The following is a 56,777-nucleotide window of genomic DNA, read 5'->3' on the forward strand; positions in this document are numbered from 1 at the left end:
CGACAACGGCTCTGGCTACAAAAACGCCTTCCGCGCGGCCTGCGAGGAATTGGGCATCCGCCACATCCGCACGCGGCCCTATACGCCCAAGACCAACGGCAAGGCCGAGCGATTCGTACAGACCAGCCTGCGGGAGTGGGCCTATGCCAGACCCTACGAAAGCTCAGCCCAACGCACGGCTGCCCTGCAGCCCTTCATTGACGGCTACAACTGGTGCCGGCCACACTCCGCGCTCGGCCATCAGCCTCCCATCACACGCATTCCGGGTGTGAACAACCTCGTGAGACTCAACAGCTAGCGGCCGCAGTCCTCGCAGACGTAGAAATACACCTCGCCTTCCTTCCCGTCCACCAGGGGCGCGAGGTAGGCCACGCCGCTGTCTGCCGCGAAGGTCATCCGCACGCGCCGTCCATCGGCGAACGTCACGTCCACCCAGTCGCTCATGCATTCGCCGAACGCGCCGTGATAGTTCATCACGTCGATCTGCGACACCGGGACGGCCTTGCGCAGGAACGTCCGCACATGGCGGGGCGTGACCGCGCGGGACTTCGGCGGCGGCGCGGCGCAGGGCCGGTTGTCGGCATCGAAGTAGCGCGTGCTGCGGATCCGGATGCCCTGGACCGGGCCGAGCGCGTGCGGGTAGGGGCGGGCTTCCGTGCGGCGCTGGTCTTCCTGGGCCGGGGGCAGGGCAGGGGCGGATCCTGCATGAACGGCAGCGGCGCACAGGGCCGAGCACAGGACGAAGCGGGGCAGCAGGGCACCGCGGTACGGAGAGGGAACCATGGTGTCGTCGGTGAAAGGCCCGATGGAGACCGGAAGAACTCTTCGGATGATAGAGGGCACCGGAGCAGCATTCCGCGCACCGGTACGGCACGGGGCTTGCATGGTACCGCCGGGCGCTCTTCTTTCTGCGCCGCCCGATTCAATCCAAGAGACAATCGCCCGCATGAATGCTCCCCCCATGCCGCCAGCTGCCGCCGGTGCGCCACCGCGCCTGCAGCTGGCGGGCATCACCAAGCGCTACCCGGCCGTGGTGGCCAACAGCGGCGTGTCGCTCACCGTGCAGCCCGGCGAGGTGCACGCGGTGCTCGGCGAGAACGGCGCCGGCAAGTCCACGCTGATGAAGATCATCTACGGATCGGTCAAGCCCGACGAGGGCGCGGTGTGGTTCGACGGCCGGCCGGTGGCGGTGCGCAATCCGCAGGAGGCGCGGCAACTCGGCATCGCGATGGTGTTCCAGCATTTCAGCCTGTTCGACACCCTCACGGTGGCCGAGAACGTCTGGCTGGGGCTGGACAAGGGACTGGCGCTGGCCGAGGTCACGCGTCGCATCCGGGACACTGCCGCGCAGTACGGGCTGGACATCGATCCGCTGCGGCCGGTGCACACCCTGTCGGTGGGCGAGATGCAGCGGGTGGAGATCATCCGCGCGCTGCTCACCTCGCCGCGCCTGCTGATCCTGGACGAGCCCACGTCGGTGCTCACGCCCCAGGCGGTGGAAAAGCTCTTCGTGGTGCTGCGCCAGTTGAGCGCCGAGGGCTGCAGCATCCTCTACATCAGCCACAAGCTGCACGAGATCCGCGCGCTGTGCACCGCGTGCACGGTGCTGCGCGGCGGCAAGGTGACGGGCGTGTGCAATCCGGCGGAAGAATCGAACGCCTCGCTGTCGCGGCTCATGATCGGCGCGGAGCCGCCGGCCCTGCAGCACCGGCCCGCACGCACGGGCGAGGCCGTGCTGGAGGTCGAGGGCCTCAGCCTGCAGCGGCAAGATCCGTTCGGCGTGGAACTGATCGACGTCGGCTTTTCCGTGCGGGCCGGCGAGGTCGTCGGCATCGCGGGGGTTTCGGGCAACGGCCAGAAGGAACTGCTCTACGCGCTCTCGGGCGAGGACACGCGCGCCGCGCCTGCGATGGTGCGCGTGGCGGGCCGCCCGGCCGGCCGGATGGGCCCGCGCGCGCGCCGTGCGCTGGGCCTGCATTTCGTGCCCGAGGAGCGCCTGGGCCGCGGCGCCGTGCCCACCATGGGCCTGGCGGACAACCTGCTGCTCACGCGCTCGGATTGCGTGGGCGCGGGCGGCTGGGTGCGCACCGGCGCGCTGGCCGCGCAGGCGCGCCGCATCATCGAGCGCTTCCAGGTGAAGGCGGGCGGCCCGCAGGCTGCGGCGAAGTCACTGTCCGGCGGCAACCTGCAGAAATTCATCGTGGGCCGCGAGATCGACGCCGGCCCGAAGCTCCTGATCGTCTCGCAGCCCACCTGGGGCGTGGACGTGGGCGCTGCCGCGCAGATCCGCGGCGAGATCCTGGCGCTGCGCGACGCGGGATGCGCGGTGCTGGTGTTGAGCGAGGAGCTGGACGAACTGTTCGAGATCTCCGACCGCCTGCACGTGATCGCCAAGGGCCACCTGTCGCCCTCCATCGACCGGGCGGACGCCACGGTGGAGCGCATCGGCGAATGGATGAGCGGCCTGTGGAACGCCGACGTCCAGGCGCACCTGGGCCGCCGGGAAAGCCAGGACCATCCGGAGGGCGTGCATGCTCAAGCTTGAACCGCGTCCGCAGGCCTCGCGCCTGTGGACCTATGGCTCGCCGCTGCTCGCGCTGGCCTTCACCGTGCTGATCGGCGTCCTGCTGTTCGCCGCCCTGGGCAAGGACCCGGTGCGCGGCCTGCAGGTGTTCTTCTGGGAGCCGATCAAGACGCAGTACGCGATCGGCGAACTCATGGTCAAGGCCACGCCGCTGCTGCTGATCGCGCTGGGGCTGGCCGTGTGCTTCCGCTCCAACGTGTGGAACATCGGCGCGGAGGGCCAGTACGTGATCGGCGCCGTGGCCGCGGGCGGCATCGCGCTGCTGGCGGACAAGACCACCGGGCCGTGGATCGTTCCGGCCATCCTGGTGGCGGGCGTGCTGGGCGGCATGTGCTGGGCCGGCATCACCGCGCTGCTGCGCGACCGCTTCAACGCCAACGAGATCCTGGTGAGCCTGATGCTGGTCTATGTGGCCACGCTGGTGCTGGGCTACCTCGTCTATGGTCCCTGGAAGGACCCGATGGGCTACAACTTCCCGCAGACCCGCACCTTCGAGCGGGTGACGCAGATCCCGCGCCTGATGCAGGGCTCGCGCGTGACCATCGGCCTGCCGATCGCGCTGGCCGCTGCCGCCGCGCTGTGGGTGTTCCTGTTCCGCACACGGGCCGGTTTCGCCCAGCAGGTGGGCGGGCTCGCCCCGGCCGCCGCGCGCTACGCCGGCTTCTCGTCGCGCCGTGCGCTGTGGACGGCGCTGCTCATCTCCGGCGGCGCGGCCGGCCTGGCGGGCGCGCTGGAAGTGGCCGGTCCCCTGGGCCAGCTCACGCCCTACGTGCCGGCGGGCTACGGCTTCGCGGCCATCATCGTGGCCTTCGTGGGGCGGCTGCATCCGGTGGGCATGGTGTTCTCCGCGCTGCTCATGAGCATGTTCTACATCGGCGGCGAGCTCGCGCAGTCGCGCCTCGGGCTGCCGAAATCGCTCACGGGCGTGTTCCAGGGCCTGCTGCTGTTCACGCTGCTGGCCTGCGACACGCTGATCGCCTACCGCGTGCGCTGGATCGGCGCGCCGGCCCGGAAAGGAGCCGCGTGATGGAAGCCTACGCACTGCTCCTGGGCTCCACGCTCAGCGCCGGCACCGTACTGGCGCTCGCCGCGCTCGGGCTGCTCATCAACGAGAAGGCGGGCATCGTCAACCTCGGCGCCGAGGGCATCATGCTCTGCGCGGCCATCGCGGGCTTCGCCACCGCCGTGCACACCGGCAGCACCTGGGCGGGCTTCGCGGCCGGCATGGGCGCCGGGGCGCTGCTCGCGGCCGTGTTCGGCGTGCTGGTGATCTGGCTGGGCACCAACCAGTACGCCACGGGCCTGGCCCTCAGCCTGTTCGGCGCGGGTTTCTCGGCCTTCGCGGGCATCCAGTACGTGCAGGCCAAGCTGCCCACGCTGCCGCGGTACGCGCTGCCGGTGCTGGGCGACCTGCCGCTGGTGGGCCCGGCGCTGTTCCGCCAGCATCCGCTGGTGTACGGCGCGATGGCGCTCACCGCGGGCCTCGCCTGGTTCCTCTACCGCTCGCGCGCGGGCCTGGTGCTGCGCTCGGTGGGCGAATCGCCCGAATCCGCGCATGCGCTCGGCTACCCGGTGCGGCGCATCCGCCTCGCGGCGGTGGTGGCGGGCGGCGCGCTGTGCGGGCTCGCGGGCGCCTACATCTCCACCGTCTATACGCCGCTCTGGGTCGAAGGCATGGTGGCCGGCCGCGGCTGGATCGCGCTGGCACTTACCACCTTCGCCACCTGGCGCCCGGCACGGGTGTTGCTTGGCGCCTACCTGTTCGGCGGCGTGACGATGCTGCAGTTCCACCTGCAGGCCACGGGCGTGCAGGTGGCCAGCCAACTCCTGAGCATGCTGCCCTACGTGGCCACCATCGTGGTGCTGGCGCTGATCTCGCGCAATCCGGCCTGGATCCGCGCGAACATGCCGGCCTCGCTGGGCAAGCCGTTCCATCCCGGGGGCTGACCGGGTCGCCGCGCCGTGCCATCATTGCCGTTTCCAAACGTTTCCGATTTCTTCTCTCACCTGTTTCCCCTGGAAGGACATTCGACATGACCGATCTGCACAAGCGCTCGCTGATGAAGGCCGCCGCGCTTTCCGCCCTGGCCGCCGCCGCGCTCGCGGGCTGCGGCAAGAAGGACGAGCCGGCACCTGCGCAGGCGCCCGCGTCCGCGCCCGCCGCCTCGGCCCCCGCGGCCAAGGCCGAGCCGCTGAAGATCGCGTTCGCCTACGTCGGCCCGGTGGGCGACGGCGGCTGGTCGTTCGCGCACGACAACGGCCGCAAGGCCATCGAGAAGGAATTCGGCGACAAGGTCGTCACCAGCTTCGTCGAGAGCGTGCCCGAGTCGGCCGATGCCGAGCGCGTGCTGCGCGACATGGCCGGCCAGGGCAACAAGCTGATCTTCGGCACCACCTTCGGCTACATGGAGACGATCCAGAAGATCGCCCCCGACTTCCCCGACGTGAAGTTCGAGCACGCCACCGGCTACAAGACCGCGCCCAACGTGCGCACCTACGACAGCCGCACCTACGAAGGCGCCTACATGGCCGGCGTGATCGCGGGCGCCATGACCAAGTCGAACACCCTGGGCGTGGTCGGCTCGGTGCCGATCCCCGAGGTGATCCGCAACATCAACAGCTTCACGCTGGGCGCGCAGTCGGTGAACCCGAACGTCAAGACCAAGGTGGTGTGGGTGAACGAATGGTTCAGCCCGCCGAAGGAAACCGAAGCCGCCACCTCGCTGATCAACGGTGGCGCCGACGTGCTGTTCCAGAACACCGATTCGCCCGCCGTGCTCAAGACCGCGCAGGAAAAGGGCAAGCGCGCCTTCGGCTGGGACACCGATATGACCGCCTACGGCCCCAAGGCCCACCTGGGCTCGGCCGTCATCAACTGGGGCCCGTACTACGTGAAGGCCACGCGCGACGTGCTCGAAGGCAAGTGGACCACCGGCCAGAGCTGGTGGGGCGTGAAGGAAGGCGCGATCGACCTCGTCTCCATCGCCGACGACGTGCCCGCCGAGACCAGGGCCAAGGTGGACCAGGTCAAGGCCGGCCTGAAGGACGGTTCGTTCGCGATCTGGAAGGGCCCGATCCTCGGCCAGGACGGCAAGGAACTGCTCGCCAAGGACGTGGTCGCCGACGACAAGTTCCTCTCCGGCATCAACTTCTACGTCAAGGGCGTGGAAGGCACCGTGCCGGGCGGCGACAAGAAGTGATCCGCGGGGCTCGCCCCGATGGCGAAAGGGCCGCCCATGGGCGGCCCTTTTTCGTCAGCGCTCCAGCACCCGGCCCGGCCGCAATCCCGTCGGCTCCCGGCCGTCCCAGGCCCGCCGGCCGTTGACCCACACCCTCGATGCCGCGGCTGGCTGGCGTGGCCCACCAGGGGATCACGTGGACCGCGGCGGGCGCATCGCGCAGCGCCTGCATCCGCGCGTGGAAGTCGGGGTAGCGGAACAGATCGGGCAGGCCCAGCAGGACCCTTCACGCCGGACTCGTCCAGCGTGGGCATGTCGGGCAGCAGAGGGATGCGCTCGCACCGCTCACGGCCATGCTGCGCAACAGCTCGCCGCCCTGGCATCCCCCGTGCTTGCCCTTATGCTTTCCGCGCGGGCGGCCCTTGCGGCCCGTCCCGCGGACCACAGCCACTTTCCCACGATGATCGAACACCACCATTGGCACCCCGTCGCCTCGGCCTGCGACCTGGGGGCCGCGCCGCTCGCGGCGCACCTGCTCGGGCAGCCGCTCGTCCTCTGGCGGGGCGATGCCGGCCGTGCCCATGCCTTCGTCGACCGCTGCCCGCACCGCGGCGCGCGCCTGTCGCTCGGCCGCGTGGAAGGTGGCCGGCTCGAATGTCCCTACCACGGCTGGCAGTTCGAGGGCCGCGGGCGCTGCGTGCACGTGCCGGCGCTGCCGCAGTTCCAGCCGCCGGCCGGGCACCGCGCGGGCGCCTTCGACGTGCAGGAAGCGCATGGGCTGCTCTGGGTGCGGCTGGCCGCCGGGCCGCAAGGCGAGGGCGAGGGTGACGCCATTGCTGCCGGGCTTCCGCTACCCGCCTTCGCCGCCGAGAGCGACGCGCGCCTGCGCAAGCTCAACTGCGGCCCGTACGACGTGGCGGCCAGCGCGCCGCGCATCGTCGAGAACTTTCTCGACATGTCCCACTTCGGCTTCGTGCACGAAGGCTGGCTGGGCGCGCGCGATGCCGCGGCCATCGACGACTACCGCGTGGAGCCGACGCCGACCGGCCTGCTGGCCACCGGTTGCAAGGCCTGGCAGCCCCAGTCCAACCTGCATTCCACCACGGCGGCGCAGGTCGAATACACCTACGAAGTGACTGGCCCGTACGCGGCCGTGCTGACCAAGCTGCCGGAATCCGGCACCACGGCGGTGGAGGGCTGGCGCGAATCCATCGCGCTCTACATCTGCCCCGTCACGCCGGAGTCGAGCCGCGTGTGGTTCCGGCTGGCGGTGGCGGACTTCGATTCGCCGGACGCCAGGTTGCGCGATTTCCAGCACACCATCTTCACGCAGGACCAGCCGGTGCTCGAATCCCAGGAGCCCAGGCGCCTGCCCCTGGACCTGCGGGCGGAACTGCACACCGCCGCGGACAAGGCTTCTTCCGCCTACCGCCGCTACCTGCGCGGCTGCGGCATCACCTTCGGCACCTGCTGAGGCGTTGCCGGGCGAGCCCGGCCGCGGTCCAGGGGGATGGACAGTTCCGCGTCCGGCTGCACAATGGAACCTGTGCCGGTTCCGATGCTCCATGCCCGAAAGGGCGCCGGACCGCACGGCCCTGTGGGGCTGCCGGGCGCATGCCGCGTCCGCTGCCCGCCCGCCAGCCCATCGCATGCCATGACAGACCATTCCCTCGACGCCCACTCCCTCGCGCTGATCGATGCCTGTTCGGAAGCCTCCCTCGCGCTGCTCGAACGCAACCTCACGCCCCACGGCATCCTGGCCGCGAGCCGCACCGCGGCGGCGGTGGCCCGGCGCTACACGCGGATCTTCGGGCGCGACGCGGCCATGTGCGTCATGGCGATGTGCGGCACCGGCGTGCCGTCCCTGGAAGAGGGCGCCGTCGCCAGCCTCGACGCGCTGGCCTCGCAGCAGGCTCCCAACGGGCAGATTCCCAAGTACGTGGACCCGGAAGGCCGCGACGCGGACTTCTGGTACCTGGGCTGCATCGACGCCACCCTGTGGTGGCTGATCGCGGTGGACCACGTGCGCCGCCACGGCGCGGTGGAGGGGGACCGCTGGGCGGATGGCGTCGAGCGCGCCATCGGCTGGCTGCTCGCGCAGGAGCACCAGCATTTCCGGCTGCTGCAGCAGAACGAGGCCAGCGACTGGGCGGACATCATGCCGCGCTCGGGGTACGTGCTCTACACCAACGCCCTGTGGTTCGACGTCAAGCGCCGCTTCTCGCTCTGCCAGGCGGACGACACGCACCACCACTTCAACCATCTCTTCAACCCGTTCCAGCGCGACCTGCCCGAATACCACCGCGCCCGGCTGCTGCAGCACTACGCCCGGCGCGGCCGGCGCGACCCGGGCCTGTTCCTGAGCTTCGTGAACCTGGCGGTGGTGGGCGACGAGGGCGATGTGTTCGGCAACCTGCTGGCCATCCAGTCCGGCCTCGCCGACGAGGCGATGGCGCACAGCATCGTCAACACCATCGAGGCCGCCCATGCGGGCAGCTCCCTGCCCGTGCGCGTCGTGCTGCATCCGCTGTCCCACGAGCACGACCTGTGGCGGGCCTACATGGGCCGGCACCGCCAGAACCTCATGCACCAGTACCACAACGGCGGCATCTGGCCCTTCGTCGGCGGCTTCTGGGTGATGGCGCTGGCCCGCCTGGGCCTGCGCCGCGCCGGCTGGACCGAACTGGCGAAGCTGGCCCACGCCAATGCGCTCGACGACTGGCGCTTCACCGAGTGGTTCCACGGCCGCACGCTGGTGCCCATGGGCATGGCGGGCCAGAGCTGGAACGCGGCCACCTTCCTGCTGGCCCGGCGCGCGCTGCAGGGGCTCGATTCCGCCTGGTAGCCCGCGCGCCCCGGGGCGCCTTATGCTCTGCGCTGCGCGCATCCGTGCCGCCCTTCCTCCCCAAAGGCTCCCCATGACCGATTCCCCTACCGCACCTCCGCCGCATTTCGGCGGCATCGCCACGGAGCGCCTGCCCGACCTGCTGCGCGCCATGCCCAAGGCGGAGCTGCACATGCACATCGAGGGCTCGCTCGAGCCCGAACTGATCTTCGCGCTCGCCGAGCGCAACGGCGTGGCGCTGCCCTATGCCGACGTGGAGTCGCTGCGCGCCGCCTACGCCTTCACCAACCTGCAGAGCTTCCTGGACATCTACTACGCCGGCGCGAGCGTGCTGCTGCACGAGCAGGATTTCTACGACATGGCCTGGGCCTACCTGCAGCGCGCGGCCGCCGACCACATCGTGCACACCGAGATGTTCTTCGATCCACAGACGCACACCGCGCGCGGCGTCGGCATCGACGTGGTGATCCACGGCCTGCACCGCGCCTGCGAGGACGCCCGGACGCAACTGGGCGTGAGCGCCTCGCTGATCCTGTGCTTCCTGCGCCACCTGAGCGAAGAAGACGCCTTCGAGACGCTGGAGCAGGCGCTGCCCTACCGCGACCGCTTCATCGGCGTCGGCCTGGATTCGAGCGAGGTGGGCCACCCGCCGGAGAAGTTCGCCCGCGTGTTCGCGCGCTGCGGCGAACTGGGCCTGCACCGCGTCGCGCACGCGGGCGAGGAGGGGCCGCCGGCCTATATCTGGAGCGCGCTCGACGTGCTGCGCGCCGAGCGCATCGACCACGGCGTGCAGGCCGTGCACGACCCGGCCCTGATGCGCCGGCTGGCCGCCGAGCGCGTGGCGCTCACCGTCTGCCCGCTGTCCAACGAGAAGCTGTGCGTCTTCCCCGACCTGGCGGACCACAACATCCAGGCCCTGCTGGACGCGGGCCTGGCGGCCACGGTGAACTCGGACGACCCTGCCTATTTCGGGGGCTACCTGAACACGAATTTCGTGCGCCTGTTCGAGGCCGTTCCCACGCTGACGGCGGCGCATGCCTACCAGCTCGCATCCAACAGTTTCGATGCGAGCTTCGTTCCGGACGAGGACAAGCAGGCCTGGCGGCGCCAGTTGCAGGCCTGCTTCGCGGGTTTCGCAGCCCGGCGCTGAACGGGTCCGGAATCCCGGGTTTTCCACGGGTCATTGCGGATCGACGGCGGGGCAGTGGTGGCGCGAGAATTCCCCTGAGAGCCCAACCGCTCCAGGGCCGCGCCTCCGGCGAACCGGGGCTGCGGCATATATCCGCATGCCCATCCACAACCAGCTGCATCTCTGGGGTGATCGCTTCTTCTACATCACGGAAGCGATCCAGTCCGGCTTCACCGCCCGCGCGGCGGCCGCCCTGCTGGCGTCCGCCACCGGCCGCCCCTTCACGCTGGTCGCGCTCGACGGCTCGGTGCTGCGCTGCACCGCCGCCCTGGTGGCTCCGCAGATACCCCGCCGGCTCGACGCCGATGGCTGCGGGCTGCTGTCGCTGAATGTCGACCCCGCGTCCGATACGTTCCGCCGGCTGGCCGCGCGCCTGGGGGGGGCGGGGCATCCTGCCGCTGGATGCGGCCGCTTTCGGAGCGCAGCGTGACGTGTTCGAGGGCGCGCTGCACGGCCAGTTGGACAGCGCCTCGCTGCGCCGCCTGAGCAGCGCGATGCTGGAGGCCGCCGGCGGCCGCGCTGCGCCGCGTCCGCGCAGCGACCCCCGCGTGGAGCTCGTGCTGCAGTGCGTGCGCGACGCCGGAATCCACGGAGAAAGCGTTGCGCTGGGCGAGCTGGCGGCCGTGGCGTGCCTGTCCCCCGGCCGGCTCACGCACCTCTTCCATGAGCAGACGGGCCTGTCGATCAGGCGCTACCTGCTGTGGACCAAGATCCGCCGCACCGTGCAGATGATGGCCTCGGACATGCCCCTCACCGATATCGCGCTCGCAGGCGGCTTCACCGACGGTGCGCACATGAGCCGCACGTTCCAGCGGTGCTTCGGCCTGACACCCCCCTTCCTGGCGGACGCGAGCCGTGTGGACGTGTTCGTGGACGATGGCGCGCAGACGGCATGGCACCCGGCGCGGGCCCCGGCAAGCGCCGTCCGGCGCGGGACGTAGCCGCTGCGTACAAGCGTTCCCCGCAATTTGTCCCTATGCTCTGGCAGCCCCCGGCCATCCGTTGCCTGAAGGGCCCATCCCAGGAGACGAAAAACCATGCGCATGACGATCCGTGGCGGCCTGCGGCCGCTTTCCCTGTGCGTCGTCGCAAGCCTGGCCGCCTGTGGCGGCGGTGGCGGCGGCGGCGGTGACCTTTCCCCCTACAGCGCGGAGATCCGCCGCACCGCCATGGGCGTGCCGCACATCAAGGCCTCCACCTGGGGCGGCGCCGGCTTCGGCTACGGCTACGCGCAGGCGCAGGACAACCTCTGCACCCTCGCCGACGCGTTCCTCACCTACCGCGGCGAGCGTTCCCGCTACCTGGGCGGGTCCGCGCAGGTCATCTACAACAGCACCCTGGGCAGGCCGCTCAACATCGATTCGGACTTCTTCCACCGCCACGTCATCTCTGCCGACGTGGTCGAGAAGATGACGGCGGCCCAGCCGGAGAAGCTGCGCCAGATGGTCGAGGGCTTCGCCGCCGGCTACAACCGCTACCTGGGCGACCTGAAGTCCGACGGCGGCGCCCACGCGGCCTGCCGCAACGAAGCCTGGGTGCAGCCCATCACCGCGCAGGACATCTGGCGGCGCATGTTCGCCGCCAACCTGGCGGGGGGCTACAGCAACTTCGCGGCGGCCATCGCCAACGCCACGGCGCCGGCCGCCACGCGGGCGGAGACCGCCGGGGTCGCGGCCATTGGCGCTTCCCGGTCCCGTGCCCCGGAACTGCAGGTCGGCGGCACGGCGGGCATCGGCAGCAACATGTACGGCTTCGGCACGGCAGGGACGGGCGACGCCAGCCCGCTGCTCTTCGGCAATCCGCACTGGTACTGGAAGGGGCCCGACCGCTTCTACCAGGCGCAGCTCACCATCGGCAACGAACTGAACGTGAGCGGCGTGTCGTTCCTCGGTATCCCCGTGGTGCTGATCGGCTTCAACGACAACGTGGCATGGAGCCATACGGTCTCCACCGCGCGCCGCTTCGGCTTCTTCCAGCTCACGCTGGCCGCGGGCGATCCCACCAGCTACCTGCGCGACGGCGCCCCCGTGAAGATGGCGGCTTCCACCATCACGGTGCAGAACCGCACGGCCTCGGGCATGGTCGATGTGACCCGCACGCTCTACAAGACGGACATGGGCCCGCTGGTGAACCTGGCAGGCCTCAACCCGGCCCTGGCCTGGAACCAGTCCACGGCTTTCGTGATCCGCGACATCAACGGCGAGAACTACCGCACGTTCCGCAACTGGATGCGCTGGAACCAGGCCCGCTCGCTCGACGAGTTCATCGCCATCCAGCGCGAGGAGGCCGCCATCCCCTGGGTGAACACCGTGGCCGTGGGCCGCGGCAGCGCCAGGGCCTGGTACGCCGACATGGGCGCGGTGCCCAACGTGTCCGCCGGCCAGTTGGTCTCCTGCACCACGGCCTACGGCAAGGCCGTCGCCGCGGCGCTGCCGGGCGTGCCGTTCTTCGACGGCTCGCGCAGCGCCTGCGACTGGCAGTCCGACCCGGACTCCGCGCAGAAGGGCGCCATCGGCCCGTCGCGCATGCCCAACCTGCAGCGCGACGACTACGTCGGCAACATGAACGACAGCTACTGGCTCGCCAATGCCAATGCGCCGCTCACCGGCTACGCGCCCATCTTCGGCGCCACCGGCGCCCAGCAGAGCCTGCGCACGCGCCTGGGCCACACCATGGCGCTGCAGCGCCTGGCCGGCACCGACGGCTACGGCGGCCGCCAGGCCACCAGCGCCATCGTGCGCCAGATGGTCCTGAACAGCCGCGTCTTCAGCGCCGAGCGCTTCAAGGACCAGGCGCTCGCCCTGGTCTGCGCATCGCCGCAGGTCACGGTCGGCGGCTCCTCCGTGGACGTCGCCTCCGCCTGCGCCGCCCTGCGCGCCTGGGACAACACCGGCAACAGCGATGCGCGCGGTTCGCACGTGTGGGATGAGTTCTGGAGCCGCGTGCAGGTGCCCGCCGCCCAGCTCTACACCACGCCGTTCGACCCGGCCGATCCGCTGAACACGCCGCGCGACCTGAACCCCGCGGCAGCGGGCGCGCTGCGGCAGGCTTTCGGTGCCGCGGTGACCAAGGTGGCGCAGAGCGGTTTCGCGGTGGATGCACGGCGCGGCGACGTGCTCTTCGCCACCCGCGGCGGCAAGAAACTGCCCCTCTTCGGCGGCTGCGGCGGCATGGGCTACTTCACCATCACCTGCTCGGAGAACCCCATCGACCAGGGGGGGTACGCCATGGACGGCCAGCCGCACGGCAACAGCTACCTGCAGGTGGTCACCTTCCCGTCGGGCGGGGTGCAGGCCCATACGCTGCTCACCCATTCGCTGTCCGACGACCCGGCCTCGCCGCACCAGGGCGACTACACCCAGGCCTATTCGGCGAAGCAATGGGTGCGCGTGCCATTCACGGAAGCCGAGATCGCCGCGGACGCGAATTTCCGCACCCAGACGGTGCGGCCATAGTTCCCCGCGGCCGCGGGCTGGCGCACAATCGCACCATACCCGGCCGGCATGCCGCCGCGGCCCCTGGCGCCGCCGCGGCATGCCCGCGCCCGATTCCCGGGCGCGCGCCGACCTTGATTGTTGGATTGGAAGCTTCCACCGTGTCCACCCCGCGCATTCCCCTCCTGGCCCTGAACACCCTGTCGCCGCAGCACCAGGCCCAGATCGCCGCCGCCTACGACCTGCACTACGCGCCCACCCCCAACGACCGCACCCAGGCGATCGCCACGCAGGGCGGCCGCTTCCGCGCGGTGCTCACCATCGGCTCCATCGGCCTCACGGCCCAGGAAATCGAGTCCATGCCCGGGCTCGAGCTCATCTGCGCCCTGGGGGCCGGCTACGAGAACATCGCGCTCGACGCGGCCCGGGCGCGGGGCATCTCCGTGGCGAACGGCGCCGGCACCAACGACGATTGCGTGGCCGACCATGCCTTCGGCCTGCTCATCTCCATCGTGCGCGGCCTGCGCCCGCTGGACCGGCTCTGCCGCGAGGGCGTCTGGCGCGATGCCATCGGCCTGCCGCCGAACGTGTCCGGCAAGCGGCTGGGCATCTTCGGGCTGGGCACCATCGGCCAGAAGATCGCGCGCCGCGCGTCCGGCTTCGACATGCAGATCGGCTACCACAACCGCAATCCGCGGGAAGGCGTGCCGCACCAGTACTTCTCCAGCCTGCGCGACCTCGCCGAATGGTGCGACGTGCTGGTGTGCGCCACGCCCGGCGGTCCGGCCACGCGGCATGCGGTGAACGCCGACATCCTCGACGCCATCGGCCCGCTGGGCTACCTCGTGAACATCGCGCGCGGCAGCGTGGTCGATACCGAGGCGCTGGCCGATGCGCTGCGCGGGCGCCGCATCGCCGGCGCGGGCCTGGACGTGTACGAGAGCGAGCCGCACCCGCCCGAGGCGCTCGTCGGGCTCGACAACATCGTGCTCACGCCCCACGTGGCCGGCTGGTCGCCCGAAGCCGTGCAGGCCAGCGTGGACCGGTTCCTGGCGAATGCGGAAGGGCATTTCGCCGGGCGCGGCGTCGTGTCGCCGGTCTGATCCGAAAGGCCCCTCCGGGCCCGCGGAAGGCGGGCCGCGGATAAAATCCCGCCCCTGTCTTCCGCAGAGGCGGACAAAAGGCTGCTGTCCCGGCAGCCTTTTTCTTTTTCCAGTTCCGGGACCATGTAGAGGACCACCATGTACAAAAACCTCGCTGCCGCGCTCGCGGCCGCCTGTCTTTTCCTGTCGCCCGCTGCCTTCGCGCAGCGGCCCGCCGCACCGGCCAATGCCGCGCCGGTCAAGGCCGGCTTCGTCTATGTGTCGCCGATCACCGAGGCCGGCTGGACCCGCCAGCACGAGGAAGGCCGCCGCGCCGTCGAAAAGGCCCTGGGGCCGCAGGTGCGCACCACCTACGTCGAGAACGTGGCCGAGGGCGCGGACGCCGAGCGGGTGATCCGCGACCTCGCCGCCACGGGCCACCAGATCATCTTCACGCCCAGCTTCGGCTATATGGAGCCCACGCTGCGCGTGGCGCGCGACTTCCCGGAGGTGAAGTTCGAATCCATCACCGGCTACAAGACCGCGTCCAACGTGGCCACCGCCAACGCACGCTACTACGAGGGCCGGTACCTCGCGGGCGTGGCGGCGGGCCGCATGACGCGCTCGCGCGTCGCGGGTTTCGTGGCGGGTTTTCCCATTCCCGAAGTGCTGCAGGGCATCAACGCCTTCACGCTCGGCATGCGCTCCGTCGATCCGCAGGCCACCGTGAAGGTGGTCTGGCTCGACGTCTGGTTCGATCCGCCCAGGGAGCGCGACGCGGCGATGGCCCTGTTCAACGAGGGCGTGGACGTGGTGGCCTTCCATACCGGCTCCACCGCGGTGATGGCCGCCGCCCAGGAGCGCGGGCGCCTGGCCATCGGCTACCACTCGGACATGCGCGGCGTGGGACCGGATGCGCAGGTCCTCGCCGTCACGCACCAGTGGGGCGCCTATTACACCGAACGCGTGCGCGCCGTGCGCGAAGGCCGCTGGACGAGCGGCAACCTCTGGGGCGGCGTGCGCGAGGGCATGGTGCGCGTGGAAGGCTTCGGCAGCCGCGTGCCGCCCGCCGTGCGCAAGGAAGTGCTCGCGCGCCAGGACGACATCGCCCGCGGGCGCCTGCACCCGTTCGCGGCCGGCGCCGCTCCCGTGCGGGACAACACCGGCCGCGAGGTGATCGCCGCCGGCCGCACGCTGGACGACGGGCAGATCCTGCGCATGGACTGGCTCGTGGAAGGCGTGCAGCGCCAGGCGCGTTAGAGCGGCCCGCAGCACCCTTAGGGCGCCGTTCCCGCGCACCCACTCACCCACCCATCCATTCATCTGCCTCACGTGCGCCCGCGAAGGGCCGCCATGTCATCATTCCCGCATGCCCACGCCGACCCCGCCCCCGACCCCTGACGCTGCCACCCACGGCTTGCGTGCCGCACTGCTGCGCTTCGACGCCGACGGCCGCCCGCTCTACGACGAAGACGGCCTGCTCGCCATCGGCCCCGGCCCGGACGGCGTGCAGCGCGTGGTCGCCGCGGGCGACTGGCGCGCACTCTCGCCGCGCTTTCCCGGCCTGCCGGTCACGCACCGGCCCGGCCGCATCATCGCGCCCGGCTTCGTGGACATGCACGTGCATTTCCCGCAGACCGACGTCATCGGCTCGCCCGCGGAAGGGCTGCTCCCCTGGCTGGAGAACTACACCTTCCCGCACGAGTCGCGCTTCTGCGATCCGGATTACGCACGCGGCGTGGCCACCGTCTTCATCGACGAGCTGCTGCGCAACGGCGTCACCACGGCGCTCACCTTCGCCACCTCGCATCCGGCCTCGGTGGACGCGCTGATGGAAGAGGCCGCGGCGCGCGGCCTGCGCCTCATCGCCGGCAAGGTGCTGCAGGATCGCAACTCCCCCGACGGCGTGCGCGACGAGACCACCCGGTCGCTCGCCGACACCGAAGACCTCATCCGCCGCTGGCACGGCCGGGGCCGCCTGGGCTACGCGATCACCCCGCGTTTCGCTCCCAGCTGCAGCGAGGCGCAGCTGCGCGGGGCGGGCGAACTGGCGGCCCGATACCCCGACGTGTGGATCCAGTCGCACGTGGCCGAGAACCGCGACGAGATCCGCTGGGCGCTCGAGCTCTTTCCCCAGGCGCGCAGCTACCTTGCGGTGTACGACGGCTTCGGCCTGATGCGCGAGCGCGCCGTGTATGCCCACTGCATCCACTTCGACGACGAAGACCGCGCCCTGATGCGTGACACCCGCACCGTCGCGGCCGTGAGCCCGACCAGCAACCTGTTCCTCGGCAGCGGCTTCTTCGACTATGCGGGCGCCGACCGCGTGAGCTTCCGCTACGGCCTCGCGAGCGACGTGGGCGGGGGCACCAGCTTCAGCCCCTTCCACACCATGCTCGCCGCCTACTACGTGGGGCGCGAAGGGCAGACCAAGCCGGGCCTCTCGCTGCCACCCGGCCATCTCTGGTGGCAGCACACGGCCGGCGCGGCGCGCGCGCTGGGGCTGGAGGGCGTGATCGGCAACCTGCAGCCGGGCTGCGAGGCGGACTTCGTCATGCTGGACCCCGCAGCCACCCCGATGCTCGCGCGCAAGACGGCGCAGGCCGCCAGCCTGGACGAGCTGCTGTTCGCGATGATCGTGCTGGGCGATGACCGGCTCGTCGAGCGCGCGGTGATTGCCGCGGAGGGAGTTCACCCCTGAAGTACCCTGCGGGCCGTCCGGGCCTGCTATGAAAAGAGTAGTATCGCGTCCGCGTGCCGTCGTCCGCATGGCACGCCGAGGAGAAAGAGCACATGAGCATCAAGAGCGACAAATGGATCCGCCGCATGGCCGAACAGCACGGCATGATCGAGCCGTTCGAGCCCGGCCAGATCCGCGAAAACGACGGCCGCAAGATCATCAGCTACGGCACCAGCAGCTACGGCTACGACATCCGCTGCGCGCCCGAATTCAAGGTGTTCACCAATATCCACAGCACCGTGGTGGACCCCAAGCATTTCGACGAGAAAAGCTTCGTCGATTTCCATGGCGACAGCTGCATCATCCCCCCCAACAGCTTCGCGCTGGCGCGCACCGTGGAGTACTTCCGCATCCCGCGCAACGTGCTCACCATCTGCCTGGGCAAGAGCACCTATGCCCGCTGCGGCATCATCGTGAACGTCACGCCCTTCGAGCCCGAATGGGAGGGCTACGTGACGCTCGAGTTCAGCAACACCACGCCGCTGCCGGCGCGCATCTATGCCGGCGAGGGCTGCGCCCAGGTGCTGTTCTTCGAAAGCGACGAGGTCTGCGAGGTGAGCTACCGCGACCGCGGCGGCAAATACCAGGGACAGGTCGGCGTCACGCTGCCCAAGGCCTGAACAGCGCGCGGCGGGTGCGCGACTGGCGCGTGTCCTACAGGCGGGCGGCCTGTTTCTCCGGTGCGAAGGCCGGGTCGGATCTCTAGCATGTGCATCAAGGTATGCCGTTGCATGTCGTGATGGTTGTCACAAAAAGCCGGCAGACTGACACATACGTTCTTTTGCCGAGGACTTCGCCATGCTTGCCTCCTTCCCGCTTCCTTCCGCCCGGGCAGGCGCGCCCGCCGACCACCGCGCCGAGGGCCCCCACCCCTGCGGCCCGCGCTACTGGCCGGCGCAGACGCTCGACGCGTTCCTGCTGCAGATGGCGGCCCGGGGCCACTGCATCAGCGCCGCGATGATGCTCGGAGACCGCGCCTATGCGCTGGAGCAGATCGCGCTCGCGCGCCGGCTGCCCGGGGAGACCCTGCAGGGGCTGGTGAAGGAACTCGCTGCCTACTTCGAGGATGCGGAGCCTGCGGTGGCCGGCCTGCACTGGTCCCACCGCTGACGCGCCAGACCGTCTCCCGAGAAAGCCTTCCCATGGACCACTTTCACGCAGAGCCGTCATCCGCGGCATCCCGGATGGAAGCTCCCTCCCGTCCCGGCATCCGGCCGGGCGTCCTGGCCGCAGGCGCCACCGTCATCGTGCTGCAGATCGCCGCCATGGCCTGGGTGCTGGAAGACCATGTCCGCCATGCCGAACAGCAACAGCACGCCTGGGTGGCGCGGGGCCTGCAATCCACGGCGGGCGGCCCTCTGGCCGTGGCAGGCAAGACAGCGCAGGCCGACGCCGGATGGGCGCCGTCCGCCGGCCTCGAGGCCCGCTGAGACCACCCCGGCCGGCGTACCATCACGCACTGGCATGGATTTTTCAGGGTGCGCACGATGAGATGGGAAGGCAATCGCGAATCGGACAACGTCGAGGACCGCCGTGACGAAGGCGGCGGCGGCGGTGGAGGCGGCTTTCCGGTGTTCGGGGGACGCAGCATCGGCATCGGCACCATCGTCGTCGCGCTGATCGGCGGATGGGTGTTCGGCATCAATCCCCTGACCATCCTCGGCCTGCTGAGCGGCGGCGGGCCGCCCGCCCACGTGCAGACCCAGCAGGCCCCGGCCCACCGGCCGCCGGCGGACGACACCATGGGCCGGTTCGTTTCCACCGTGCTCGCGGACACCGAAGACGTCTGGGCCGATGTCTTCCGCCAGAACGGCTCGACCTACCAGAACCCGCGGCTCGTCCTGTTCCGCGGCACCACGCCCACCGCCTGCGGCCGGGGCGAATCGGCCATGGGCCCGTTCTACTGCCCGGCGGACCGCAAGGTCTATATCGACCTGGGTTTCTACGAGACGCTCAAGAACCGGCTCGGCGCCCCGGGCGACTTCGCCCAGGCCTACGTGATCGCGCACGAAGTGGGCCACCACGTGCAGAACCTCCTGGGCATCAGCGGCCGGGTGGACCAGATGCGCGGCCGGGTGAGCCAGGTGGAATACAACCATCTCTCCGTGCGCCTGGAACTGCAGGCCGACTGCTTCGCGGGCGTCTGGGCGCACCATGCGCAGAACGCGCGGCAGATCCTGGAGCAGGGCGACGTGGAAGAGGCCATGAACGCCGCCGCCAGGATCGGCGACGACGCGCTGCAGCGCGCAGCGGGCCGAGCGGTCGTCCCGGACAGTTTCACCCACGGCTCCAGCGCCCAGCGCCAGCGCTGGTTCCAGACCGGCCTGCAGGGCGGAAGCATCAAGGCCTGCGATACCTTCTCTGTCAGGAGCCTTTGAATCCAAGGGTTTGATGCTATCGAAAATGCAGCAAAAAATGCCACCCCGCCGGCCGTGCGGACGTTCCCGTGGCCTCGGGGAAGGGCTGGTGCGACAATAACGGCCGCACATGACAAGTTCTTTCTCCAATTTATCGCTGGCCGAGCCGCTGGCGCGCGCCGTGGCCGAGATGGGCTACACGTCGATGACCCCCATCCAGGCCGAGGCCATCCCCGTGGTGCTCACCGGCCAGGACGTGATGGGCGCCGCGCAGACCGGCACCGGCAAGACGGCGGCGTTCTCGCTGCCGCTGCTGCAGCGCCTGCTCAAGCACGAGAACAGCTCCACCTCCCCGGCGCGCCATCCCGTGCGCGCCCTGGTGCTGCTGCCCACGCGCGAACTGGCCGACCAGGTCGCCCAGCAGATCGCCCTCTACGCCAAGTACACCAAACTGCGCAGCACCGTGGTCTTCGGCGGCATGGACATGAAGCCCCAGACGCTGGAGCTCAAGAAGGGTGTGGAAGTCCTCGTGGCCACTCCGGGCCGCCTGCTGGACCACATCGAGGCCAAGAACGCGGTCCTGAACCAGGTCGAGTACGTGGTGCTCGACGAGGCCGACCGCATGCTGGACATCGGCTTCCTGCCCGACCTGCAGCGCATCCTGAGCTACCTGCCGAAGACGCGCACCACGCTGCTGTTCTCGGCCACGTTCTCGCCGGAGATCAAGCGACTGGCGGGCAGCTACCTGCAGAACCCGGTCACCATCGAGGTCGCCCGCCCCAACGAGACCGCCTCCACGGTCGAGCAGCGCTTCTACAGCGTGAACGACGACGACAAGCGCCGCGCCATCCACCACGTGCTGCGCACGCGCGGTGTCAAGCAGGCCTTCGTCTTCGTCAACAGCAAGCTGGGCTGCGCGCGCCTGTCGCGCACCCTGGAGCGCGAAGGCCTGAAGGCCGCCGCGCTGCACGGCGACAAGAGCCAGGACGAGCGCCTGAAGGCGCTGGACGCCTTCAAGCGCGGCGAGGTGGATCTGCTGGTGTGCACCGACGTCGCGGCCCGCGGCCTCGACATCAAGGACGTGCCTGCGGTGTTCAATTTCGACGTGCCCTTCAACGCCGAAGACTACGTGCACCGCATCGGCCGCACGGGCCGCGCGGGCGCCTCCGGCCTCGCCGTCACGCTGGTGTCGAGCAGCGATGCCCGGCTGGTGGCCGACATCGAGAAGCTCACGAAGAAGAAGATCGATCTCGAGGCCCTGGAAGTGGAAGAGGACCGCCCGCGCGGCCGCTTCAACGACGGCCGCCGCGGCTGGCGCGACGACGAGTCCGGCGGCGATGCGCGTGGACGGCGGGACAGCCGTGGCGAAGGCCGTGACTCCCGGCCGCAGGGCGGCTACCGCACGCCCGCCGCCGCGCGCGATCCGTTCTTCGACAAGCCGTACGAGGCACCGTCGGCCGAGGCGGCGCCCACCTGGGAGGCCGCCTCCCGGCAGCAGCCCGCGCGCAGCGGCATTTCCGCCAACATCAAGCCCAAGCGCAAGGTCGCCGCGCTCTTCAAGGCCGCCATGCCGGCCGTGGAAACGCCGTCCGGCCAGTGACCGGCGGCACGTCCGGGCCTCCGGCGGGCCCGGATCTCAGCCAGGTGCCTGCGCCTGCTCGCAGCGCACGCTGATGTGCTCGCGCTCGGCCAGCGTGGCACCGAACCGCACGGCGCTGAGGCAGCCTCCCCAGACACAACCCGTATCCAGCGCCAGCAGGTCCGGCCGGTTCATCCAGCCGAGCGTGGACCAATGCCCGAATGCCACCAGCGTGCCGCGCGTGCGCCTGCCGGGCGCATCGAACCACGGAACGAGGCCGTCCGGCGCGGCATCCGCCGCCTCGCTGCTGTCGAAATCCATGCGGCCGTCGGGCGTGCAGAAACGCAGCCGCGTCAGCGCGTTCACGATGGCCCGCCAGCGGTCCATGCCGGACAGTTCGTCGCTCCACCGGTCCGGTGCATTGCCGTACATGGCGTGCAGGAATTCCGGCAGCGCATCGCCCTGGAGCCTTGCCTGCACTTCGGCGGCGTGCTCCAACGTGGCGTCGGCCGTCCAGGAGGGCAGCACGCCCGCGTGCACCATCAGCAGCCGTTCGCCCGCCAGCCGGTGTTCGCGCGCCAGCGGCTGCCGCTTCAGCCAATCCAGCAGCGCATCCCGGTCGGGTGCCTGCAGCACCCCGGCGAGGGTGTCGCGCCGTGACGGCTTGCGCGCGCCGTGGGCGGCGGCCAGCAAATGCAGATCGTGGTTTCCGAGCAGGGCGCGGAGGCTGTCGCCGCCCCGTGCACAGCGCCGCAGCACTTCCGCCGATTGCGGACCGCGGTTCACGAGGTCTCCCAGCAGATAAACCGTGTCGCGGCTGGGGGAGAAATCCACGGTGTCGAGCAGGCGCTGCAGCGCCGCGTCGCAGCCTTGAATATCGCCAATGCAGTAGAGGGCCATGGGAGTATGGGGCCGTGGGCGGCACGTTTTATGGAAGAGCGCTATTGTGATTCACCGAGAAAGCCCTGGCAGGCGGCCGGGGCGAGGGCGGGATTCGAGAGGTTTCCGCTTTCAAAGTTCCCGTCGGGCTCCATAGGGTTTGTTTCGGTGAATACCCGGAAACCTGCACGTAATCAAAAATAGTTTCTATAATGCGAGCCTTGTTATCCACTCCACACTCATGACCGACATGAACACCAGCTACAAGGAACTGCTGAAGCAGCGCGAACAACTCGAGCAGCAAATCAACGAGGCACGGCGCCGCGAGTTGTCGGATGCGATCGCCCAGGTGCGTTCGCTCGTGTCCGAGTACGGCCTCAAGGCGGAAGACGTATTCCCTTCGGGCCGCGCACGCAGCGCGAGCGCCGGTACCAAGGTGGCCCCGAAATACCGCAATCCCGCCACTGGCCAGACCTGGACGGGCCGCGGAAAGGCGCCCAAGTGGATCCAGGGCGAAAATCGCGAACAATTCGCCATCTGATGGCGCAGCCAGGCCGGATGCTTCGCACTGGCCACCGTGCCAGCCGGCCTTTCCCGTAGAGCTGACTCAACCCGCCTCCGGCGGGTTTTTTATTGTCTTCGGCCACTTGCCGATCGGGTTGCCATGGTGATTCCCCAGGCCATTCCGGCGAGGATGAATACCTGCATGCACCGATTCCTCTTCGCAGGAGGCTGGCCGTGAATGCACAGCCCGGCCTTTTGTCGATTGCCAGGCCGTCCGTCTTCCCCACCTCGGCAATGGCGCAATGCGCTGGCTGTCCGTTCCGACAGGTATGCACGCGGGCGCCGCGGTGCCTCGGCAATATCTGCCACGCGCGTGCTTAACACATTTTCTGCTGTGCTATTGCAGGAGTTTGGCGCTTTCCATGTGCGCGATGGATTCCACCCGCGGGCGGAGCGGAGCATTCCCCGCGCCGCGGGGCGCTTTCTGCGGCGCCCTGGGCTTGGGGCAGGCCCGCAGCCTTCGCCCTACATTTGCATTGAAATCCCGGACTGCCAAAATGGGAGTGTTGTCGCCCCATTAAAGGAGTAGTGCTACATGGCCTCGAAGTCCCCCGTGGTTCCGCGCCACGCGTTCGCATCCACTTTGCAGACATTCACCACCGGGTCGGGTAAAAGCGGCCAGTTCTATTCCCTGCCCGCCCTGGCGCGGAAGTTCCCCTCCGTCCGGCGGCTGCCGGTATCGATCCGCATCGTTCTGGAGTCCGTCCTTCGCAACTGCGACGGGCTGAAGGTGACGCCCGAGCACGTGGAGCAGCTCGCGAACTGGCAGCCCGTCGCCGACCGGAAGGACGAGATTCCCTTCATCGTGTCGCGCGTGGTGCTGCAGGATTTCACCGGCGTGCCCCTGCTGGCCGACCTGGCCGCGATGCGCAGCGTGGCGCAGCGCCTGGGCAGGAAACCCAAGAAGATCGAGCCGCTCGTTCCGGTCGATCTCGTGGTGGACCACTCCATCATGGTCGATTACTACGGCACCAAGAAGGCCCTGGACCTGAACATGAAGCTCGAATTCCAGCGCAACCGCGAGCGCTACGAATTCATGAAGTGGGGCATGCAGGCGTTCGACACCTTCGGGGTGGTGCCCCCGGGCTTCGGCATCGTCCACCAGGTGAACCTGGAATACCTCGCGCGCGGCGTGCACCAGCGCGCCGATGGCGTCCACTACCCCGACACCCTGGTTGGCACGGACAGCCACACGACCATGATCAACGGCATCGGCGTGGTCGCCTGGGGCGTGGGCGGCATCGAGGCCGAGGCCGCGATGCTCGGGCAGCCGGTGTACTTCCTCACGCCCGACGTGGTGGGCTTCGAGCTCACGGGCCAGCTGCGCGAGGGCGTGACGGCCACCGACCTCGTGCTGACGGTGACCGAGATCCTGCGCCGCCACAAGGTGGTGGGCAAGTTCGTGGAGTTCTTCGGCGAGGGCACGCGCACGCTGTCGCTGCCCGATCGCGCGACCATCGGCAACATGGCGCCCGAGTACGGCGCCACCATGGGCTTCTTCCCGGTGGACGAGAAGACCATCGACTACTTCAAGGGCACGGGCCGCACCAAGGCGGAGATCGAAGCCTTCGAAGCGTACTTCCGCGCGCAGGGCCTGTTCGGCGTGCCCAAGGCGGGTGAGATCGACTACTCGCAGGTGGTGCGGCTGGACCTGGGCGACGTCACCCCGAGCCTCGCGGGTCCCAAGCGCCCGCAGGACCGCATCGAACTCGGCAAGGTGAAGGAGCAGTTCACGGCGCTCTTCTCCAGGCCGGCCGCCGAAAGCGGCTTCAACCGCCCCGCCGAGCTGCTGCACACGCGCCACCACATCCATCGCGGCGAGGAGGAAGTCTGCGAGGACGTCCCCGACGAGAAAGATGCACCCGCGGGCGGCCCGCGCTTCCTGGTGGAGATGGAGCACAACAAGCCCAAGCTCGCGGTCAAGCACGCCGATCCGTCCATCCGCCTGCCGGCCAAGGGCTCCGACCCGACGATCGGCAACGGCGACGTGCTGATCGCCGCCATCACGAGCTGCACGAACACCTCGAACCCGAGCGTGCTGCTGGCCGCCGGCCTGCTGGCCAAGAAGGCCGTGGAGGCGGGCCTGAAAGTCCAGCCGCACATCAAGACCTCGCTGGCCCCCGGCTCGCGCATCGTCACGCAGTACCTGAGCGAAACCGGCCTGCTGCCCTACCTCGAGAAACTGGGCTTCGCCGTGGCGGGCTACGGCTGCACGACCTGCATCGGCAACGCGGGCGACCTCGCGCCCGAGATCAACGATGCCATCACGGGCAGCGATCTCGTCTGCGCCGCCGTGCTCTCGGGCAACCGCAATTTCGAGGCGCGCATCCATCCCAACATCAAGGCCAATTTCCTCGCGAGCCCGCCGCTGGTGGTGGCCTATGCCATCGCCGGCACGGTGCTGCGCGACCTGATGACCGAGCCGGTAGGCAAGGGGCGCGGCGGCCGTGACGTGTACCTGGGCGATATCTGGCCCGGCAGCGACGAAGTGCACCAGCTCATGAAACATGCGATGAACGGCAAGGCGTTCCGAGAGAACTACGGCAAGGTGAAGACCGATCCGGGAGCCCTCTGGGGCAAGATCCAGGGCGTATCCGGCGACACCTACAACTGGCCCGCGAGCACCTACATCGCCGAGCCGCCGTTCTTCGCCAACTTCGCGCTGGAGGCGTCGGAAGGCGCAAGCGCCTCGGTGCTGGGCGCGCGCATCATGGCCCTCTTCGGCGACTCGATCACCACCGACCACATCTCGCCGGCCGGGTCGATCAAGGAAACCTCGCCCGCCGGCCAGTGGCTGCTGCAGCACGGCGTGATGAAGCAGGACTTCAACAGCTACGGCGCGCGCCGCGGCAACCACGACGTGATGATGCGCGGCACGTTCGCCAACGTGCGCATCAAGAACCTCATGATCCCGCCGAAGGAGGACGGATCGCGGGAGGAGGGTGGGCTGACCATCTTCCAGAACGAGGGCTCCCACCAGGGCACGAAGATGTTCATCTTCGACGCGGCGATGCAGTACATGGCGCAGAACACGCCCACCGTGATCTTCGCCGGCGAGGAATACGGAACCGGCTCCAGCCGCGACTGGGCGGCCAAGGGCACGCAGCTGCTGGGCATCAAGGCAGTGGTCGCGCGCAGCTTCGAGCGCATCCACCGCTCCAACCTCGTGGGCATGGGCGTGCTGCCGCTGCAGTTCCGGGGCGCTGACTCCTGGGAATCCCTGGGGCTGCGGGGCGACGAAACCATCGATGTGGTGCCGGATCCGGCGCTCACGCCGCAGAGCGACGCGCGGCTCGTGATCCGCCGCGCCGACGGCTCGCAGCAGGAGGTGACGGTGACGCTGCGCATCGATACGCCCATCGAGGTGGACTACTACCGTGCCGGAGGCATCCTGCCCTATGTGCTGCGCCAGTTGCTGACCGCCTGACGGGCGCGCTGCCGGACGGACCGGCGGCAGCCGGCCGGCCGGCGGGATCGATACACTTGTGACGATATGTTCAATCCATAAATCCGTCACGGCCGCCCCATCGACCCCTCCATGCGCCTGTTCCGCCCGCCGTCCTCCGGCTCCTTCCTTCGCGCCCTGTTCTCCGAAAGCCCGGCGGCCACTGCCGTGCTGTTGGTGGTCGGCATGGCGGCGATGTTCATCCCCGTCATGCAGTTGCTGGACACGGGGCTGGGCGGCCCCTACGTCGTCGAGCAATTCCTGGACATGGTGGCGGTGCTGATCGGCGTGCTGGCCGTGTCGGTATCGCTGCACATGCTGGATGAAAGCGCCCAGGGCCGCGCCAACATCCTGGTGGCGGGCTTGGCGACTGCCGCCGTCTGCAACTTCCTCCATGGCGTCCTGCCGCACCAGCCGCTGGGGACGGGCCAGGACGCACAGGTGGCGGTTTCGCGCTATTTCTCCCTCTGGGGGCATGGCGTGGAGTCGGTGACGCTGCTGCTGTTCGCCCTGCGTGCTTCGGCCGCGGGCCCGGGCATGGCCTGGGCCCTGGTGTCTGCCCTGGCGTCCCTGGCCATCGCCTGGACGGCCACGACGGACGTGCCGCGCGACTGGCTGGTGGCTGCGGGCCATGCCCCGCTACGCATCGCCGCGCTGGTGTCCGGGACGCTCATGGCCCTGTCCGCGTGCCTGTTCTACGGCATGCGCCAGCGCCGCACGGACGCTTCGGTGAAACGCCATGGCCGGCGCCGCACCATGGCCGCCGCCGCCGTGTCGATGGCGGCGGCGCAGTTCCTCATGGCGGTTCCGCCGGAGCGGTTCTACTGGGCCCGCATGCTCGCGCACGCCCTGCACGTGGCGGGCTATGCCCTCTTGTTCCAGGCGGTCTTCATCGCCGGCATACGCATGCCCTACGCCCGGCTGCGGGAGGCGGAGTCCCGCCTGCGCGAAAGCGAGTCGCGCCTGCAGTTGCTCGGTCGCAACCTGCCCGACAGCGTGCCCTACCAGATGGTCCGCGAGCCCGACGGCCGCCGTCGGTTCGTCCACATGGGCGAGGCGCTGGAGCGGCTCGTGGGGGTGAGCGCCGCCGACGTCATGGAGGATGCGCAGCGCCTGTTCGACCGCATCGATCCCGAAGACCGGGCGGCCCAGGCCGAGGCGGATGAAGTCTCCTACCGCACGATGGGCGTGGGGGAGTCGGTGGTGCGCATGCGGCGCATGGACGGCGCGCCGCGGTGGATACGGCTGAGTTCCTCGCCGCGGCTGCTGCAGGGGGGCAGCGGCCGCGTCATCTGGGACGGCGTCCTCACCGACGTGACGCAACAGCGGGAGGCCCAGGACCTGAGCCGGGCGCACGAAATCCAGCTCGCCAGCCTGCTGGGCCGCATGCCGGGGGGCATTTCCCGGCTCGACCGCGACCTGCGCATCCTCTACGTCAATCCGTCGCAGGCCCAGTGGCTGCGCCGCACACCGCAGGAGCTGGAGGGGCAGCGTGCTTCCGACGTCCTGTCCGCGGAACTCTTGCAGTCCTTGCATCCGCACATGCTGCAGGCCCTGCAGGGGCGGCCGGTGGTGTTCGACTACCGCTCGCCCTACAGGGGGGCCGGGCCGGAGTTCTTCCACACCACCATCATTCCGGAAACCGGGCCGGACGGGCGCGTCGTGGCGATCATGGTGTTCGCCGTCGATGTGACGGAGCAGAAGCACCTGGCGCTGGAGCTCAGCCAGCAGCGCTCGCGGCTCGCCAGCCTCGTCAACGCCATTCCGGACGTGGTGTTCCTCAAGGACGCTGCCGGGCGCTACCTCTCCTGCAACCCGGTGTTCGAGCGTTACCTGGGCCGGCGCGAGCGCGACATCGTCGGACTGGGCGACGAGGAACTGATGACTCCCGTCGAAGCCGCCCGCGTGCGCCAGCTCGACGAGCGGGCGATGGCCGCCTGGCAACCCCTGGTGTACGAGGAAACGCTCACCTTCGCCGAGGATGGCTATGCCGGCTACTTCGAAACCATCAAGACCCCGATCCGTGACATGCACGGGCACGTCACGGGATTGCTCAGCGTGAGCCGCGACATCACCGACCGCAAGAAGGCCGAGCAGCAGATCGAGCTGCTGGCCTTCTTCGACGCCCTCACCGGGCTGCCGAACCGGCGCCTGCTGCTGGACCGGCTGCAGCGGGCCGGCGCCGCCTGCCAGCGCAACGAGAAGCTGGGTGCGCTGCTGTTCATCGATCTGGACAACTTCAAGGACCTCAACGATACGCTCGGGCACGACATGGGCGACCGCCTGCTGGTGCAGGTGGCGCAGCGGCTGCAGGAGTGCGTGCGCACCTCCGATACCGTGGCCCGTTTCGGGGGCGACGAATTCGTGGTCATGCTCGAAGGCCTGGACGCCGACACCGCCCTCGCGGCGCTGCAGGCCGAGCAGGTCGCGGAGAAACTGCTCGCGCAGCTCAACCGGCCCTTCGAGATGGGCGCGCAGCAGCACTACAGCACGCCCAGCATCGGCATCACCCTCTTCGGCGACCAGCGGCGTACCGTGGACGAACTGCTCAAGCGCGCCGATCTCGCCATGTACCAGGCCAAGGCCGCGGGCCGGAACACCCAGCGGTTCTTCGATCCGGACATGCAGGCCCAGGTGACAGCGCGTTCGCAGCTGGAGTCCGACCTCCGCCAGGGCATCGCGCGGCATGAACTCACCGTGCACCTGCAGCCGATCGTGGACGGCAGCACGCGCCTGTGCGGCGCGGAAGCGCTCGTGCGCTGGCGGCACCCCGTGAAAGGCCTGATCAGCCCCGCGGATTTCATCCCGCTCGCCGAGGAGACCGGCCTCATCCTCCCGCTGGGCCGGCAGGTGCTGCAGACCGCGTGCGAGCAACTCGTGCGCTGGGCCACGCACCCCGCCACGGCGTCGTTCACCATCGCGGTGAACGTGAGCGCCCGCCAGTTCCGCCAGCCCGATTTCGTGGCGGAGGTGCTGGGAACGCTCGCGGGCACCGGGGCGAACCCGCAGCGGCTCAAGCTCGAACTCACCGAAAGCCTGCTGCTGGGCGATGTGGAAGACACGATCTGCCGCATGGCGCAGCTCAAGCGGGTCGGCGTGGGCTTCGCGCTGGACGATTTCGGCACCGGCTATTCGTCGCTGAGCTACCTCAAGCGCCTTCCGCTCGACCTGGTGAAAATCGACCAGAGCTTCGTGCGCGACGTGCTCACCGACCCCAATGACGCCGCCATCGTCCGCACCATTCTTGCGCTGGCCAAGAGCCTCGATCTGCAGGTCGTGGCCGAAGGGGTGGAAACCGCCGGCCAGCTGAGTTTTCTCAAGCTGCACGGCTGCGAGGGCTTCCAGGGCTATCTGTTCGGCAGGCCGGTGCCGCTGGAGGCTTTCGAGCGCGAGCACGACCTTCCCGTTGCGGTGGAGCCCTCCAGGGTCCTGGGAACCGCCGGCGTGGCGGTCTGACATGCGGATCGGATGGATCGATTCCGGGACGGCCGGTGAATGCTCCGCGGCGGCGGCATCCCTGGCATCGCAGGGCGGGCAATGGGGGCATGCGTGGGACGTCGTCCCGGTGTCCTGGTTCTCCCTGCGCGAAGGGCCCGGCCCGGGCGCGGGCTTCGACGCCGTGGTGCTGGTGCCGCCGCCGCATGCGGGCACGCTGCCGGCATGGTCCGTCCAGCCCGGCCGGCGCCTGCCGCTGCTGCTCTACCTCGACGCCCAGCCGCAGCAGGAGGCGCTGGCGGCCCGCGCGTTGCGTGCCGGGCCCGGAGACTATGTCCTGAGATCGGGGCCGGGCGACGGCACGATGCGCGAACTGGCACTGCGGCTGGCGGCCCTGCTGGCCTCCTGCGAACGGAACAGCTTCGGCGGGACGCGGCCTGGGATGGCACGGCAGGAAGGGGGCGGGGTCGCCAGCCCTCCCGGCCACGCCGCGACGCCTGAAATGCTGCGCACGGCGCTCGACCACATGGCCTCGGGCCTGCTCATCCTCGGGACGGATCGCCGTGTGCGCTTCTACAACGACCGCCTTCCCGAGATGCTCGACCTGCCGCGCACCTTGCTCGATGCCGCCCCCACCCTGGCGGAACTCAAGCAATGGCAGACGCGGCGTGGCGACTTCGGGCCCGGCTTCGAGCGGGTGGACGAGCGGGGACGGCCCTACGTGGAGAGTGGCGACGGCGTTCCGCCCCCGGGCGTCTATTGGCGCAAGACACCCGACGGGCGCATGCTCGAGGTTTTCACTGCGCCCCTGCCGGGAGGGGAGTGGCTGCGCACCTTTTCCGACGTGACTCCGCACATGCTGCTGCAGTCGGAACTGCGGCTCAGCGAGGCCCGGTTCCGCAGCCTGTGCGACCTGTCCTCCGACTGGTACTGGGAGCAGGATGCCGAGCACCGTTTCGTCCACTTCAACCAGGGTCTCAACGGCCTGGGTATCGCCGTGGACGAGGCGGTCGGCCGCACACGATGGGAACTGGGTGCGCCCAATCTCTCGGCGGAAGACTGGGCGGAGCACCGGCGCGTCCTGGCGGCCCGCCAGCCCTTCCGGGACCTGGAGTTGCAGCGTACCGCGGCCGACGGCCGCGTGTCCTGGGTCTCCGTGAGCGGGATCCCGGTCTTCAGCGCGGACGGCGCCTTCCTGGGTTACCGGGGCGTCGGCCGGGACATCACCGAGCGCAAGCGCGTGGACGCGGAAATCGAGCGCCTGGCGTTCTTCGACCCGCTGACCGGGCTGCCCAACCGGCGCCTGCTCACCGACCGCCTGCGCCGCGCCATCGGCACGGCGGCGCGGGAGCGCAGCCATGGAGCACTGCTCTTCCTCGATCTGGACAATTTCAAGGACCTCAACGACACGCTCGGGCACGACATGGGCGACCGCCTCCTCGTGCAGGCCGCGCAGCGCCTGCTCGCCTGCGCTGGCGCGGGCGACACGGTCAGCCGGTTCGGCGGCGACGAGTTCGTGGTGCTGGCGGAGGGCCTGCCGGGCGACATGCACCGGGCCCGTGCCGATGCGGCCGTGCTGGCGAACCGCATCACCGCGGCACTGGGCAGGCCCTATGCGGTCGGGGGGATGGGACACCACCACAGCACGCCCAGCATCGGGCTGGCGCTGTTCGGCGGCGGCACGGGGGACGGGGCCGGCGTGGACGACCTGCTCAAGCATGCCGACCTCGCCATGTACCAGGCCAAGGCCGCCGGGCGCAACACGATCCGCTTTTTCGATCCCTCGATGCTGCAGGCCGTCCTCGCGCGCGCGGCGCTCGAATCGGAATTGCGGCTCGCGCTCGAGTCGGACGAACTCCTGCTGCACTACCAGCCGCTCGTGAACGGCGACGGCAGCATGCTGGGCGCGGAAGCGCTGGTGCGCTGGCGCCACCCGCAGCGCGGCCTGGTGATGCCCGGGGAATTCATCCCCGCGGCGGAGCAGGGCGGACTGATCGTCGCGCTGGGGCAATGGGTCCTGGAACGGGCCTGCGCGCAACTGGTGGCGTGGAGCCGGAGCGCCGCCACGGCGCAGCTCGTGCTCGCGGTGAACGTGAGCGTGCGCCAGTTCCGCCAGCCCGATTTCGTGGACCAGTTGCTGCAGACGCTGCGCCGCAGCGGGGCACAGCCGCGGCTGCTGAAGATCGAGCTCACCGAGAGCCTGCTCATGGCGGACGTGGAAGACGTGATCGCGCGCATGGAGCAACTGCGGGCGCACGGGGTGGGTTTCGCCATCGACGACTTCGGCACGGGCTACTCGTCGCTCGCCTACCTCAAGCGGCTGCCGCTGGACCAGCTCAAGATCGACCAGAGCTTCGTGCGCGACGTGCTGACCGATCCCAACGATGCCGCCATCGTGCGGACCATCCTGGCGCTGGCCCGCAGCCTCGACCTGGAGGTGGTCGCCGAAGGGGTGGAAACCACGGGCCAGCTGAAATTCCTGCAGCGCCACGGCTGCAAGGCGTTCCAGGGCCACCTCTTCGGGCGGCCCGCGCCCGCCGCCGTGCTGGAGAGGGCGTTGCGCCCCGCGCTGTGATTCTCCGCCACGGCGGCGCCCGGGTTTGACCTGCCTCGCCTCCGGCGCCCGGGCCAGCCCGCACAATCGGCCCATGCAACATACACGACAGACCGTGCTCCTGGTCGCGGGCGGCGGCATCGGAGGCCTGTCCGCGGCCCTCGCGGCTTCGCGCGCGGGCTGGTCGGTGGACCTGTACGAGCGCGCCCCCGTTTTCAGCGAAGTGGGCGCGGGAGTGCAGCTCGGGCCGAATGCGGTGAGGCTGCTGCATGCCTGGGGACTGGAGTCCGCGCTACAGGCCGTCGCCGCGTATCCCGAACGGCTGCAGGTGCGCAGCGCGCTGGATGGCCGGGTGCTGGCGGCCATGCCGCTGGGCACGGCCATCGCGTCCCGCTACGGAGCCCCCTATGTGGCAATCCACCGCGCGGACCTGCACGGCCTGCTGCTGGAGGCCGTGCGCGGACGTCCCGGCGTCGAGCTGCATCTCGGCGAGACCATCGCGGACCACTGGGAGCACGCAGCAGGCGTCACGGTGCGAACGGTGGCGGGGCACCCGGTGCAAGGGGCCGCCTTCGTCGGGGCCGACGGACTGCGCAGCGCCACGCGCGCCCGGATGCTGGGGGCGGAGCCCGCGCGGATATCCGGCCACCTGGCCTACCGGACGGTAGTGCCGCAGCAGGCACTGCCCGAGCGCCTGCGCACGACGCAGGTCACGGCCTGGCTGGGGCCGGGCCTGCATGTGGTCCAGTATCCGGTGCGCAGGGGCGAACTCATGAACATCGTCGCCATCCGCCATGGACGGGCGCCGGAGGACCTCGACCACTGGGACCATGCCGGCAACGCGGGGGACCTGGAAGGGGCGCTGCGCCCCACCTGCACGGAGCTGCAAGACCTGGTGCGCGCCGTGCCGCAAGCGGGCGGCGGCTGGCGCCTCTGGCCGCTGTCCGACCGGCCTCCGCTGTCCGGACCGCATGAGATGGCGCGTGGCAGGGTGGCCTTGCTGGGCGATGCCGCCCATCCGATGCGGCCCTATCTGGCGCAGGGCGCCGGCATGGCGATCGAGGATGCCGCCGCGCTCGGGCTGGCCCTGTCCGGTGGCGGCGGCGACGTGCCGGGCCGCCTGGCGCGCTACGCGGCCGGACGGTGGCGGCGCAATGCGCGCGTGCAGGCCAGGGCCGAGCGCAACGGCAGGATCTTCCATGCCAGGGGCCCCGTGCGCTGGGCCCGCGACGCCTCCCTGCGCCTGCTCGGAGCGCGTCTGCTCGACCAGCCCTGGCTTTACCGGGGCGAGGCCGCGGAAGCGATGGCCGCAGGTCCCGGCAGCAGCCGGTAGGCGAGCGCGCCCGCGGCGAGCAGCCCGGCGATGGTGCACAGCACCGCCGTATAGGTGCCAGCGTACCCCGATTACCCGCCCTGGCAATGCGCCGAACGCGACGCAGGAGGATTCAAAGGCTGGTGCGGAGCCGCCAGATCTCCGGAAACAGCACCACGTCCAGCATGCGCCGCAGGTAGCTCACGCCGCCCGTGCCGCCGGTGCCGCGCTTGAACCCGATCACGCGCTCCACCGTGGTCACGTGGCGGAATCGCCAGAGGCGGAAGGCATCCTCCAGGTCCGTGAGCTTCTCGCCCAGCTGGTACAGGTCCCAGTAGCGCTGCGTATCGCGATAGACGGCGAGCCAGGCGCCCTCCACCGCATCGCTCCCGGCATAGGGCTGCGTCCAGTCGCGGTCCGTGTGGCTCGCGGGCACGGGAATGCCCCGGCGGGCCAGCAGGCGCAGTGCCTCGTCGTAGAGCGAGGGCGCCTCGTAGGCGGCCTGCACCTGCGCGAGCAGGTCCGGCCGGTGCGCATGCGGCTTGAGCATCGCCGCGTTCTTGTTGCCCAGCGAGAACTCGATGCAGCGGTACTGGTAGCTCTGGAAGCCGCTCGACTGCGCGAGATAGGGCCGGATGGCGCTGTACTCGGGCGGCGTCATCGTGGCCAGCACATCCCAGGCATGGACCAGCTGTTCCATGATCTTGGACACCCGGGCCAGCATCTTGAAGGCCGGCGGCAGGTCGTCCCGCGCCACATGGTCGATCGCGGCGCGCAGCTCGTGCAGCATGAGCTTCATCCACAGCTCGCTGGTCTGGTGCTGCACGATGAACAGCATCTCGTTGTGGTTGGGCGACAGCGGCTTCTGCGCGTTCAGGATCGCGTCGAGCTGCAGGTAGTCGCCATAGCTCATGTCGCGGCTGAAATCGAGCTGCGCGCGCTCGTCGTGCACGATGGCTTCGGGCCGGGACGCGTGCGCGGAAGAGGCCGCGGCCGCGGACGAAGGCGCGCTGGATGCTTGCGTGGCGTGGGGGCACATGGTGCGATGTCTCCTGCCGGCCTTCAGGTCACGGCGTGTTGCTGGTTGAACTCGGGGCGGCGCCATTCGCTGCTGTCCAGGACGGCGCGCAGGTGCTCCACGGCATTCCATACGTCCTCGAAGCCGAGGTAGAGCGGGGTGAAGCCGAAGCGCAGGATGTCCTTGTGCGGTCCCTGGCCGCCGTCGCCCTTGCGGAAGTCGCCGATCACGCCGCGCGCGATCAGCGCCTGCACGATCGCGTAGGCGCCGCTCCCCTGGCCGTCCACGCCCTGGCCCTCGTCGCGCGTCAGGCACACCTGGGAGCCGCGCCGCGCGTGCTCGCGGGGCGTCGCCAGGCCCAGGCCGTGGCCGGCGCAGCGCTCCTCCACCAGCCGGATGAACAGGTCCGTGAGCGCCAGCGATTTCGCGCGCAGCGCCTGCATGCCGCCCAGCGGCTGCGCGGCGGTGAACACGTCCAGACCGCACTGCAGCGCCGAGAGGCTGATGATCGGCTGCGTGCCGCACAGGTAGCGCGCGATGCCCGGGGCGGGCTGGTAGTCCGGCGTGAACGCGAACGGCGCTGCATGGCCCCACCAGCCCGACAGGGGCTGCCAGAAGCGGCCGGTATGGCGCGGATGCACCCAGACGAACGCCGGGGCGCCGGGGCCGCCATTGAGGTACTTGTAGCCGCAGCCGATCGAGAAGTCCGCGCCCGCGCCGCGCAGGTCCACCGGCACCGCGCCCGCGCTGTGCGCCAGGTCCCACACGCAGAGGATGCCCTGCGCATGCGCCGCGGCGGTGACGGCCGCCATGTCGTGCATCGCGCCCGTGCGGTAGTTCACGTGCGTGAGCATCAGCACCGCCACGTCGCCCGTGAGCGCGGCAGGAATCTCTTCGGGCTCCACCAGCACCAGTTCCAGGCCGCGCTCGCGGCACAGGCCTTCGGCGATGTAGAGATCGGTGGGGAAGTTGCTGCGCTCGCTCACGATGCGGCGGCGCGCGGGCGCGTCCTCGCGGGCGATGTTCAGCGCGGCGCTCAGCACCTTGTAGAGGTTGATGGACGTGCTGTCCGTGCAGACGACTTCGCCGGCCCCGGCGCCGATCAGCGGCGCGAGCTGGTCGCCCAGGCGCTGCGGCAGGTCGAACCAGCTGGCGCTGTTCCACGAGCGGATCAGGTCGGTACCCCATTCCCGGGCCACCACCTCGGCGATGCGCGCGGGGGCGGCTTTCGGCAGCACGCCCAGGGAGTTGCCGTCCAGGTAGATCACCCCGTCGGGCAGCTGGAAATGGCCGCGCAGCGGGCGCAGGGGGTCGTGCGCATCCAGTGCGCGGCAGTCGTCGAGTGTGGTCATGGTCAAGGGCAGGGCAAGAGATCGGGAAGGGGGCGGCGGGAAGGCCGTGTCAGGCCGGCGTCCGAAGCACCGCGCGCACGGGCGAGGCGTCGGCCGTGGTGAGCTTCAGCGGCAGGGCGATCAGTTCGTAGTCGCCTTCTGGCACCTCGTCGAGCACGAGGTTCTCCAGCACGCGCAGCCCGCGCCGGCGGATCACCTGGTGGCTGTCCAGCGACTTGCTGTCGGCGGGGTCGATGCTGGCGGTGTCGATGCCCACCAGAACCACGCCCAGGTCGGCCAGGCGTTCGATGGTGTCCGGTGCGTAGGCGGCCAGCGCGGCATCCCAGCGGTCCAGCGGCATGCGTTCATAGGTGCGTACGAGCACGCGCTGCGGCAGGGCGGGCCGGTCGGCGCCCAGCGCGTGGGCGATGTGCTCCCATGCGACCAGCGGGCCCCTGCCGATCGCATGGATCACGCGGCAGGGGCCGATGAAGGCATCGAGCGGCACGTCGCCGATCGTCGCTCCCTGCGGGTCGTAGTGAAGGGGCGCGTCCGCATGCGTGCCGACGTGCGGCGACATCGCGAGGGCGCTCACGTTCACCGGGCACTGCGGGCCGATCGTGGCGCACCACTGCTGCGAATAGGGCGTGTCGCCGGGGAACACCGGGCTGCCGGCGTGTACCGGCGCGGAAATGTCCCACAGCATGCGGGGGGTGGTCATGGGCGCTCCTTGGGCGGCATCGCTGCCAACGCGCGCATCCTAGGCAGGGCAGCGGCGCGTGGTGTCGTTTAATCCCTACAGCTCTGAAAATTGGAAAAATCTGCCCCGTGTGGCTGGATGGGGAAAAATTTATGCAAACGGAACTGGATCGGACCGACCGCCAGATCGTGGCGGCCCTGCAGGACGACGCCCGCCTGACCTCGGGCGAGCTCGCGCAGATCGCGCACCTGTCCCAATCGCCCTGCTGGCGGCGGGTGAAGCGGCTGGAGGAAGAAGGCGTGATCGCGGGCTACCACGCCGCGCTCGACCGCCGGGCGCTGGGACTCGGAGTGATGGTGTTCGTGATGGTGGGCATCGACCACCAGACCGAAGCTTCGTCGCTGCCTTTCGAGGAGGCGGTGTGCGCCATTCCCGAGGTGGTCATGTTCCACGGCATCTCCGGGCCCGAGGATTTCATGCTCGTGGTGGTCGCGCGCGACCTGGACGATTACTCGCAGCTGCTGCAGAACCGCCTGCACCGCCTGCCCGGCGTGCGGCGTGTGCACAGCTATTTCTCGCTGCAGGAGTTCAAGGGCCGCGTCGGCGGCCTCCCCGTGCCGGCTACAGGATGAAGCCTTCCGGCAGCGGCCCCATGCCGTGCCGGCGCCTCGCCCGGCCGCAGGCCTCGCTGCCGGCCTCGAACTCGCGGCAGGGCGACGGCCGCCATTCATAGATGCCGCAGGCCGCCCGCGTTCCCACCGTGCCCGACAGCGCGGCGCAGCGCGGGGGCGCGTGGTCCGTCCCGCGCATGCGGCGCAGGCCGGCGTTCACTTCCACCGTGAGGCCGGCGGGCACGCTGCCCCCTTCATCCTCCGATTCGTGGACCGAGAAATCGACGCGGAAGCTCGCGCAGCAGGCGCCGCAGCTCAGGCAGGGGTGGATGCTCATGAAAATCCGGGAACGTTGCGGGCCGGATTGTGCCCAACGCGGCGGGGATGTCGGCCACCGGCTGTCCCTCTCTCGCCGGGACGAGAGAAAATCCAGGCATTCCCCAGAACCATCACGGCCGGCAGGGGTCTGTGATCCATCGCAAGGCCTCCGGGGGCTTGGTCTGTAGAATGAGAATTAATATCATTACCAACAATAACACCCATGAAAACGAACGCTGAAGACGCGGCCGGGCCTGCGCGCGCCCGGCCCACCGCCCCGTCATCGACCTTGGGGCTGGACCGGCTGCCGCGCAGCGTGCCCGCGCATGTCGCGGCCCTCCAGCCCGCGCGGGACGACCGCGAACAGGCCCTCGTGCAGCGCCTCATGGAAATCGGCTTCCTGCCCGGCGAGCCCGTGCGCGTCGTGGCCAGCGGTTTCCCCGGCGGCGATCCGCTGGCCGTGCGCATCGGCCAGGCCACCTTCGCGCTGCGGCGCCACGAGGCGGCGCTGGTGCAGGTGCAGCCGGAGGCCACGGCATGACCGCGCAGGCGTCCACCGCATCCGCGCAGCCGCTGCGCATCGCCCTGCTGGGCAACCCCAACTGCGGCAAGACCGCGCTCTTCAACCTGCTGACCGGCGCACGGCAGAAGGTCGCCAACTACGCGGGCGTCACCGTCGAACGCAAGGAAGGGCACCTGCAGACCGCCGGCGGCCGCCGCGTGCGCGTGCTCGACCTGCCCGGCACGTACAGCCTGAACGCCCACAGCCTCGACGAGGCCGTCACGCGCGACATCGTTACGGGACGGCGCGCGGGCGAGCCGCTGCCCGACCTGCTCGTGTGCGTGACCGACGCGACGCATCTGCGGCTCAACCTGCGCCTGGTGCTCGAAGCCCGCGCGCTCGGCCTGCCGATGGTGCTGGCGCTCAACATGAGCGACATGGCCGAGCGCCAGGGCATCACGATCGACCGCGAGGTGCTGTCGCGCGAGCTGGGCATGCCGGTGATCGGCACCGTGGGCGTGCGCGCCGGGGGCGTGCGCGAGCTGCTGCAGTGGTTGGACCAGGCGCAGCCTTCGGCGCTGGCCGCACCAGCAGTACCGTCGCCTGCCGCCGGCAGCGGCACGCAGCCCCAGGTGGCGGAACTGCACCAGGAGGTGCGCCGCATCATGGACCTCGCCGTGCGCGAGCCCCAGGTGAGCCTGCGCCGCGACGACCGCATCGACGCCGTGGTGCTGCACCCGGTGTGGGGCCTGCTGCTGCTGGCCGCCACGCTGTTCCTGATGTTCCAGGCGGTGTTCAGCTGGGCCGAGGCCCCCATGGGCTGGATCGAGGGCGCCACGGCCGCGGCCGGCGCCTGGATCAATGCCCACATGGCCGAAGGCACGCTGCGCAGCCTGCTCACCGACGGCATCATCGCGGGCGCGGGCGGCGTGGTGGTGTTCCTGCCGCAGATCCTGATCCTGTTCTTCTTCATCCTCGTGCTCGAGGATTCCGGCTACCTGCCGCGCGCCGCGTTCCTGCTCGACCGCGTCATGGGCACGGTGGGGCTCTCCGGCCGGTCGTTCATTCCGCTGCTCTCGAGCTTCGCCTGCGCCATTCCCGGGGTGATGGCCACGCGCTCGATTCCCGACTGGCGCGACCGGCTGGTGACCATCATGATCGCGCCGCTGATGACCTGCTCGGCGCGGCTGCCGGTGTATGCGCTGCTGATCGCCGCCTTCATCCCCGAGCGGACCGTGGGTGGCGTGTTCAACCTGCAGGGCCTGGTGCTGTTCGGCCTGTACGTGGGCGGCATCGTGAGCGCCATGGCCGTCGCGGCCGTGGCCAAGCTGGCACGCCGCAACACCGGGGCGACGCCGCTGCTGATGGAGCTGCCCGCCTACCGCTGGCCCAGCCTGCGCGGCCTGGGCCTGGGCCTCTGGGAGCGGGCGCTGATTTTCCTGCGCCGCGTGGGCGGCATCATCCTGGCCGTCACCATCCTGCTGTGGTTCCTGTCGTCGTTCCCCGGCGCGCCCGAAGGCGCCACGGGCCCGGCCATCGAATACAGCTTCGCTGGCCGCATCGGCAGCGCGCTCGCGGTGCTGTTCGCACCCATCGGCTTCAACTGGCAGATCAGCATCGCGCTGGTGCCCGGCATGGCCGCGCGCGAGGTCGCGGTAGGCGCCCTGGGCACGGTGTACGCGCTCTCCGCCACCGGCGACGATGCCGCCGCGCAGCTGGGGCCGCTGATCGCCGGCAGCTGGTCGCTCGCCACGGCGCTGTCGCTGCTGGTGTGGTTCATCTTCGCGCCGCAGTGCATCTCCACCATCGCCGCGGTGCGGCGCGAGACCAACGGCTGGCGCTACCCGCTCATCATGGTGGGCTACCTGTTCGGGCTGGCGTATGCCGCGAGCTTCGTCACCTACCGCATCGCACTCGCTCTCGGAGGAGGTTGAACCGCCATGGCCCAGGACATCATCGTCGGCCTGATCGTCGCCGCAGCCGTGCTCTACGTCGCGTGGCGCTACCTGCCGCGGCGCTGGCGCAGCCGCCTCGGCGCGGTGCATCCGGCCCTGGCCGGGCCGGCCGGCTGCGGGGGCTGCGACAGCTGTGGCAGCGGTGAAGGAACCGGCGGCGCGGGCGGCTGCTCGACGCAGCCCCGCGCGGCGGCGGGCAGCCATGAGGTTGTGCAGCCGATGGTCTTCCACCCGCCCGCGCAGGGCCGGGCGCACGACGGGGACGCAGCGAAGCCGCGCGCGGGCGAGGGCAGCGGCGACGCCTGAATTTTCATGAAGGGCTTTCCGCGCGATCAGAACGCGCCGCCGGCACCCAGCACGTCCAGCGCATGCGCCAGGTTCGCCCGCGCCTGCGCTTCATAACGGCTTCGGAACCATTCCGTGTCGTAGAGCGCAGGGCGTTCCAGGAACGAGCGCAGGATCGCGCAGCGGCCGGCGCGGTAGCGGGGCCAGCGCACGAAGCGGTATTCGCGCCGCACGTTGCGCTCGAAAGCGGCATACACCGCGGGCGGCTGGCCGAGGATGGCGAGGTCGATGTCCACCACCCAGCGGTCGTCGCCCGTCACTGCGGACGCGTGGCCGTGGCACGTCGCGAGGATGTGGCGTTCCACGGTGCTCACGGTGTCGGCAGGCAGGCCCTGGCCCTGCAGGAAGCTGCGTGCCCAGCGGGCGCTGCGCTCCTCGTTGCGGCCCGACCAGGGCCAGTAAACGGCGTCGTGGAACCAGAGCGCCAGGGCGACGGTACGCGGGTCGTCCATCGCCTCGGTGGCGGTCTCCGCACCCGGGCCGTGGCCGGCCAGATTGCGCGCGGCGTCCCAGTGGTCGAGGCAGGCCTGCAGGTGGTGCGTGTCGTGGTACGCCCGCGGCCAGAACGACCAGTGGCGCAGCAGCCGGCGGCCCTCCGCCGTCCAGGCCGGGCCCTGCCGCGAGAGGGCCGCCCCGAGCGCATCCCAGCGGCTCAGGAGCGCGCGGCGATCGGGAGCGGCCATGGCAGTGAAGAAAGGTGGAGCGCCGCTAGGCTTGAGGCAGGCGCCTCACGCGACCTGGCCGAGCAGCAGGTACTCCATCAGCGCCTTCTGCACGTGCATGCGGTTTTCCGCCTCGTCCCACACGACGGACTGCGGGCCGTCGATGACGTCCGCCTCCACTTCCTCGCCGCGGTGCGCCGGCAGGCAGTGCATGAAGAGCGCCTCCGGCCGCGCGGCGGCCATCATCTCGGCGTCCACGCACCAGTCGGCGAACGCCTTCTTGCGGGCCTCGTTCTCGGCCTCGTAGCCCATGCTGGTCCACACGTCGGTGGTGATGAGGTCGGCGCCGCGGCAGGCTTCCAGCGGGTCGCTGAACACCTTGTAATGCGACCCGGCCACCACGCCCGCGACGCGGCTGTCCACTTCGTAGCCGGAGGGGGTGCTCACATGCACGGTGAAGCCCAGCAGCTCGGCCGCCTGCAGCCAGGTGTTGGCCATGTTGTTGCCGTCGCCCACCCAGGCGACCGTCCTGCCCTGGATGGACCCCCGGTGCTCGATGAACGTGAAGATGTCCGCCAGGATCTGGCAGGGATGGAACTCGTTGGTGAGGCCATTGATGACCGGCACCCGCGAATGCGCCGCGAAGCGCTCGATCTTGGTCTGCTCGTAGGTGCGGATCATGACCAGATCCACCATGCGGCTGATGACCTTGGCGCTGTCCTCGATGGGCTCGGCGCGGCCGAGCTGGCTGTCGCCCGTGGTGAGGTGCACCACGCTGCCGCCGAGCTGGTACATGCCGGCCTCGAAGCTCACGCGCGTGCGCGTGCTGGCCTTCTCGAAGATCATGGCCAGCGTGCGGTCCGTGAGCGGATGGTGCTTCTCGTAGCGCTTGAACTTGCCCTTGATGACCGCCGCGCGTTCGAAGAGATAGGCGTATTCCTGAGCGGAAAAATCCTTGAATTGCAGGTAGTGCTTCATGTCGGAGGGAGCTTTCATTCGGCCAGGAAGGCCTTGACCAGCGGAACGAGCAGAGACACGATCTCGTCGGCCTCTTCGCGCGTGAGGATGAGCGCGGGCACCATGCGGATCACGCTGTCCGCGGTGACGGACAGCAGCAGGCCGGCTTCCGCGGCACGGCCCACGAGCACGCCGCACGGCCGGTCGAGCTCGATGCCCAGCATCAGGCCCTGGCCGCGGATGTCCTTCACCCCGGGCAACCCGCCCAGCTCGCGCTGCAGGGCCGCCTTCAGGTGGGCGCCCACGTCGGCCGCGTTCTGCAGCAGGCCTTCTTCTTCCATGATGCGGATGGTTTCCACGCCCGCACGCATGGCCAGCGGGTTGCCGCCGAAGGTCGTGCCGTGGTTGCCCGGCGCGAAGATGTTCGCGGCCTTGGGGCCGGCCACCACGGCGCCGATCGGCACGCCCGAGCCCAGGCCCTTGGCCAGCGGCATCACGTCCGGCACGATGCCGGCCCACTGGTGCGCGAACCACCTGCCGGTGCGGCCCATGCCGCACTGCACCTCGTCGATCATCATCAGCCAGCCGCGCTCGTCGCAGAGCTGCCGCAGCTGCTGCAGGTACTCGATGCGCATCGGGTTCACGCCGCCTTCGCCCTGGATGGTCTCGAAGAACACGGCCACCACGTCGGGGTTGCCCTCCGTGGCTTGGCGGATGGCCTCGATGTCGTTCATCGGCACGCGGATGAAGCCTTCGACCAGCGGGCCGAAGCCGGCCTGCACCTTCGGGTTGCCGGTGGCCGACAGGGTGGCGATGGAGCGGCCGTGGAAGGCCTTCTCATAGACCACGATCTGCGGGCGCCCGATGCCCTTGTCGTGGCCGTACTTGCGCGCCAGCTTGAGCGCGGCCTCGTTGGCCTCCAGCCCGGAATTGCAAAAGAACACGTTGGTCATGCCGGAACGCTCCACCAGCCGCGCGGCGAGCTGCTCCTGCAGGGGCACGTGGTAGTAATTGGAGCTGTGGATCAGCTTGGCCACCTGCTCCTGCAGCGCGGGCACCAGCTTCGGGTGGTTGTGGCCCAGCGTGTTCACGGCGATGCCGCCCAGCGCGTCGAGGTACTGCTTGCCGTCCACGTCCCAGACCCTGCAGCCCTGGCCTCGCTCGAGCGCGATCGGCAGGCGGCCGTAGGTGTTCATCACGTGGGGCGAGGCGGGCTGGGCGGAAGCGCTCATGCGGAGATCTCCAGGCGTTCGATGCGAATCGGGAAAGAATGCGCCGGTCCGGGGAGAAGGCCGCCCGGCGCGCGAAGGCACGATTCTAGGTGCAGGGCATGATGGAGCCATTGCCGATTGCGCATCACAGCCATGCGGGCCGGGGGAACGCCAGGGTCTTTGGGATGGGTAGCTCTTATATAAGAGTTAGAATGCTGGTCAGTAGCGCCTGGCGGCGATCCTGCGGCGATTCCACTCCACGACCCCCCGATCCCCCATGGTTTCCCCCAACTCGAAAGAAGTCTTCATCCAAGGCATCACCCACGACGGGAAAACCTTCCGCCCCAGCGACTGGGCAGAGCGCCTCGCGGGGGTCATGGGCCAGTTCCGGCCCGGCGGCGCCAGGCCCGGCAGCCATCTGAGCTATTCCCCCTGGTGCGTGCCCACCACCATGAATGGCGTGAAGTGCGTGGTGGTCCACCGCGACCTCCAGACGCATGAGCCCATGGCCTGGGACTTCGTCATGAATTTCGCGCGAGACAACGGCCTGCAGGTGGCCGAGGCCTGCCTGCTGCCGGACGGCGTTCCTGCCCCTGGGAAGGCCTGAGCCCCGCTGGGTCCTGCCTTTCCGCGAACCGGGCGCGCCGCTCCAGGCCATCGGGCTGCGCGTCCGCTCCCCCATCCCCGTTTCCCATGAGCCCGTCGCCCCGCCGGCAATGAAAAAGCCGCGCTGGTGGCATTGCCATCAGCGCGGCCAGGCGGGACGCCGGGGCGTTGGCCTCAGAGTGCCTGCATTTCCTTGTTCTGGTTGCGCGGAGCGGCCGGCATCACGGCGGCCGGCGCCGCCGGTGGCGTGGCGGACGGGGAGAGGTCTGCCGGAACGTCCAGGTAGGGCAGGTGCAGCGCCGCGCTGGTCATGCGCCGGATCTCGTTGGTCGTTGCGGCGCTTTCGTTGATCTTGCGGCCATACGACGGGATGATCTTCTGCAGGCGCGGCTTCCAGCCGGCGTCCGTCATCTGCTGGGGGAATGCCTTGGCCATCAGGTTCAGCATGATGTAGGGCGCCGTCGATGCCCCGGGAGAGGCACCCATCAGGGCCGCGATGGTGCCATCGGCGTCGGTCACGATCTCCGTCCCGAACTGCAGCACGGCGCCTTTCTCGGGATCGCGCTTGATCACCTGCACGCGCTGCCCGGCGGTCACCAGGCGCCAGTCCTCGCGCTTCGCCTGCGGGAAGTAGGCCTGCAGTTCCCTGTAGCGGTCCTCGTCGGTGAGTTCCGCCTGCTGCAGCAGGTACTTCACCAGATCGAGGTTGTGGATGCCCACGCGCAGCATGCCCACGAGATTGTCGTGCGTGACGGAAGAGAACAGGTCGAACCAGGAGCCGTGCTTGAGGAACTTCGTGGTGGCCAGGGCGAAGGGCCCGAAGAGCACGACCGGCTTGCCGTCCAGGTTGCGGGCGTCCATGTGCGGAACCGACATCGGCGGGGAGCCGGTGGAGGCGATGCCGTAGGCCTTCACGCCGTGGCGTGCGGTGAGTTCGGGGTTCTCGGTGGCGAGGAACTGCCCGCCCACGGGAAAGCCTGCGTAGTTCTTCGACTCGGGAATGCCCGATGCCTGCAGCAGCTTGAGGGCCGCGCCGCCGGCGCCCACGAAGACGAAGCGGGCCTTGATGGTCTTCTCCTTGCCGCCCTCGGCGAGCTGGGCCACGGTCACGTTCCAGGTCTTGTCGGCGTTCTGGCGCAGCGCGCGCACTTCGTGCTGCAGACTCAGCGTGAAGTTCGGGCTTTTTCGCAGGCCCTCCATGAGCTGGGTGGTCACCGCGCCGTAGTTCACGTCGGTGCCCAGGGGCATGTAGGTGGCGGCCACCTTCTGGCCCGGATCGCGGCCTTCGATCATCAGCGGAGCCCATTCGCGGATGCGGGCCTGGTCCTCCGAATACTGCATGCCGTAGAAGAGCGGATTGCTCACCAGCGCGGCGTGGCGCTTGCGCAGGTAGGCGATGTTGTCATCCCCCCAGACGAAGCTCATGTGGGGTGTCGGGTTGATGAAGGTGCCCGGCGCCTGCATGGCGCCGCGGCCGACCTGGTGTGCCCAGAACTGGCGCGACACCTCGAACTGCTCGGCGATGCCCACGGCGCGCCTGGTTTCGATGGAGCCGTCGGGAAGCTGCGGCGTGTAGTTCAGTTCCGCGAAGCCCGAATGCCCCGTGCCCGCGTTGTTCCAGCCATTGGAGCTTTCCAGGGCCACGCCATCCAGGCGCTCGAAGACCTGGATCTTCCAGTCGGGCTGCAGTTCCTGCAGATAGGTGGCCAGTGTCGTGCTCATGGTGCCGGCGCCGACCATCACCACATCGATGGGCTGGTCGTTTTCGGCAGGGGGACGGAGCGGGGGAACAGGGGCCAGTACAGGAACAGTACAGCGGCCAGGACGAGCACCAAGAGGGTGCCGGACAAGGCTTTGAACGTCTTTTTCATGGAACACGACGGCTGCGCGCGAAAGGCCTGCCATCAGGGCAGGCCGGGCATCGCTACCGGAGAACGGGAAATTTTGGAAGCGGGATTGTCCCACCAAAGTGAAAACCTTTACAAAAAACAAGTTTCACTTTCCCAGTCCATGGTATTGCGGTGCATGAACCCGCGGCGATACGCATGCGGCTCCACGCGGCCGGCGGCAGAGGCCGGAAACGAAAAAACCGCCCGAAGGCGGTTTCTCGTTTTCTTGCTGACAGCGCACCCGTTGCAAACGGCGGACGGCGGGGCCGCCCGGGCTGTTGCCTGAAGAGGGTCAGGCGGCCAGTGCCAGGGCTTTCACCTTGGCGGACAGGCGGCTCTTGTCGCGAGCGGCCTTGTTCTTGTGGAAGATGCCCTTGTCGGCGATCGTGTCGACCACGGACTGCATCTTGGCGAACAGTTCGGACGCCTTCGTCTTGTCGCCGGCCAGAACGGCCTTCTCGACGTTCTTGACGGCGGTGCGGTACTTCGAGCGCAGCGAGGTGTTGGCTGCGTTCAGCTTCACGTCCTGGCGCGCGCGCTTGCGGCCGGAGGCGAGGCGGGGGTTCTTTTTCTTGGGCTTGGCAGATGCCATGATGGATTCCTTAGGTGTCTGAGGATGATGTCAGCAAAGCCGGCGATTATAGCCCAGGCTTGCGCAAGGCGGTCTCCCCTGTCCATCATCCCCGGCCTGTGACGGCGGGCGCAGCGCATACACTCCTGCCCGTGTCCCTGTTCAAAGCCGCCTCCACCGTCTCCCTGCTGACCCTGGCCTCCCGCGTGTCGGGGCTGGCGCGCGATCTGCTGATGGCATCGATGTTCGGGGCCAGCGCGCTCACCGACGCCTTCAACGTCGCCTTCCGCATTCCCAACCTGTTTCGCCGCCTCTTCGCCGAAGGGGCGTTCAGCCAGGCCTTCGTGCCCGTGCTGGCCACGCACCGGGCGCAGCAGGGCGAGGACGCCACGCGCGAACTGATTTCGAGCGTGGCGACCGCGCTCTTCTGGGTGCTGCTGGCCTCCTGCCTCGCGGGCGTGCTGGGCGCTCCGCTGCTGGTCTGGCTGCTGGCCAGCGGCCTGCGGCAGAACCCGCAGGGCTACGATGCGGCCGTGCTGATGACGCGCTGGATGTTCCCCTACATCGGTTTCATGTCGCTGGTGGCGCTGTCCGCCGGCGTGCTCAATACCTGGAAGCGCTTCGCCGTGCCGGCGGCCACGCCGGTGCTGCTCAACCTCTGCATGATCCTGGCCGCGTGGCTGGGGGCGCCGCAACTGGCCGCCCGCGGCATCGAGCCCATCTACGCCATGGCGGGCGGCGTGATGCTGGGCGGCATCGCGCAACTGGCCGTGCAACTGCCGGCGCTGCACCGGCTGCGGCTGCTGCCGCGCATCGGCATGTCTCCCGGCGCGGTCCGGGCCGCCTGGCAGGCGCCGGGGGTGCGGCGCATCCTCGTGCTCATGGGGCCGGCGCTGCTGGGCGTGGGCGTGGCGCAGATCTCCCTGATGATCAACACGCAGATCGCTTCCTACCTGGCCCCGGGCAGCGTCACCTGGCTGTTCTACGCGGACCGCCTGATGGAGTTCCCCACTTCGCTGCTGGGCGTCGCCCTGGGCGTGGTGCTCACGCCGCAGCTGGCGGCCGCCCGTGCCGCCGGCGACGCGCAGCGCTATTCCGCCATGCTGGACTGGGGCCTGCGCATCGTGGTGGTGCTGTCCGTGCCGTGCGCCGTGGCCCTGCTCACCTTCGCGCAGCCGCTGGTGGCCACGCTGTTCCACCATGGTGCGCTGCACGACGGCGACGTGGGGCAGATCGCCCTGGCGCTCGCCGGCTACGGCGTGGGGTTGCTGGGGCTCGTCGCCATCAAGGTGCTCGCTCCCGGCTATTACGCCAGCCAGGACATCCGCACTCCCGTGCGCATCGCGGTGGTCGTGCTCTGCGTGACCCAGCTGCTCAACGCCGTCCTGGTGCCGACGCTGGAACATGCGGGCCTGGCGCTGTCCATCGGGCTGGGCGCGCTGGTGAACGCCCTGTGGCTGCTGGTGGGGCTGCTGCGCCGCGGCAGCTTCCAGCCGCAGCCCGGCTGGGGCCGGCTGCTGCTGCAGGTCGTGGCGGCCAGCGCACTGCTGGCGATTTTCCTGATCTGGGCCAGCCGGTACATCGACTGGATCGCGATGCGGGCGCACGAGGCGCAGCGGGTGGGATGGCTCGCGGTGTTCCTGGCGGGGGCGGCGGTGCTGTATTTCGGCGCGCTGTGGGCGGCCGGGATGAAACTGCGCCAGCTGCTGCGCCGCTGAAGCCCGACAGAAATTTTACCAATGCGTGGAATGCGTCTGCTTGACGCCCCCCGGCGCGCGCCCGTACAACCGCTGGCATGCCTCTGAGCTATTCCCTACCGACACCGCTCGAATATTTCGCCGCTCTCGTGCAGAGCGACGAGCATTTTCCGCTACTGGAAGCTGCGGCCTGCATCGCCCACGACGAGTACCCCGAATTCGACGTGCAGCAGTTGCTCGGCGACATGGACCAATTGCTGGCCCGGGTGCGTCGCCGGTTGCCGGAGGACGCATCCTCCCTGCAGCGGCTGCGGTCGCTCAACCAGTTCTTCTTCCACGACCTGGGCTTCGGCGGCAACGTCAACAACTACTACGACCCGGACAACAGCTATCTGAACGCCGTGCTGCGCACGCGCCGCGGCATCCCGATCTCGCTGGCCGTGCTGTGGATGGAACTGGCGCAGGGGCTCGGACTGCATGCGCGGGGCATCTCGTTTCCCGGGCATTTCATGGTCAAGGTGCTGCTGCCGCGCGGACAGGTGGTGCTGGACCCGACCACGGGCCAGTCCCTGTCCCGCGAAGACCTGGCCGAGCGTCTGGAGCCGTTCCGGCGGCGCAGCGGCCTGGTGGACGATTTCGAGGTGCCCCTGGGGCTCTACCTGCAGGCCGCCCCGGCCCGCGAGGTCATCGCCCGCATGCTGCGCAACCTGAAGGAAATCCACCGTTCCCAGCAGGATTGGGGACGCCTCGCGGCCGTGCAGGAGCGGCTGGTGGTGCTGCTGCCCGATGCCTGGGGCGAGTGGCGGGACCGCGGCCTCGCGCGGGCCGAACTGGGCCATGCGGAAGGAGCGGTGTCGGACCTCGAAACCTATCTGGCCCATGCCGAGGATGCGCTCGATGTCGATGCCATCGCCGCGCGGCTCGAGCAGCTGCGGCGTGCCGGGGACTGACGGGCCGCGGCGGCCGCCTCACTGCCGCGCCGTGCGGACGTTGGCTGGCAGCGCCTGGGGGTGGCTGGTGCGCAGCGGGTTGATGTCCAGCCCGCCACGGCGGGTGTAGCGCGCGTACACCGACAGCTTGATCGGGCGGCAGCGCGTCCACAGGTCCATGAAGATGCGCTCCACGCATTGTTCGTGGAACTCGTTGTGGTTGCGGAAACTGACCAGGTACCGCAGCAGGCCGGCCTGGTCGATCTGGGCTCCGCTGTACTCGATGCGCACGCTGCCCCAGTCCGGCTGCCCGGTCACCAGGCAGTTGCTCTTGAGCAGGTGGCTGGTGAGCGTTTCCGTGACGGGGGCCTCGCCATGGTTCGCATGCAGCAGCTCCGGGGCGGGGGTGTAGTGCGTGCACTCCACGTCCAGGCGGTCCAGCAGCAGGCCGTCGAGCTCCTGCACGGGTTCGCGGTCGAACATCTCGGGCAGCACCAGTTTCACGCCCACGGTCGCCTGGCGGTCCGAACCGCGCCACGCGGCCTCGCTGATGTCCGTCCGGATGCGCGTCTGCACTTGTGCGGCATCCGCGAATCGCGTGTTGTTGAAGCTGTTCAGGTAGAGCTTGAACGACTTGCTCTCGATGATGTTGGGGGTCTCGCAGGGAACGGTGATGTGCGCGAGGGCGACCTGCGGCTTGCCGCGCAGGTTCAGCCACGACAGCTCGAAGGCGGTCCACAGGTCCGCCCCGAAAAAGGGCGGGGTGCCCGTCACGCCGATTTCGTGGCGCTTGGGCTGGCGGGGCAGGGGGAACAGCAGCGAGGCGTCGTACTGGTCGGCATAGCCGGAGACGCGGCCCAGCTGGGATTGGTCGGGAGTATTCATGGTGTGTCCGCCGGCGTCGTTCATTCGAAACGCCGTTCGCGCAGCCACTTCGTGGCGATCCATTTGTCGCCTGCGACGACGGGGGCTCCGCCATGGAGCGTGCGCGTGGATGGGTGGGGGCGTTCGTAGCTGAAGAACACCGCGTTGCCACGGCGCGGAGCCACTTCCAGGTGCACGTCGGGGAAGGTGGTGCCACCGCCCTTTTCCGGATCGTTGAGGTAGATGACGATCGTGGCCACCCGCTGCCCGCCCCGGCGCAGGATGGTCGGCGTGCCGGGCTCCGCGGGGTCGAAGTAGTCGTAGTGGGGCTTGTATTCGGCCCCGGGCCGGTAGTGCAGCACCTGCAGGCCCTCGCCGTTCTCCAGGGGCCAGTTCACGAGCCGGGCGATGCGCGCCTCCAGCCGTGCCACCACGGGGTTTTCCTCGCGCTGGAAGAACATGCCGTTGCTGGTGCGGTCATCGTTGACCTCCTCGCCGCCCGTGCGCGTGGCGACGGTGAGCGACCGGGCCATGCGGGGGCGGGCCGCATCGATGATGGCGTCGCATTCCTCGGGCGACAGCAGGTTGCCGAACAGCACCACGCGCGGCTGGGCCATGGCCATGAGCACGTCCACGCGGCGGTCGCCGACGTCGATGCTGCCGGGGGACTCCGCCAGGTCCGGCTCGGGCACGCGCGAGGCTGCCGGATGGCCCTGCTGCACCGCCAGCGTGTCCAGGTGCTCGCGCAGCACGTGTTCCATCGCATAGGTGGCCACTTCCTCGCTCCAGCCCGCGTCGAGCATGGATTGCAGCACGGCGGGCGCGCCGAAGCCCGCCTGCGCCTGCGCGACGATCCAGGTGCGCAGCTCCGGCGTGATGGATTGGGAGAGGGCGGCGTCCGTGTCGGCGCGCGCTGCAACGGGGCGGTTGGCGGACATGTGTTCGGTCGGGAAAGTGGGTCGGGCGGCCATCGGCAATCGGGTACGTTAACCCCCGTGCAAAACACGGCCGCGGTGTGCGGTTTTTCGGGCGCTTCAGCCGGCGTCCTTGCGGCGGAAGACGAGGCGGTCCTGCGCCGAGGCGGATGCGTCGAACGCATAGCCTTCGAGATCGAAACCTTCCAGCTGGCGGGGGGCCACCACGCGGTGCTGGATGGCATAGCGCGCCATCAGCCCGCGGGCGCGCTTGGCATGGAAGCTGATGATCTTGTAGCGGCCCCCCTTCCAGTCCTCGAACACGCATTCGATCACGCGGGCCTTCAGCGCGGCGGTGTCCACGGATTTGAAGTATTCCTGGGAAGCGAGGTTCACCACCACCGGCGTGGCGTCGGCCGCGAGGCGCTGGTTCAGGTGCTCGGCGATGCGCTTGCCCCAGAACCGGTAGAGATTGGCGCCTGCGCCGGTGGCCAGCCGCGTGCCCATCTCCAGGCGGTAGGGCTGCATCCGGTCGAGGGGGCGCAGCACGCCGTAGAGGCCGCTCAGGATGGCGACATGGTCCTGCGCCCAGCGCAATCCGTCGCCGTCCAGGCTCCGGGCGTCCAGGCCCTCATAGACATCGCCGTTGAAAGCGAAGAGCGCCTGCCGGGCGTTCGCCGCCGTGAACCGCGGCGACCAGGCGGCATAGCGCGCGGCATTGAGCCCGGCCAGCGCATCGCTGATGCCCATCAGGGACGCCAGCTCCTGCGGAGACTTCTCACGCAGCACCTCGATGAGCTGCGTGGATTCATGGATGAACGGGGGAAGGGTGTGGGCCAGCCCTGGCGGCAGCGGGGTGTCGTAGTCCAGGGATTTGGCGGGAGACAGCAGGAACAGCATCGGTGCGGATTCCCTCGGTGCGAACGGACGGTGCGGGGAAATGCGGACGGCCGGCGGCGCCAGGCAAGTGGCGCCGCCGGCCGTCGGGATCCGTCAGGCGACGGACGAGGGCTGCTGCTCGAACGGCAGCTTCAGGTCGCGCAGATCTCGGCGTGTTTCCACGAGCACCAGCGGACCTTCGTCCAGCACGACGGCCGGAGGCCGCTCGCGCGGCACATGCACCGGGCGGGGCTCCGCGGCGATCGCTGCCTGCGCGGCGGCGATCTTCTCCGCATCGGAGTTCACCCACTGCAGGCCCGAGCTTTCGGCGATCCGGTTCAGCTCATCCACCGGCAGCTGGAAGGCCTGCACGCGTGGCAGTCCCGGCACGGCCGCGGCTGCGGCCGGTGCGGGCGCTGGCGTGGCGACCGGGACTGGCACGGGGACCGGCACCGCGGCGGCGGCCACGGCAGGTGCCGGCGCTGCCGCCGGGATGCCTGCGGGGGCTTGCGCAGGTTCCGCGGGCGCTTCGCCGTGCGAGGCTTCGGATGCCACCGCCGCGGCGGTGGGCGCGGGGGCGCCGCCACCCTGGCTGAAGTAGCTGCGGCGCGGCGCTTCCTGGGCAGGGCCTTCGCCGGCCACGTCCTGCACGGCCTGCGCCGTGGTGGTCTCGGTCACCGGTGCGGTTTCCACCTCGGCGCCTTCACGCGGCGCGCGCTCCCGGCGGTCGCGTCCATAGCGGTCGCGCGACCGGCGTTCGCGGCGCGGCTCCTCGCCCGGGGTGGAGCCCGTGGCCGGGCTGCCGGCTTCGCCGCCGGTCAGGTCCAGATCGGGCAGCGAGGCCATCGGGGACGTGTCCACGAACTCGGCCTGGCCTTCCTCTCCGCGCGGACGGCGGTCGCCGCCGCGTTCCCGGCGTTCCCGGCGCTCGCCGTTGCGAGGGCCCCGCTCGCCGCGCTCCTGCGGGGCGGCACCCTGGCCTTCGATGCCGACGTCCGGGGCCACGGCCCCCATGCCGGCGTCAGTGCCCAGCGGCTGCTGGCGCGGAGCGTCGCCGGACTCCCGGCGCTCGCGGCCGCGGCCGCCTTCACGGCCTTCACGGCCATTACGCGGCGCGTAATCTCCTTCGGCGCGAACGGATGCATCGCGTCCGTTCTCGCGTCCGCCTTCACGGTCGCGATCGCGCTCCCGTGCCGGCCGGCCTTCGCGGCCCTCGGCATCGCGCGGACCCCGGCCGTTGCGTGGCGCTTCGCCTTCGGCACGCTCGGGGCGTTCTCCGCGCTCGCCGCGGCGTCCGCGGCCTTCCGCGGCACCGTTCTCGCGCTGCCCGTCACGACCGCCGCCGTTGCCGTCGCGTCCGCCGCGCCGGCCTCCACCGCGGCGCCCGTCACGCGGGGCGTCGGCGGCAGGGGCGGGGGCAGGCGCCGCAACCGGCGCGGACACCGGTGCCGGAGCCGGACGCGGTCCGAAACCGAAGAGGCTCTTGAGCCATGCGAAGAAGCCCTGTTCCTGGGGCGCAGCCGGCGCCGGCGCGGGGGCCGGTGCAGGCGGCTGTGCCGGGGCGGCCGCGTGCGCGCCGTTGCGTGCGCCCGCCGTGCGCGGCATTTCGGGGCGCGGCTCGGCGACCGGGGCCGGCGCATCGGGCAGCACACCCTTGATCACCGGGGTCTGTTTGTTCGTCGGCTCCTGGGAGCGGCGCGTCACCGTGGTCGGGTCCTCCATCTCCTCGGCCAGCTTGTAGCTCGCGGCGATGTGGTCCAGGCGCGGGTCGTCGTGCTTCAGGCGCTCGAGCTTGTACTTGGGCGTTTCCATGGTCTTGTTGGGGACCATGAGCACGCTCACGCGCTGCTTGAGTTCGATCTTGGCGATTTCGGTGCGCTTCTCGTTGAGCAGGAACGAGGCCACTTCCACCGGCACCTGGCAGTGCACGGCGGCCGTGTTGTCCTTCATGGACTCTTCCTGGATCATGCGCAGGATCTGCAGCGAGAAGCCTTCCGTGTCGCGCACGTGGCCCGTGCCGTCGCAGCGCGGGCAGCGGATGTGCGCGCCTTCGCTCAGCGAGGGCTTCAGGCGCTGGCGGCTCATTTCCATCAGGCCGAACTTGCTGATCGTGCCGAACTGCACGCGGGCGCGGTCCTGGCGCAGCGCGTCGCGCAGGCGGTTCTCGACCTCGCGGCGGTTCTTGCTCTCCTCCATGTCGATGAAGTCGATCACGATCAGGCCGCCCAGGTCGCGCAGGCGCATCTGGCGGGCCACCTCGTCGGCGGCTTCCAGGTTGGTGCGGGTGGCGGTCTCCTCGATGTCGCCGCCCTTGATGGCGCGGGCCGAGTTCACGTCCACGGACACCAGCGCTTCCGTGTGGTCGATCACGATGGCGCCGCCGGAGGGCAGGGTCACCGTGCGGGCGTAGGCGGACTCGATCTGGTGCTCGATCTGGAAGCGGCTGAACAGCGCCGCGTCGTCGCGGTAGCGCTTGACCTTGGCGGCATGCTCGGGCATGACGTGCGACATGAACTGCTGCGCCTGTTCATAGATGTCGTCCGTATCGATGAGGATGTCGCCGATGTCGTTGTTGAAGTAGTCGCGGATCGCGCGGATCACCAGGGAGGATTCCTGGTAGATCAGGAAGGCGCCCTTGCCGCCCCTGGCGGCGCCGTCGATGGCGGTCCAGAGCTTGAGCAGGTAGTTCAGGTCCCATTGCAGCTCGGGCGCCGAGCGGCCGATGCCGGCGGTGCGCGCGATGATGCTCATGCCCTTCGGGTACTCGAGCTGGTCCATCGCCTCCTTGAGTTCGGCACGGTCCTCGCCCTCGATGCGGCGCGACACGCCGCCGCCGCGCGGGTTGTTGGGCATCAGCACCACGTAGCGGCCGGCCAGCGACACGAAGGTGGTCAGGGCCGCGCCCTTGTTGCCGCGTTCTTCCTTCTCGACCTGAACCAGCAGCTCCTGGCCTTCGCGGATCACGTCGTTGATGCGGGCCTGGCTGGGCGAAACGCCCTCGGCGAAATACTGGCGGGAGATTTCCTTGAAGGGCAGGAAGCCGTGGCGGTCCTCGCCGTAATCCACGAAGCAGGCTTCCAGGCTGGGCTCGACGCGGGTGACGACCGCCTTGTAGATGTTGCCCTTGCGTTGTTCGCGTCCCTCGATCTCGATCTCGTAGTCCAGCAGCTTCTGGCCGTCCACGATGGCGAGGCGCCGTTCTTCGGGCTGCGTGGCATTGATGAGCATCCGCTTCATGATGCGTTTCCTTCTTCGTATGGGTGCGGGACGCCGCGCAGCACAGGAGCTGCGTGCGTCCCGGGTTCAACCGTTGACACAGGCTCTTCAGGAGCCATGGATGCCAGGGCCGACGCACTGAAACGAAGGGAATTGCCGCTGAAAGCCAGGCGGCCGCGAAGCTGTTGACTAGCTCGGCAGCCGGGGTGGTGGGGCGTGGATGGAGGCGATGGAGGAAGCGTGCTTCCTGGCCGGGAAGAATGTCGTCGGCAGGGCACGCCATGCGGGCGCATCGGGCATGCGGACGGCCCGCGCCAGGGGCTTGTGCCCCTGCCACAGTGCCATGATCCAAGCCATCAGCGCCAACATGTTTTCGCTTTGATCCGCGGCAGGGGCGATCTCCGTGGAGAGGCGGCCTGCCGGTTGGGGATTCCGTTTGGGTGTTTCAATTTGTCAGCCGGGCCGGGCGGCATGCAGGCCTTCGCAGGCAACCGGCCTGCAATCTGCGCGCACGACGCCCGTTGGCATCGACCTTCCTGTACGTCGTGTCGGGCCGGGTGGACTAAACTCCAGAAAAATCAACCACTTACACAACGTCGCACAGGTGAAACACATTATAGGGGCCAAACCGGCGCCCGGCCGCCCCCCCGCCGCCTCCGAACCGGGTGCCTTGGCCGTGCGCTGGGTCGAGGTCGATGCCGAGTCCGCGGGGCAGCGGCTGGATAACTTTCTGATACGTGAACTCAAGGGCGTGCCCAAGACGCATGTCTACCGCATCATCCGCAGCGGCGAGGTCCGCATCAACAAGGGGCGGGCCGCGGCCGACACCCGCGTCGAGGCCGGTGACGTGGTCCGCGTGCCACCCGTGCGCATTTCCGACAAGGTGGCCGCAAAGGCGGAACGGCCCGCACCGGCCAGGGAGTTTCCCCTGCTGCTGGAGGACGAGCACCTGGTTGCCCTGGACAAGCCCGCCGGCGTGGCGGTGCATGGCGGCAGCGGCGTGAGCTTCGGCGTCATCGAGCAGTTGCGCCAGGCGCGCCCGCAGGCCCGTTTCCTGGAGCTGGTGCATCGCCTGGACCGGGAAACCTCGGGCATCCTGCTCGTGGCCAAGAAGCGTTCGGCGCTCACGCACCTGCAGGACCAGTTCCGCGAGCGCGAAACCGGCAAGACCTACCTGGCCCTCGTGTCGGGCGAGTGGCCGGAGCGCCTGAAGGTCATCGACGCACCCCTGCACAAGTACCTGCAGGCCGACGGCGAGCGCCGGGTGCGTGTGACCACGGAAGACGATCCCGACGGCATGCGCTCCATCACCCTCGTGAAGGTGCGCAGCCGCGTGCCGGCCCGGCCGGCCGAGGGGCTGCCCGCCATGGCGCTGCTGGAGGTGACGATCAAGACCGGCCGCACCCACCAGATCCGGGTCCACCTGGCCAGCCGGGGCCACCCGATCGTGGGCGACGACAAGTACGGCGACTTCGATCTGAACCGCCGCGTCCAGAAGCACGGCCTGCGCCGCATGTTCCTGCATGCATGGCGGTTACAGTTCAGCCACCCCGCCAGCGGCGAGCGCATCGAACTGCATGCCGAGCTGCCGGCGGAGCTGTCCGGCTTCCTGCCCGCCGCTCCCGCTCCCACCTGACGCCCGCCGCCCCATGTCCGCCACCCGTGCCCGCCGCTTCGATCTCATCGCCTTCGACTGGGATGGGACCCTGTTCGACTCCACCGCCATCATCGTGCGCTGCATTCAGGATGCCGTGCGCGACGTGGGAGGGCAGGTGCCCAGCGACCGCGATGCCGCCTGGGTGATCGGCATGGGGCTGATGGAGGCGCTGGCGCATGCCGCCCCCCACGTGCCGCGCGAAAAGCATGCCGAACTGCGCAGCCGCTACGGCTACCACTATGCGCGCCACCAGAACGACCTGAGCCTCTTCGAGGGCGTGCTGCCGATGCTGGAAGAGCTGCGCGCCTGCGGCCATTTGCTGGCCGTGGCCACCGGCAAGAGCCGCCGGGGGCTCGACGAAGTCCTGCACACGGTTTCGCTGCGGGGCATGTTCGACGGCTCCCGGACGGCCGATGAAACCGCCAGCAAGCCGCACCCCCTGATGCTGCAGGAGCTGATGGCGGAGTTCGGCGTGCCGCCCGGGCGCCTGCTGATGATCGGCGACACCACCCACGACCTGCAGATGGCCCGCTCGGCCGGCTGCGCCGGCGTGGGAGTGAGCTACGGAGCGCACGAGCCCTCCGGATTCCATGCGCTGGAGCCGCTGCACGTCGCCCATTCCGTGGCCGATCTGCACGACTGGCTGGTGCGCAACGGCTGATCGCGCCGGCCCGCTGCTGGAGCACCGAACATGACCGACGCCCCGGGAGCGGCCATTCCCCTGTGCCCGAGCGATGCGCTGCGGGAGGGCGGCGACGCCGTTCCCT

The 56,777-nt window shown here is 69.6% G+C and carries 48 protein-coding genes and 1 pseudogene (1 of these 49 running past the window's edge); 34 read left to right on the forward strand and 15 right to left on the reverse strand.

Translation table 11 applies throughout. The features are described 5' to 3' along the window. Positions 1-298 (forward strand): integrase core domain-containing protein (locus tag BLR99_RS05580; RefSeq protein WP_139160124.1); only part of this gene is annotated, 298 nt, incomplete at its 5' end. Here BLR99_RS05580 and BLR99_RS05585 read toward each other — a convergent pair. Then, on the reverse strand, positions 295-783 hold the full coding sequence (locus tag BLR99_RS05585) for a hypothetical protein (protein ID WP_041827252.1): 489 nt from the start codon (positions 781-783) through the stop codon (positions 295-297). The genes BLR99_RS05580 and BLR99_RS05585 overlap by 4 nt on opposite strands. 163 nt (positions 784-946) lie before the next feature. Between BLR99_RS05585 and BLR99_RS05590 the strand changes: the two genes are divergently transcribed. The 18 genes from BLR99_RS05590 to BLR99_RS05675 all read left to right on the forward strand — a co-directional run bounded on the left by BLR99_RS05590 (position 947) and on the right by BLR99_RS05675 (position 21,010). Then, a complete protein-coding gene (locus tag BLR99_RS05590; protein ID WP_046060848.1) occupies positions 947-2,545 on the forward strand; it encodes an ABC transporter ATP-binding protein in 1,599 nt (532 codons plus the stop codon). After that, positions 2,532-3,611, forward strand: a complete 1,080-nt coding sequence (locus tag BLR99_RS05595; RefSeq protein ID WP_046060849.1) for an ABC transporter permease — start codon at positions 2,532-2,534, stop codon at positions 3,609-3,611. Before BLR99_RS05590 ends, BLR99_RS05595 begins: the two co-directional genes overlap by 14 nt. Further along, positions 3,611-4,531 carry an ABC transporter permease gene (locus BLR99_RS05600; protein ID WP_011794281.1) on the forward strand — a complete coding sequence of 307 codons (921 nt, stop codon included), beginning with the start codon at positions 3,611-3,613 and terminating at the stop codon, positions 4,529-4,531. The genes BLR99_RS05595 and BLR99_RS05600 overlap by 1 nt, the downstream gene beginning before the upstream one ends. Positions 4,532-4,617: 86 nt before the next feature. Further along, entirely contained in the window at positions 4,618-5,784 is a 1,167-nt protein-coding gene (locus BLR99_RS05605) for a BMP family ABC transporter substrate-binding protein (RefSeq protein WP_017439596.1), read from the forward strand. A 439-nt stretch (positions 5,785-6,223) separates the two neighbouring features. Next, the gene (locus BLR99_RS05615; protein WP_041827253.1) at positions 6,224-7,237 is read left to right on the forward strand and encodes an aromatic ring-hydroxylating dioxygenase subunit alpha; all 1,014 of its coding nucleotides are present in this window, start codon (positions 6,224-6,226) and stop codon (positions 7,235-7,237) included. A gap of 180 nt (positions 7,238-7,417) precedes the next feature. Then, positions 7,418-8,608, forward strand: coding sequence for an amylo-alpha-1,6-glucosidase (locus BLR99_RS05620; protein WP_041827254.1), 1,191 nt, complete (start codon positions 7,418-7,420; stop codon positions 8,606-8,608). A gap of 73 nt (positions 8,609-8,681) precedes the next feature. Further along, the gene (locus tag BLR99_RS05625; protein WP_017439300.1) at positions 8,682-9,758 is read left to right on the forward strand and encodes an adenosine deaminase; all 1,077 of its coding nucleotides are present in this window, start codon (positions 8,682-8,684) and stop codon (positions 9,756-9,758) included. A gap of 136 nt (positions 9,759-9,894) precedes the next feature. Beyond that, complete coding sequence (locus tag BLR99_RS23380; RefSeq protein WP_228193888.1) at positions 9,895-10,227, forward strand: hypothetical protein; 333 nt, start codon at positions 9,895-9,897, stop codon at positions 10,225-10,227. Between the two features lies 1 nt (position 10,228). Further along, a complete protein-coding gene (locus tag BLR99_RS23385; protein WP_228193887.1) occupies positions 10,229-10,738 on the forward strand; it encodes a helix-turn-helix domain-containing protein in 510 nt (169 codons plus the stop codon). Between the two features lie 96 nt (positions 10,739-10,834). Further along, on the forward strand, positions 10,835-13,252 hold the full coding sequence (locus tag BLR99_RS05635; protein WP_011794286.1) for a penicillin acylase family protein: 2,418 nt from the start codon (positions 10,835-10,837) through the stop codon (positions 13,250-13,252). 125 nt (positions 13,253-13,377) lie between these two features. After that, a complete protein-coding gene (locus BLR99_RS05640) occupies positions 13,378-14,334 on the forward strand; it encodes a 2-hydroxyacid dehydrogenase (protein ID WP_041827255.1) in 957 nt (318 codons plus the stop codon). A 138-nt stretch (positions 14,335-14,472) separates the two neighbouring features. Further along, positions 14,473-15,573: a BMP family ABC transporter substrate-binding protein gene (locus BLR99_RS05645; protein ID WP_046060850.1), complete on the forward strand. Its 1,101-nt coding sequence runs from the start codon at positions 14,473-14,475 to the stop codon at positions 15,571-15,573. A gap of 109 nt (positions 15,574-15,682) precedes the next feature. Beyond that, complete coding sequence (gene guaD / locus BLR99_RS05650; RefSeq protein ID WP_074686915.1) at positions 15,683-17,014, forward strand: guanine deaminase; 1,332 nt, start codon at positions 15,683-15,685, stop codon at positions 17,012-17,014. A gap of 92 nt (positions 17,015-17,106) precedes the next feature. Beyond that, positions 17,107-17,673 carry a dCTP deaminase gene (dcd, locus tag BLR99_RS05655; RefSeq protein ID WP_011794289.1) on the forward strand — a complete coding sequence of 189 codons (567 nt, stop codon included), beginning with the start codon at positions 17,107-17,109 and terminating at the stop codon, positions 17,671-17,673. 178 nt (positions 17,674-17,851) lie between these two features. Then, on the forward strand, positions 17,852-18,163 hold the full coding sequence (locus BLR99_RS05660; protein WP_011794290.1) for a hypothetical protein: 312 nt from the start codon (positions 17,852-17,854) through the stop codon (positions 18,161-18,163). 32 nt (positions 18,164-18,195) lie between these two features. Next, on the forward strand, positions 18,196-18,483 hold the full coding sequence (locus BLR99_RS05665) for a hypothetical protein (protein WP_046060851.1): 288 nt from the start codon (positions 18,196-18,198) through the stop codon (positions 18,481-18,483). Between the two features lie 57 nt (positions 18,484-18,540). Then, positions 18,541-19,431, forward strand: a complete 891-nt coding sequence (ypfJ, locus tag BLR99_RS05670; RefSeq protein ID WP_011794292.1) for a KPN_02809 family neutral zinc metallopeptidase — start codon at positions 18,541-18,543, stop codon at positions 19,429-19,431. A gap of 109 nt (positions 19,432-19,540) precedes the next feature. Further along, positions 19,541-21,010: a DEAD/DEAH box helicase gene (locus BLR99_RS05675; protein WP_011794293.1), complete on the forward strand. Its 1,470-nt coding sequence runs from the start codon at positions 19,541-19,543 to the stop codon at positions 21,008-21,010. A 36-nt stretch (positions 21,011-21,046) separates the two neighbouring features. On the opposite strand, the gene BLR99_RS05680 is transcribed toward BLR99_RS05675, so the two are convergent. After that, entirely contained in the window at positions 21,047-21,889 is an 843-nt protein-coding gene (locus BLR99_RS05680; protein WP_017438679.1) for a symmetrical bis(5'-nucleosyl)-tetraphosphatase, read from the reverse strand. Positions 21,890-22,109: 220 nt separating this feature from the next. On the opposite strand from BLR99_RS05680, the gene BLR99_RS05685 reads away from it, so the two are divergent. The 5 genes from BLR99_RS05685 to BLR99_RS05705 all read left to right on the forward strand — a co-directional run bounded on the left by BLR99_RS05685 (position 22,110) and on the right by BLR99_RS05705 (position 33,199). Continuing rightward, the gene (locus BLR99_RS05685) at positions 22,110-22,409 is read left to right on the forward strand and encodes an H-NS histone family protein (RefSeq protein WP_011794295.1); all 300 of its coding nucleotides are present in this window, start codon (positions 22,110-22,112) and stop codon (positions 22,407-22,409) included. Between the two features lie 558 nt (positions 22,410-22,967). Then, entirely contained in the window at positions 22,968-25,859 is a 2,892-nt protein-coding gene (locus BLR99_RS05690; protein ID WP_017438678.1) for an aconitate hydratase, read from the forward strand. A 111-nt stretch (positions 25,860-25,970) separates the two neighbouring features. Continuing rightward, complete coding sequence (locus BLR99_RS05695; protein WP_011794297.1) at positions 25,971-29,333, forward strand: EAL domain-containing protein; 3,363 nt, start codon at positions 25,971-25,973, stop codon at positions 29,331-29,333. A gap of 1 nt (position 29,334) precedes the next feature. Further along, positions 29,335-31,887, forward strand: coding sequence for a putative bifunctional diguanylate cyclase/phosphodiesterase (locus tag BLR99_RS05700; RefSeq protein ID WP_011794298.1), 2,553 nt, complete (start codon positions 29,335-29,337; stop codon positions 31,885-31,887). Positions 31,888-31,960: 73 nt separating this feature from the next. Then, complete coding sequence (locus BLR99_RS05705) at positions 31,961-33,199, forward strand: FAD-dependent monooxygenase (RefSeq protein ID WP_011794299.1); 1,239 nt, start codon at positions 31,961-31,963, stop codon at positions 33,197-33,199. A 112-nt stretch (positions 33,200-33,311) separates the two neighbouring features. On the opposite strand, the gene kynA is transcribed toward BLR99_RS05705, so the two are convergent. Genes kynA through kynB form a run of 3 tightly spaced genes read right to left on the reverse strand, consistent with a single transcriptional unit; the run spans position 33,312 to position 36,248 of the window. Then, positions 33,312-34,217 (reverse strand): tryptophan 2,3-dioxygenase, encoded by a 906-nt coding sequence (kynA, locus tag BLR99_RS05710; RefSeq protein WP_011794300.1) that lies wholly within the window; start codon positions 34,215-34,217, stop codon positions 33,312-33,314. Positions 34,218-34,240: 23 nt separating this feature from the next. Continuing rightward, positions 34,241-35,548 carry a kynureninase gene (gene kynU / locus BLR99_RS05715; protein WP_011794301.1) on the reverse strand — a complete coding sequence of 436 codons (1,308 nt, stop codon included), beginning with the start codon at positions 35,546-35,548 and terminating at the stop codon, positions 34,241-34,243. A 49-nt stretch (positions 35,549-35,597) separates the two neighbouring features. Then, positions 35,598-36,248 (reverse strand): arylformamidase, encoded by a 651-nt coding sequence (kynB, locus tag BLR99_RS05720; protein WP_011794302.1) that lies wholly within the window; start codon positions 36,246-36,248, stop codon positions 35,598-35,600. A gap of 131 nt (positions 36,249-36,379) precedes the next feature. On the opposite strand from kynB, the gene BLR99_RS05725 reads away from it, so the two are divergent. Next, complete coding sequence (locus tag BLR99_RS05725; protein WP_011794303.1) at positions 36,380-36,859, forward strand: Lrp/AsnC family transcriptional regulator; 480 nt, start codon at positions 36,380-36,382, stop codon at positions 36,857-36,859. Here the strand turns inward: BLR99_RS05725 and BLR99_RS05730 are convergent. Further along, complete coding sequence (locus BLR99_RS05730; RefSeq protein WP_011794304.1) at positions 36,849-37,175, reverse strand: YkgJ family cysteine cluster protein; 327 nt, start codon at positions 37,173-37,175, stop codon at positions 36,849-36,851. The two genes, BLR99_RS05725 and BLR99_RS05730, sit on opposite strands and share 11 nt — an antisense overlap. Before the next feature lie 204 nt (positions 37,176-37,379). Between BLR99_RS05730 and BLR99_RS05735 the strand changes: the two genes are divergently transcribed. From BLR99_RS05735 to BLR99_RS05745, 3 genes are read left to right on the forward strand one after another with little or no spacing between them, the layout of a single operon-like run. Further along, positions 37,380-37,697, forward strand: a complete 318-nt coding sequence (locus BLR99_RS05735; RefSeq protein ID WP_046060852.1) for a FeoA family protein — start codon at positions 37,380-37,382, stop codon at positions 37,695-37,697. Beyond that, positions 37,694-39,592: a ferrous iron transporter B gene (feoB, locus tag BLR99_RS05740; protein WP_017439635.1), complete on the forward strand. Its 1,899-nt coding sequence runs from the start codon at positions 37,694-37,696 to the stop codon at positions 39,590-39,592. The genes BLR99_RS05735 and feoB overlap by 4 nt, the downstream gene beginning before the upstream one ends. 6 nt (positions 39,593-39,598) lie before the next feature. Next, entirely contained in the window at positions 39,599-39,919 is a 321-nt protein-coding gene (locus BLR99_RS05745) for a FeoB-associated Cys-rich membrane protein (RefSeq protein WP_041827256.1), read from the forward strand. A 26-nt stretch (positions 39,920-39,945) separates the two neighbouring features. Here BLR99_RS05745 and BLR99_RS05750 read toward each other — a convergent pair whose 3' ends face one another. From BLR99_RS05750 to BLR99_RS05760, 3 genes are read right to left on the reverse strand one after another with little or no spacing between them, the layout of a single operon-like run. Further along, positions 39,946-40,641, reverse strand: a complete 696-nt coding sequence (locus BLR99_RS05750; RefSeq protein ID WP_017438545.1) for an HD domain-containing protein — start codon at positions 40,639-40,641, stop codon at positions 39,946-39,948. 45 nt (positions 40,642-40,686) lie between these two features. Beyond that, positions 40,687-41,616: an ornithine carbamoyltransferase gene (gene argF, locus BLR99_RS05755; protein WP_017438544.1), complete on the reverse strand. Its 930-nt coding sequence runs from the start codon at positions 41,614-41,616 to the stop codon at positions 40,687-40,689. Next, the gene (locus tag BLR99_RS05760) at positions 41,613-42,809 is read right to left on the reverse strand and encodes an aspartate aminotransferase family protein (RefSeq protein ID WP_011794309.1); all 1,197 of its coding nucleotides are present in this window, start codon (positions 42,807-42,809) and stop codon (positions 41,613-41,615) included. The genes argF and BLR99_RS05760 overlap by 4 nt, the downstream gene beginning before the upstream one ends. A 256-nt stretch (positions 42,810-43,065) precedes the next feature. Between BLR99_RS05760 and BLR99_RS05765 the strand changes: the two genes are divergently transcribed. Continuing rightward, a complete protein-coding gene (locus tag BLR99_RS05765) occupies positions 43,066-43,395 on the forward strand; it encodes a DUF3579 domain-containing protein (protein ID WP_011794310.1) in 330 nt (109 codons plus the stop codon). 173 nt (positions 43,396-43,568) lie between these two features. Here BLR99_RS05765 and mqo read toward each other — a convergent pair. Then, positions 43,569-45,265 (reverse strand): annotated as a pseudogene (mqo, locus tag BLR99_RS05770) (malate dehydrogenase (quinone)). A 310-nt stretch (positions 45,266-45,575) separates the two neighbouring features. Next, on the reverse strand, positions 45,576-45,875 hold the full coding sequence (gene rpsT / locus BLR99_RS05775) for a 30S ribosomal protein S20 (RefSeq protein WP_011794312.1): 300 nt from the start codon (positions 45,873-45,875) through the stop codon (positions 45,576-45,578). Positions 45,876-46,006: 131 nt separating this feature from the next. On the opposite strand from rpsT, the gene murJ reads away from it, so the two are divergent. Continuing rightward, positions 46,007-47,572 (forward strand): murein biosynthesis integral membrane protein MurJ, encoded by a 1,566-nt coding sequence (gene murJ / locus BLR99_RS05780; protein ID WP_041827838.1) that lies wholly within the window; start codon positions 46,007-46,009, stop codon positions 47,570-47,572. A 77-nt stretch (positions 47,573-47,649) separates the two neighbouring features. Next, complete coding sequence (locus BLR99_RS05785; protein ID WP_046060853.1) at positions 47,650-48,501, forward strand: SirB1 family protein; 852 nt, start codon at positions 47,650-47,652, stop codon at positions 48,499-48,501. An 18-nt stretch (positions 48,502-48,519) separates the two neighbouring features. Here BLR99_RS05785 and queF read toward each other — a convergent pair whose 3' ends face one another. From queF to BLR99_RS05805, 4 genes are all read right to left on the reverse strand, one after another. Then, complete coding sequence (queF, locus tag BLR99_RS05790) at positions 48,520-49,365, reverse strand: NADPH-dependent 7-cyano-7-deazaguanine reductase QueF (protein WP_046060887.1); 846 nt, start codon at positions 49,363-49,365, stop codon at positions 48,520-48,522. Between the two features lie 20 nt (positions 49,366-49,385). Then, the gene (locus tag BLR99_RS05795) at positions 49,386-50,282 is read right to left on the reverse strand and encodes a 2OG-Fe(II) oxygenase (RefSeq protein ID WP_017439190.1); all 897 of its coding nucleotides are present in this window, start codon (positions 50,280-50,282) and stop codon (positions 49,386-49,388) included. 96 nt (positions 50,283-50,378) lie between these two features. Beyond that, positions 50,379-51,158, reverse strand: a complete 780-nt coding sequence (yaaA, locus tag BLR99_RS05800) for a peroxide stress protein YaaA (protein ID WP_011794317.1) — start codon at positions 51,156-51,158, stop codon at positions 50,379-50,381. 93 nt (positions 51,159-51,251) lie between these two features. After that, a complete protein-coding gene (locus BLR99_RS05805) occupies positions 51,252-54,374 on the reverse strand; it encodes an Rne/Rng family ribonuclease (protein WP_011794318.1) in 3,123 nt (1,040 codons plus the stop codon). Between the two features lie 583 nt (positions 54,375-54,957). Here BLR99_RS05805 and BLR99_RS05815 point away from each other — a divergent pair. The 3 genes in view from BLR99_RS05815 to BLR99_RS05825 are tightly spaced (at most 30 nt apart) and all read left to right on the forward strand, a layout consistent with a single transcriptional unit that may run on beyond the window. After that, entirely contained in the window at positions 54,958-55,989 is a 1,032-nt protein-coding gene (locus BLR99_RS05815; protein ID WP_017438232.1) for an RluA family pseudouridine synthase, read from the forward strand. A gap of 13 nt (positions 55,990-56,002) precedes the next feature. Next, positions 56,003-56,671 (forward strand): HAD-IA family hydrolase, encoded by a 669-nt coding sequence (locus tag BLR99_RS05820; protein WP_011794320.1) that lies wholly within the window; start codon positions 56,003-56,005, stop codon positions 56,669-56,671. Between the two features lie 30 nt (positions 56,672-56,701). Continuing rightward, positions 56,702-56,777, forward strand: partial view of a Rieske (2Fe-2S) protein gene (locus tag BLR99_RS05825; protein ID WP_011794321.1) — the beginning only. Its footprint extends 302 nt past the window's final position; only the first 76 of its 378 coding nucleotides appear in the window; it begins with the start codon at positions 56,702-56,704; the stop codon falls past the right edge of the window.

The organism is Paracidovorax citrulli (assembly GCF_900100305.1).
Taxonomy (GTDB): Bacteria; Pseudomonadota; Gammaproteobacteria; order Burkholderiales; family Burkholderiaceae_C; genus Paracidovorax; species Paracidovorax citrulli.

Coding starts and splice junctions, on each gene's coding strand:
- BLR99_RS05600 (WP_011794281.1), top strand. CDS start 3,611: ATGGAAGCCTACGCACTGCTCCTGGGCTCCACGCTCAGCGCCGGCACC.
- BLR99_RS05765 (WP_011794310.1), top strand. CDS start 43,066: ATGGTTTCCCCCAACTCGAAAGAAGTCTTCATCCAAGGCATCACCCAC.
- BLR99_RS05685 (WP_011794295.1), top strand. CDS start 22,110: ATGACCGACATGAACACCAGCTACAAGGAACTGCTGAAGCAGCGCGAA.
- BLR99_RS05615 (WP_041827253.1), top strand. CDS start 6,224: ATGATCGAACACCACCATTGGCACCCCGTCGCCTCGGCCTGCGACCTG.
- queF (WP_046060887.1), bottom strand. CDS start 49,365: ATGAATACTCCCGACCAATCCCAGCTGGGCCGCGTCTCCGGCTATGCC.
- yaaA (WP_011794317.1), bottom strand. CDS start 51,158: ATGCTGTTCCTGCTGTCTCCCGCCAAATCCCTGGACTACGACACCCCG.
- BLR99_RS05705 (WP_011794299.1), top strand. CDS start 31,961: ATGCAACATACACGACAGACCGTGCTCCTGGTCGCGGGCGGCGGCATC.
- BLR99_RS05680 (WP_017438679.1), bottom strand. CDS start 21,889: ATGGCCCTCTACTGCATTGGCGATATTCAAGGCTGCGACGCGGCGCTG.
- BLR99_RS05665 (WP_046060851.1), top strand. CDS start 18,196: ATGGACCACTTTCACGCAGAGCCGTCATCCGCGGCATCCCGGATGGAA.
- BLR99_RS05730 (WP_011794304.1), bottom strand. CDS start 37,175: ATGAGCATCCACCCCTGCCTGAGCTGCGGCGCCTGCTGCGCGAGCTTC.
- kynB (WP_011794302.1), bottom strand. CDS start 36,248: ATGACCACCCCCCGCATGCTGTGGGACATTTCCGCGCCGGTACACGCC.
- BLR99_RS05620 (WP_041827254.1), top strand. CDS start 7,418: ATGACAGACCATTCCCTCGACGCCCACTCCCTCGCGCTGATCGATGCC.
- BLR99_RS05695 (WP_011794297.1), top strand. CDS start 25,971: ATGCGCCTGTTCCGCCCGCCGTCCTCCGGCTCCTTCCTTCGCGCCCTG.
- guaD (WP_074686915.1), top strand. CDS start 15,683: ATGCCCACGCCGACCCCGCCCCCGACCCCTGACGCTGCCACCCACGGC.
- BLR99_RS05795 (WP_017439190.1), bottom strand. CDS start 50,282: ATGTCCGCCAACCGCCCCGTTGCAGCGCGCGCCGACACGGACGCCGCC.
- rpsT (WP_011794312.1), bottom strand. CDS start 45,875: ATGGCATCTGCCAAGCCCAAGAAAAAGAACCCCCGCCTCGCCTCCGGC.
- BLR99_RS05725 (WP_011794303.1), top strand. CDS start 36,380: ATGCAAACGGAACTGGATCGGACCGACCGCCAGATCGTGGCGGCCCTG.
- BLR99_RS05700 (WP_011794298.1), top strand. CDS start 29,335: ATGCGGATCGGATGGATCGATTCCGGGACGGCCGGTGAATGCTCCGCG.
- kynA (WP_011794300.1), bottom strand. CDS start 34,217: ATGTGCCCCCACGCCACGCAAGCATCCAGCGCGCCTTCGTCCGCGGCC.
- BLR99_RS05585 (WP_041827252.1), bottom strand. CDS start 783: ATGGTTCCCTCTCCGTACCGCGGTGCCCTGCTGCCCCGCTTCGTCCTG.
- argF (WP_017438544.1), bottom strand. CDS start 41,616: ATGAAAGCTCCCTCCGACATGAAGCACTACCTGCAATTCAAGGATTTT.
- dcd (WP_011794289.1), top strand. CDS start 17,107: ATGAGCATCAAGAGCGACAAATGGATCCGCCGCATGGCCGAACAGCAC.
- ypfJ (WP_011794292.1), top strand. CDS start 18,541: ATGAGATGGGAAGGCAATCGCGAATCGGACAACGTCGAGGACCGCCGT.
- BLR99_RS05635 (WP_011794286.1), top strand. CDS start 10,835: ATGCGCATGACGATCCGTGGCGGCCTGCGGCCGCTTTCCCTGTGCGTC.
- BLR99_RS23380 (WP_228193888.1), top strand. CDS start 9,895: ATGCCCATCCACAACCAGCTGCATCTCTGGGGTGATCGCTTCTTCTAC.
- BLR99_RS05690 (WP_017438678.1), top strand. CDS start 22,968: ATGGCCTCGAAGTCCCCCGTGGTTCCGCGCCACGCGTTCGCATCCACT.
- feoB (WP_017439635.1), top strand. CDS start 37,694: ATGACCGCGCAGGCGTCCACCGCATCCGCGCAGCCGCTGCGCATCGCC.
- BLR99_RS05735 (WP_046060852.1), top strand. CDS start 37,380: ATGAAAACGAACGCTGAAGACGCGGCCGGGCCTGCGCGCGCCCGGCCC.
- BLR99_RS05590 (WP_046060848.1), top strand. CDS start 947: ATGAATGCTCCCCCCATGCCGCCAGCTGCCGCCGGTGCGCCACCGCGC.
- BLR99_RS05605 (WP_017439596.1), top strand. CDS start 4,618: ATGACCGATCTGCACAAGCGCTCGCTGATGAAGGCCGCCGCGCTTTCC.
- BLR99_RS05820 (WP_011794320.1), top strand. CDS start 56,003: ATGTCCGCCACCCGTGCCCGCCGCTTCGATCTCATCGCCTTCGACTGG.
- BLR99_RS05660 (WP_011794290.1), top strand. CDS start 17,852: ATGCTTGCCTCCTTCCCGCTTCCTTCCGCCCGGGCAGGCGCGCCCGCC.
- BLR99_RS05675 (WP_011794293.1), top strand. CDS start 19,541: ATGACAAGTTCTTTCTCCAATTTATCGCTGGCCGAGCCGCTGGCGCGC.
- BLR99_RS05750 (WP_017438545.1), bottom strand. CDS start 40,641: ATGGCCGCTCCCGATCGCCGCGCGCTCCTGAGCCGCTGGGATGCGCTC.
- BLR99_RS05785 (WP_046060853.1), top strand. CDS start 47,650: ATGCCTCTGAGCTATTCCCTACCGACACCGCTCGAATATTTCGCCGCT.
- BLR99_RS05595 (WP_046060849.1), top strand. CDS start 2,532: ATGCTCAAGCTTGAACCGCGTCCGCAGGCCTCGCGCCTGTGGACCTAT.
- BLR99_RS05805 (WP_011794318.1), bottom strand. CDS start 54,374: ATGAAGCGGATGCTCATCAATGCCACGCAGCCCGAAGAACGGCGCCTC.
- BLR99_RS05645 (WP_046060850.1), top strand. CDS start 14,473: ATGTACAAAAACCTCGCTGCCGCGCTCGCGGCCGCCTGTCTTTTCCTG.
- BLR99_RS05745 (WP_041827256.1), top strand. CDS start 39,599: ATGGCCCAGGACATCATCGTCGGCCTGATCGTCGCCGCAGCCGTGCTC.
- BLR99_RS05625 (WP_017439300.1), top strand. CDS start 8,682: ATGACCGATTCCCCTACCGCACCTCCGCCGCATTTCGGCGGCATCGCC.
- kynU (WP_011794301.1), bottom strand. CDS start 35,548: ATGACCACACTCGACGACTGCCGCGCACTGGATGCGCACGACCCCCTG.
- BLR99_RS05760 (WP_011794309.1), bottom strand. CDS start 42,809: ATGAGCGCTTCCGCCCAGCCCGCCTCGCCCCACGTGATGAACACCTAC.